At 42.9% G+C, this 57671-nt stretch carries 54 protein-coding genes, 1 riboswitch and 1 other annotated feature (2 of these 56 cut by a window edge); of the genes, 13 read left to right on the top strand and 41 right to left on the bottom strand.

Going from position 1 to position 57671, the window contains the following annotated elements:
- The 5 genes from tpx to sppA all read right to left on the bottom strand — a co-directional run.
- A protein-coding gene (tpx, locus tag ACZ9AO_RS20535; protein WP_034309176.1) for a thiol peroxidase crosses the window boundary here: on the bottom strand, positions 1 to 233 show its beginning. It extends 268 nt beyond the left edge of the window; only the first 233 of its 501 coding nucleotides appear in the window; it begins with the start codon at positions 231 to 233; the stop codon falls past the left edge of the window.
- A 179-nt stretch (positions 234 to 412) separates the two neighbouring features.
- Positions 413 to 895, bottom strand: a complete 483-nt coding sequence (ytfJ, locus tag ACZ9AO_RS20530) for a GerW family sporulation protein (RefSeq protein ID WP_476110126.1) — start codon at positions 893 to 895, stop codon at positions 413 to 415.
- Positions 896 to 911: 16 nt separating this feature from the next.
- A complete protein-coding gene (locus ACZ9AO_RS20525) occupies positions 912 to 1604 on the bottom strand; it encodes a DUF2953 domain-containing protein (protein WP_476110125.1) in 693 nt (230 codons plus the stop codon).
- 99 nt (positions 1605 to 1703) lie between these two features.
- Positions 1704 to 2243, bottom strand: coding sequence for an RDD family protein (locus tag ACZ9AO_RS20520; RefSeq protein WP_476110123.1), 540 nt, complete (start codon positions 2241 to 2243; stop codon positions 1704 to 1706).
- Between the two features lie 12 nt (positions 2244 to 2255).
- A complete protein-coding gene (gene sppA, locus ACZ9AO_RS20515; protein ID WP_476110121.1) occupies positions 2256 to 3257 on the bottom strand; it encodes a signal peptide peptidase SppA in 1002 nt (333 codons plus the stop codon).
- 208 nt (positions 3258 to 3465) lie between these two features.
- Between sppA and ACZ9AO_RS20510 the strand changes: the two genes are divergently transcribed.
- On the top strand, positions 3466 to 4266 hold the full coding sequence (locus tag ACZ9AO_RS20510) for an NAD kinase (RefSeq protein ID WP_251539846.1): 801 nt from the start codon (positions 3466 to 3468) through the stop codon (positions 4264 to 4266).
- Positions 4267 to 4301: 35 nt separating this feature from the next.
- On the opposite strand, the gene ACZ9AO_RS20505 is transcribed toward ACZ9AO_RS20510, so the two are convergent.
- Genes ACZ9AO_RS20505 through ACZ9AO_RS20485 form a run of 5 tightly spaced genes read right to left on the bottom strand, consistent with a single transcriptional unit; the run spans position 4302 to position 7888 of the window.
- Positions 4302 to 5072: a TatD family hydrolase gene (locus tag ACZ9AO_RS20505; protein WP_251539793.1), complete on the bottom strand. Its 771-nt coding sequence runs from the start codon at positions 5070 to 5072 to the stop codon at positions 4302 to 4304.
- A gap of 18 nt (positions 5073 to 5090) precedes the next feature.
- A complete protein-coding gene (locus tag ACZ9AO_RS20500; protein WP_476110119.1) occupies positions 5091 to 5834 on the bottom strand; it encodes an ABC transporter ATP-binding protein in 744 nt (247 codons plus the stop codon).
- Positions 5818 to 6600, bottom strand: coding sequence for an ABC transporter permease (locus ACZ9AO_RS20495; RefSeq protein WP_048677939.1), 783 nt, complete (start codon positions 6598 to 6600; stop codon positions 5818 to 5820). Before ACZ9AO_RS20495 ends, ACZ9AO_RS20500 begins: the two co-directional genes overlap by 17 nt.
- Positions 6597 to 6881 carry a thiamine-binding protein gene (locus tag ACZ9AO_RS20490; RefSeq protein WP_034309193.1) on the bottom strand — a complete coding sequence of 95 codons (285 nt, stop codon included), beginning with the start codon at positions 6879 to 6881 and terminating at the stop codon, positions 6597 to 6599. The genes ACZ9AO_RS20495 and ACZ9AO_RS20490 overlap by 4 nt, the downstream gene beginning before the upstream one ends.
- Before the next feature lie 11 nt (positions 6882 to 6892).
- On the bottom strand, positions 6893 to 7888 hold the full coding sequence (locus ACZ9AO_RS20485; RefSeq protein WP_063594399.1) for an ABC transporter substrate-binding protein: 996 nt from the start codon (positions 7886 to 7888) through the stop codon (positions 6893 to 6895).
- 133 nt (positions 7889 to 8021) lie between these two features.
- Positions 8022 to 8131: riboswitch (TPP riboswitch) on the bottom strand.
- A 312-nt stretch (positions 8132 to 8443) separates the two neighbouring features.
- On the opposite strand from ACZ9AO_RS20485, the gene ACZ9AO_RS20480 reads away from it, so the two are divergent.
- A complete protein-coding gene (locus ACZ9AO_RS20480) occupies positions 8444 to 9271 on the top strand; it encodes a protein-glutamine gamma-glutamyltransferase (protein WP_251539795.1) in 828 nt (275 codons plus the stop codon).
- A 94-nt stretch (positions 9272 to 9365) separates the two neighbouring features.
- Here ACZ9AO_RS20480 and rarD read toward each other — a convergent pair whose 3' ends face one another.
- From rarD to ezrA, 7 genes are all read right to left on the bottom strand, one after another.
- Positions 9366 to 10295, bottom strand: coding sequence for an EamA family transporter RarD (gene rarD / locus ACZ9AO_RS20475; RefSeq protein WP_476110115.1), 930 nt, complete (start codon positions 10293 to 10295; stop codon positions 9366 to 9368).
- Between the two features lie 80 nt (positions 10296 to 10375).
- Positions 10376 to 11977 (bottom strand): amidohydrolase, encoded by a 1602-nt coding sequence (locus tag ACZ9AO_RS20470; RefSeq protein ID WP_476110113.1) that lies wholly within the window; start codon positions 11975 to 11977, stop codon positions 10376 to 10378.
- Between the two features lie 153 nt (positions 11978 to 12130).
- Positions 12131 to 13714: an acyl-CoA synthetase MbcS gene (gene mbcS / locus ACZ9AO_RS20465; RefSeq protein ID WP_476110111.1), complete on the bottom strand. Its 1584-nt coding sequence runs from the start codon at positions 13712 to 13714 to the stop codon at positions 12131 to 12133.
- Between the two features lie 1251 nt (positions 13715 to 14965).
- The gene (locus ACZ9AO_RS20460; RefSeq protein ID WP_034309203.1) at positions 14966 to 15172 is read right to left on the bottom strand and encodes an alpha/beta-type small acid-soluble spore protein; all 207 of its coding nucleotides are present in this window, start codon (positions 15170 to 15172) and stop codon (positions 14966 to 14968) included.
- Between the two features lie 82 nt (positions 15173 to 15254).
- Positions 15255 to 16466 carry a tRNA uracil 4-sulfurtransferase ThiI gene (thiI, locus tag ACZ9AO_RS20455; protein WP_034309205.1) on the bottom strand — a complete coding sequence of 404 codons (1212 nt, stop codon included), beginning with the start codon at positions 16464 to 16466 and terminating at the stop codon, positions 15255 to 15257.
- Positions 16463 to 17611 carry a cysteine desulfurase family protein gene (locus ACZ9AO_RS20450; RefSeq protein WP_476110108.1) on the bottom strand — a complete coding sequence of 383 codons (1149 nt, stop codon included), beginning with the start codon at positions 17609 to 17611 and terminating at the stop codon, positions 16463 to 16465. Before ACZ9AO_RS20450 ends, thiI begins: the two co-directional genes overlap by 4 nt.
- Positions 17612 to 17829: 218 nt before the next feature.
- Entirely contained in the window at positions 17830 to 19524 is a 1695-nt protein-coding gene (ezrA, locus tag ACZ9AO_RS20445) for a septation ring formation regulator EzrA (protein ID WP_476110106.1), read from the bottom strand.
- A gap of 167 nt (positions 19525 to 19691) precedes the next feature.
- Here ezrA and hisJ point away from each other — a divergent pair, with 167 nt between their 5' ends.
- Entirely contained in the window at positions 19692 to 20495 is an 804-nt protein-coding gene (gene hisJ, locus ACZ9AO_RS20440) for a histidinol-phosphatase HisJ (protein ID WP_336863453.1), read from the top strand.
- A 14-nt stretch (positions 20496 to 20509) separates the two neighbouring features.
- Here hisJ and refZ read toward each other — a convergent pair whose 3' ends face one another.
- Positions 20510 to 21154, bottom strand: coding sequence for a forespore capture DNA-binding protein RefZ (gene refZ, locus ACZ9AO_RS20435; RefSeq protein ID WP_048682281.1), 645 nt, complete (start codon positions 21152 to 21154; stop codon positions 20510 to 20512).
- Between the two features lie 154 nt (positions 21155 to 21308).
- Here refZ and ACZ9AO_RS20430 point away from each other — a divergent pair, with 154 nt between their 5' ends.
- Entirely contained in the window at positions 21309 to 21788 is a 480-nt protein-coding gene (locus ACZ9AO_RS20430) for a GAF domain-containing protein (protein WP_034309218.1), read from the top strand.
- 478 nt (positions 21789 to 22266) lie between these two features.
- Positions 22267 to 22869, top strand: a complete 603-nt coding sequence (gene rpsD, locus ACZ9AO_RS20425) for a 30S ribosomal protein S4 (RefSeq protein ID WP_034309220.1) — start codon at positions 22267 to 22269, stop codon at positions 22867 to 22869.
- A 352-nt stretch (positions 22870 to 23221) separates the two neighbouring features.
- Here the strand turns inward: rpsD and ACZ9AO_RS20420 are convergent, their stop codons facing one another.
- Both ACZ9AO_RS20420 and tyrS read right to left on the bottom strand, forming a co-directional pair.
- The gene (locus tag ACZ9AO_RS20420; protein WP_476110103.1) at positions 23222 to 23866 is read right to left on the bottom strand and encodes a hypothetical protein; all 645 of its coding nucleotides are present in this window, start codon (positions 23864 to 23866) and stop codon (positions 23222 to 23224) included.
- Positions 23867 to 24609: 743 nt separating this feature from the next.
- Positions 24610 to 25866: a tyrosine--tRNA ligase gene (gene tyrS, locus ACZ9AO_RS20415; RefSeq protein WP_034309231.1), complete on the bottom strand. Its 1257-nt coding sequence runs from the start codon at positions 25864 to 25866 to the stop codon at positions 24610 to 24612.
- Positions 25867 to 25932: 66 nt separating this feature from the next.
- Positions 25933 to 26149: a binding site (T-box leader), on the bottom strand.
- A gap of 149 nt (positions 26150 to 26298) precedes the next feature.
- On the opposite strand from tyrS, the gene ACZ9AO_RS20410 reads away from it, so the two are divergent.
- On the top strand, positions 26299 to 29343 hold the full coding sequence (locus tag ACZ9AO_RS20410; RefSeq protein ID WP_476110101.1) for a transglycosylase domain-containing protein: 3045 nt from the start codon (positions 26299 to 26301) through the stop codon (positions 29341 to 29343).
- A gap of 130 nt (positions 29344 to 29473) precedes the next feature.
- Here the strand turns inward: ACZ9AO_RS20410 and acsA are convergent, their stop codons facing one another.
- Entirely contained in the window at positions 29474 to 31192 is a 1719-nt protein-coding gene (gene acsA, locus ACZ9AO_RS20405; protein ID WP_034309233.1) for an acetate--CoA ligase, read from the bottom strand.
- A gap of 323 nt (positions 31193 to 31515) precedes the next feature.
- Between acsA and ACZ9AO_RS20400 the strand changes: the two genes are divergently transcribed.
- The 3 genes from ACZ9AO_RS20400 to ACZ9AO_RS20390 are packed head-to-tail and all read left to right on the top strand — an operon-like array spanning position 31516 to position 33999.
- Positions 31516 to 32148 (top strand): GNAT family N-acetyltransferase, encoded by a 633-nt coding sequence (locus ACZ9AO_RS20400; RefSeq protein WP_476110099.1) that lies wholly within the window; start codon positions 31516 to 31518, stop codon positions 32146 to 32148.
- Positions 32149 to 32174: 26 nt separating this feature from the next.
- On the top strand, positions 32175 to 32825 hold the full coding sequence (locus ACZ9AO_RS20395; protein ID WP_048682272.1) for an acetoin utilization AcuB family protein: 651 nt from the start codon (positions 32175 to 32177) through the stop codon (positions 32823 to 32825).
- Entirely contained in the window at positions 32818 to 33999 is a 1182-nt protein-coding gene (locus ACZ9AO_RS20390; protein WP_251539804.1) for an acetoin utilization protein AcuC, read from the top strand. Before ACZ9AO_RS20395 ends, ACZ9AO_RS20390 begins: the two co-directional genes overlap by 8 nt.
- Positions 34000 to 34083: 84 nt before the next feature.
- Here ACZ9AO_RS20390 and ccpA read toward each other — a convergent pair whose 3' ends face one another.
- From ccpA to ACZ9AO_RS20365, 5 genes are all read right to left on the bottom strand, one after another.
- A complete protein-coding gene (gene ccpA, locus ACZ9AO_RS20385; RefSeq protein ID WP_048682265.1) occupies positions 34084 to 35088 on the bottom strand; it encodes a catabolite control protein A in 1005 nt (334 codons plus the stop codon).
- A 380-nt stretch (positions 35089 to 35468) separates the two neighbouring features.
- The gene (locus ACZ9AO_RS20380; RefSeq protein ID WP_034309244.1) at positions 35469 to 36545 is read right to left on the bottom strand and encodes a bifunctional 3-deoxy-7-phosphoheptulonate synthase/chorismate mutase; all 1077 of its coding nucleotides are present in this window, start codon (positions 36543 to 36545) and stop codon (positions 35469 to 35471) included.
- A gap of 536 nt (positions 36546 to 37081) precedes the next feature.
- Entirely contained in the window at positions 37082 to 37408 is a 327-nt protein-coding gene (gene ytxJ / locus ACZ9AO_RS20375; protein ID WP_251539805.1) for a bacillithiol system redox-active protein YtxJ, read from the bottom strand.
- Positions 37409 to 37536: 128 nt separating this feature from the next.
- On the bottom strand, positions 37537 to 38109 hold the full coding sequence (locus ACZ9AO_RS20370; RefSeq protein WP_476110094.1) for a YtxH domain-containing protein: 573 nt from the start codon (positions 38107 to 38109) through the stop codon (positions 37537 to 37539).
- Positions 38110 to 38156: 47 nt separating this feature from the next.
- Positions 38157 to 38666: a DUF948 domain-containing protein gene (locus tag ACZ9AO_RS20365; RefSeq protein WP_034309251.1), complete on the bottom strand. Its 510-nt coding sequence runs from the start codon at positions 38664 to 38666 to the stop codon at positions 38157 to 38159.
- Positions 38667 to 38895: 229 nt separating this feature from the next.
- On the opposite strand from ACZ9AO_RS20365, the gene ACZ9AO_RS20360 reads away from it, so the two are divergent.
- On the top strand, positions 38896 to 40008 hold the full coding sequence (locus ACZ9AO_RS20360; RefSeq protein WP_476110092.1) for an aminopeptidase: 1113 nt from the start codon (positions 38896 to 38898) through the stop codon (positions 40006 to 40008).
- A gap of 47 nt (positions 40009 to 40055) precedes the next feature.
- Here ACZ9AO_RS20360 and murC read toward each other — a convergent pair whose 3' ends face one another.
- From murC to ACZ9AO_RS20330, 6 genes are all read right to left on the bottom strand, one after another.
- Complete coding sequence (gene murC / locus ACZ9AO_RS20355; RefSeq protein ID WP_034309255.1) at positions 40056 to 41360, bottom strand: UDP-N-acetylmuramate--L-alanine ligase; 1305 nt, start codon at positions 41358 to 41360, stop codon at positions 40056 to 40058.
- Between the two features lie 284 nt (positions 41361 to 41644).
- Entirely contained in the window at positions 41645 to 44470 is a 2826-nt protein-coding gene (locus ACZ9AO_RS20350) for a DNA translocase FtsK (protein WP_476110090.1), read from the bottom strand.
- A gap of 424 nt (positions 44471 to 44894) precedes the next feature.
- Positions 44895 to 46082 carry an amidohydrolase gene (locus ACZ9AO_RS20345; RefSeq protein ID WP_476110139.1) on the bottom strand — a complete coding sequence of 396 codons (1188 nt, stop codon included), beginning with the start codon at positions 46080 to 46082 and terminating at the stop codon, positions 44895 to 44897.
- A 317-nt stretch (positions 46083 to 46399) separates the two neighbouring features.
- Complete coding sequence (locus ACZ9AO_RS20340) at positions 46400 to 47206, bottom strand: DUF1444 domain-containing protein (protein WP_048682251.1); 807 nt, start codon at positions 47204 to 47206, stop codon at positions 46400 to 46402.
- Positions 47207 to 47256: 50 nt separating this feature from the next.
- A complete protein-coding gene (locus ACZ9AO_RS20335; protein WP_034309264.1) occupies positions 47257 to 47568 on the bottom strand; it encodes a thioredoxin family protein in 312 nt (103 codons plus the stop codon).
- Between the two features lie 109 nt (positions 47569 to 47677).
- On the bottom strand, positions 47678 to 48184 hold the full coding sequence (locus tag ACZ9AO_RS20330; RefSeq protein WP_251539806.1) for a hypothetical protein: 507 nt from the start codon (positions 48182 to 48184) through the stop codon (positions 47678 to 47680).
- 123 nt (positions 48185 to 48307) lie between these two features.
- Here ACZ9AO_RS20330 and ACZ9AO_RS20325 point away from each other — a divergent pair, with 123 nt between their 5' ends.
- Entirely contained in the window at positions 48308 to 48757 is a 450-nt protein-coding gene (locus ACZ9AO_RS20325) for a YtoQ family protein (RefSeq protein WP_251539807.1), read from the top strand.
- A 132-nt stretch (positions 48758 to 48889) separates the two neighbouring features.
- Here ACZ9AO_RS20325 and ACZ9AO_RS20320 read toward each other — a convergent pair whose 3' ends face one another.
- The 3 genes from ACZ9AO_RS20320 to ACZ9AO_RS20310 all read right to left on the bottom strand — a co-directional run bounded on the left by ACZ9AO_RS20320 (position 48890) and on the right by ACZ9AO_RS20310 (position 51551).
- Positions 48890 to 49759, bottom strand: coding sequence for an AraC family transcriptional regulator (locus tag ACZ9AO_RS20320; protein ID WP_251539808.1), 870 nt, complete (start codon positions 49757 to 49759; stop codon positions 48890 to 48892).
- 115 nt (positions 49760 to 49874) lie between these two features.
- Positions 49875 to 50396, bottom strand: coding sequence for a DUF84 family protein (locus ACZ9AO_RS20315; RefSeq protein ID WP_476110087.1), 522 nt, complete (start codon positions 50394 to 50396; stop codon positions 49875 to 49877).
- An 81-nt stretch (positions 50397 to 50477) separates the two neighbouring features.
- Positions 50478 to 51551: a M42 family metallopeptidase gene (locus tag ACZ9AO_RS20310; protein ID WP_476110086.1), complete on the bottom strand. Its 1074-nt coding sequence runs from the start codon at positions 51549 to 51551 to the stop codon at positions 50478 to 50480.
- A gap of 176 nt (positions 51552 to 51727) precedes the next feature.
- Here ACZ9AO_RS20310 and ACZ9AO_RS20305 point away from each other — a divergent pair, with 176 nt between their 5' ends.
- A complete protein-coding gene (locus ACZ9AO_RS20305) occupies positions 51728 to 52045 on the top strand; it encodes a PepSY domain-containing protein (RefSeq protein ID WP_034309283.1) in 318 nt (105 codons plus the stop codon).
- A gap of 50 nt (positions 52046 to 52095) precedes the next feature.
- On the opposite strand, the gene ACZ9AO_RS20300 is transcribed toward ACZ9AO_RS20305, so the two are convergent.
- On the bottom strand, positions 52096 to 52941 hold the full coding sequence (locus ACZ9AO_RS20300; RefSeq protein ID WP_063594417.1) for a YtnP family quorum-quenching lactonase: 846 nt from the start codon (positions 52939 to 52941) through the stop codon (positions 52096 to 52098).
- A 129-nt stretch (positions 52942 to 53070) separates the two neighbouring features.
- The gene (trmB, locus tag ACZ9AO_RS20295; protein ID WP_251539812.1) at positions 53071 to 53709 is read right to left on the bottom strand and encodes a tRNA (guanosine(46)-N7)-methyltransferase TrmB; all 639 of its coding nucleotides are present in this window, start codon (positions 53707 to 53709) and stop codon (positions 53071 to 53073) included.
- Positions 53710 to 53951: 242 nt separating this feature from the next.
- Between trmB and ACZ9AO_RS20290 the strand changes: the two genes are divergently transcribed.
- Positions 53952 to 54227, top strand: coding sequence for a YtzH-like family protein (locus ACZ9AO_RS20290; RefSeq protein WP_034309293.1), 276 nt, complete (start codon positions 53952 to 53954; stop codon positions 54225 to 54227).
- On the opposite strand, the gene ACZ9AO_RS20285 is transcribed toward ACZ9AO_RS20290, so the two are convergent.
- The 4 genes from ACZ9AO_RS20285 to thpR all read right to left on the bottom strand — a co-directional run.
- Positions 54228 to 55010 carry a phosphotransferase family protein gene (locus ACZ9AO_RS20285; protein ID WP_048682303.1) on the bottom strand — a complete coding sequence of 261 codons (783 nt, stop codon included), beginning with the start codon at positions 55008 to 55010 and terminating at the stop codon, positions 54228 to 54230. It abuts the gene before it with no gap.
- 292 nt (positions 55011 to 55302) lie between these two features.
- Positions 55303 to 56334 (bottom strand): diacylglycerol/lipid kinase family protein, encoded by a 1032-nt coding sequence (locus tag ACZ9AO_RS20280; RefSeq protein ID WP_251539813.1) that lies wholly within the window; start codon positions 56332 to 56334, stop codon positions 55303 to 55305.
- Positions 56246 to 57253: an NERD domain-containing protein gene (locus tag ACZ9AO_RS20275; protein WP_251539814.1), complete on the bottom strand. Its 1008-nt coding sequence runs from the start codon at positions 57251 to 57253 to the stop codon at positions 56246 to 56248. The genes ACZ9AO_RS20280 and ACZ9AO_RS20275 overlap by 89 nt, the downstream gene beginning before the upstream one ends.
- Positions 57254 to 57272: 19 nt before the next feature.
- On the bottom strand, positions 57273 to 57671 hold the 3' portion of the coding sequence (thpR, locus tag ACZ9AO_RS20270; RefSeq protein ID WP_251539815.1) for an RNA 2',3'-cyclic phosphodiesterase. Its footprint extends 210 nt past the window's final position; only the last 399 of its 609 coding nucleotides appear in the window; its start codon lies off the right edge, out of view; the stop codon is at positions 57273 to 57275.

The following is a 57671-nucleotide window of genomic DNA, read 5'->3' as shown; positions in this document are numbered from 1 at the left end:
TTCACATTATCCAATTTTGCCGCTTCTTCATTGAATTTACGTGTCTGTGCATCACATACGCCTGTATCCACGGATGGAACAACGCTGATAATGCGGACAGAACCTTTGGAGTCGCTTAAAGTAACCGGTGATAAGTCATTAGCCAATACTGTAAAATCAGGTGCTTTGTCCCCAACTTTTAGTTCTTGTCCCACTAAAGTGATCGGGTTGTTTTTAAATGTAACTGAAGCCATTAATAATTCCTCCCTTTTCTGCTATATGTACAAGCATAATAATATTTGTTTTGCCGGAATTTTGCAATTAATTGAATCAGGAAATGTGAATGGTGCTTGCACAAGTTCGGCATCCGAGCTTTTTTTGTGTAGTGGAAGAATGCAGCAAAAAGAAAAACTCGGCGGATGCCGAGTCGCAATTAGAAGTCTATATCCTGTTTAGGTTCTTGGTATCTGTTCACAGCTGGTTGACTGCCGCCTTGGTTTTGATTATTTCCTTGCTTTTGATTATTGTCTTTCTTGGATAGCATGGACTGAATCTTATCGACGACTTGAGGAGCTAAATCCATCATTTTTTCGAGAAGATGCGTCCCTTCATCGAGATGAATCATTTTCACTCCATGGGAACCGACAATCAAAAAGGCAATTGGCGTTATGGAAACCCCACCGCCGCTACCGCCGCCAAAAGGCTGCTTGGAATCACCTTGCTGTCCTTGATGGTTTCCATCCATCACAAATTCGCTGCCACCGGCTGCAAAACCAAACCCCACTTTGGATACAGTTAAAATGACACTTCCATCCGGAGTTTCTACCGGATCCCCAATGATCGTGTTCACATCGACCATTTCTTTAAGATTTTCCATAGCTTCTTTCATTAAACCTTGGATCGGATGATCTGACATTTAAATTCCCTCCACTCTAGAACGATTGTTTATTGGAATCATCTGATAGCTTCGCTAATTTCCTCGACTTGAAATGCGGCTTTCCGCTTTTCCAATAACGAAGCAGTTTTATTCCAGTCACCATAGCCTGCCCGATTCTGAATTGTAATATGCAGGAAATCGACGTGTTTGCCTGCCATCTCTGAAAGTCGGGTGTAATGGAATAGGAGGGCATGATCCGAAAGTTGAAATAGGTTGTCAGCAAACCGATGATTGAACCTTTAAGTGCCCAGCATGCACCAGTTAAAACACCGGTGTGTGCAGCATTTTTAGTACCGACCTTACTATGCCAGGTGAATTTTTTGACTTTGACTTTCCCAGCGAATTGTCGGACGATCTTATGGAATCCGATTATATGCTGAAGCATCTCCAGAATGTCTGCGAATCCGTCACGCAAATCTTCGGCTGTGATTTTTTTCTTTTCTTCCTTTTTTGTTTTTCCGTTCATTTCTTGCTCTTCCTTTACAACTACGGTTGCCGAGTCATCTTCCATTTTCATGACCGGAACCTTGAATGTATAGTGAAAAAGCCCGTACCAAGCTGATAATTTAATATGTATTAGGTCATTCGTTTGGACACGTTTGTAGTCGATGGACACTTTTACTCTAGTGAAAACAACAATAAGCAGCACCAAAATGAGGATACCCATAATCAACAAAAGCCACTTCATGCACCCACACCCCTTCAGCCTATCATTATCGGCATATGCAAAAAAAATAAACCTGCAAAAGCGAAAATCACGCTCTTACAGATTTATGAATGGAAAAAATCATCTTCTGATCAACACAACGCCCGTGTCAGCAAAGACATCATGCAAAGCCTGTTTCTTCGGTAATAGGCCTGCCAAGAGATAGCCAATCCAAGTGACCTTTGAAATATAGCGGCCAATCAGCTCCCTGAACAATATCGTACCCCATGAAATGGTTTTTTTCTCTTCCTTCAAGGCAACGACTTTCAATCCAAAAATCATCTTGCCTAAGGTTTGGTTCCAGAATTTGGTCATCAAAACAAAGTATAGGAAGAATACGCCCCCCGTTAAAAACCCCTCTGCGGAGAACCAAAGGTCATCTGTCCCTTCATAAAATTTAAAGATGGGATGAATCAAAATCCGGTTCAAGCTTCCGATAACCAATAGATCCGCTAAATAGGCCCAAAACCTCATCCAAAAACCAGCAAAATGCACTTTCTTGACTTCGTCATCATCCACGGCCTTTTTGGCTGGTGTAAATTCCTGCTGAACGGGAACCTCTTGATCTGCCATTAGACTGGATGAAGCGATTTGTTCATTGTTTTCATTTCGTTCCGTCATCCTTCAGCCCCCCTATTCCGCATACAAATACATTAAGCGTGGAGAATTTGAAGAGGAAAGGATTTTTGTCAAGACTGCCGTTTCCACATCATTTCCCAACATTTTTTGCGCACCCATACTGAATAATGAACCGAAACCTGCCTCATCTGTATAACGGATAACTTGAGCATCCTTTTTACCGATATCAGTTTTCATAGCGGCAATTACATCATCCAAATGGCCGAAATCATCGATAAGATGGTTTTCTTTAGCCTGGCGTCCATCATAAATGCGTCCATCGGCAATTTCCCTTACTTCCTTCTCAGTCATACCGCGGCCGTCTGCAATGATTTTTACAAATTGATCATAAGAATTATCGATCATGTCTTGGAGTATTTCACGTTCTTCACCAGTCATTTCCCGGGTTGGACTCATAATATCTTTGTGTGGTCCGCTTTTGATGGTTTGGAACTCAACACCATACTTCTTGGCCAATTTCTCGTAATTATACCCCTGCATGATGACTCCAAGTGAACCGGTCATCGTTTCTGGGCTGGCATAAATCTTATCGGCTGGTGCAGAAATATAATATCCGCCTGAAGCAGCCATAGACCCCATTGATACATAAACAGGTTTTTTCACTTTCTTGATATCAAGGATCTTTTCATGAATCTCTGCACTTTCGACGACACCGCCGCCTGGAGAATTCACCCGAAGGATGATTCCTTTGATATTATCATTTTCCTCTGCCATCTTCAGCTTATCCATGAAGGCACGGTGATTATATGTTGTTGAACTAAGTAATGAGGCTTCTCCTGTATCTTGAATCGTGCCCTCTACATCAAATACGGCAATAACATTAGTGTAATCATCGCCTTCTATGACTTCCTCGTAAAATGCACTTTCGGAAGCAAATAATTCATCAATGATATTTTCCGTATCCGCTGTAAATAGAGTAGTGGCCGCCCCTACAGCAATAGAAACAAAAAATAAAACGGCTGCGATTCCAAGTGCAGCCCAACGCTTTCCATTCATCTGTTTTCCCCCTTAAATATATGTATCCTTCTTACCATACGAACTAATACCAAAAATGTTTCATTCCATGATAAACTAAGACATATAAAATTGTAGCAAAGAATCCTCAAATTGGAAATGCATTGGTCCATTTTGCACAAATTGCATTTATCGTAAACAGGTTAAAGAAAGCCCTTTCATCACCATACATACTAGGGGGGGAAACATGATGAACACTCGAAGGAATATTTATTTTTTCCATGCACCGAATGAAGAGATGCTTAGCAAGGTTGAATACTTATCAGACTTGGCGAAGCAACATTCGTATGAAGTCATCCAGGATTTCTCAAAAGCGAACATCATCGTAAGCATCGGTGATGACGGCACATTCCTGCAGGCAGCCCGTAAAACCGGGTTCAGGGATGACTGTTTATATGCGGGCATTTCCACGACAGGTAACTTGAATATGTATTGCGATTTCCACTTGGAAGACAGTGATAAAATGATTGATGCCATGACAAGGGAGCAAATCGAGGTGCGTAAATATCCAACCATCTCTATCCAATTGGACGATCAGCCCTCCTTTTATGCCCTTAATGAACTCAGTATCCGCTCTTCGATCACCAAAACGTTCATCATGGATATTTTCATTGATCAACTCCATTTTGAAACTTTTCGCGGGGACGGGATCATCATTGCGACTCCGACCGGAAGCACCGCCTATAATAAATCGGTCAATGGGGCCGTTGTCGATCCCCTTCTCCCTTGCTTCCAAGTGAGCGAGCTTGCTTCCGTCAATAATAATACCTATCGGACCCTAGGCTCCTCATTTATCTTAAGCGGTGCTAAGACGTTGACCGTCCACCTTGAACAAAACGGACCAAGCTATCCGATCGTCGGAATGGACAATGAAGCGTTAAGCATCAATCATGTCGAAAAGGTAAAGGTCCGGTTAAGCGGTAAGGTCATCAAGACCGTTAAGCTAAAAGACAATTCCTTTTGGGAAAAGGTTAAAAGGACCTTTCTCTAAACGAAAAAAGGTACCGGATATGATAACCGGTACCTTTATATATGATAAAAATCTTTCGTATTTTGATAAAGGGCTTCATAGACATCCTCAATCGGCAATCCTTTAATCGAAGCAATTTGACGCACACTTTCATGCATCATGCCGGGATGGGTCCATTCCCCATTGAAAACCCCTTCAAACGGCCATGGTCCATCCGTTTCTATCATCATAAGCTTAAGTGGATAGGCCGAAACTAATTCCTGTATTTCCCTCTCATAACAAACATCAGGTGTAATCGAAATGCGGTAGCCCTTTTTGGCCATTCTTTCAACTGTCCGGATATCCCCTTTAAACCAATGAAAGTGTGCCCTTGTGATTTGATGCTTGTCCAAAAGGTCGCAAACAATAGGTGCATCGTCATGGACGGCATGAAGGATAACCGGCTTTTCAATCTCTTTAGCTAAGGTCAGGAACCTCTCCAGTATCACTATATATGCTGAGTTATCAATATTGGGGTTTTCCTGCCTTAAGTAATAGGGCAGCCCAACCTCGCCTATCGCAACCATATTGTGACGATGTTCCCGCATCCAGCTCAATAATTCATTCACTTCTTCATCACTCGGGAGGGGCTGCTCTGGATGAAAACCAAAGGCAGGCATAATTCGTGAATCTTTAAGTGAAAGCTGATAATTGTTAATCGAAGAAGCCAAATTCATGGAAACAGTCAGCAAGGATTCCAACTGAACCTTTTCCATGTCTTTCAGGATCTGCTTCCGCTTAACAATATCATACTTATCCAAATGGATATGGCTGTCGATGATTCTCAAATGGTATCGCCTCCTTACTTAAGTATTGAAAGTTGGCTTGAGTGCTGCATATAATTCTCTCTTCAAATGAATAAATTCATCACTAAGAAGCTGTTCTTCTCTTCTTGGCCTTGAAAATGGAACTTTCACTTCTTTGATGACAGCAGCCGGTTTTGCTGATAACACATAAATTCTATCTGATAGGAAAACCGCTTCATCTATGCTGTGAGTGACAAAAAGCACCGACCTCCGATTTTCTTCCCAAACCGACAACAGCCATTGTTGCATTTGCAATCTTGTCAGTTCATCCAAGGCAGAAAAGGGTTCGTCCAGGCACATCAAGTCCTGTGGACTTAAGATACTCCGAATGAATGCGGCCCTTTGCTTCATGCCTCCAGATAATTCATGCGGATATGCTTTATCGTATTCTTCTAAACCAGCTTTCATCAAAAGGGTTTTTGCCTTTTCTTTATCTCTGGTCCCAGCAAGTTCACTTCCAAGCAAAACATTTTCCAATACCGTTCTCCAAGGTAAAAGGGAAGGCTGCTGAGGCATATAGCTGATATGTCCCTTTAGGCCATTTATCTTTTTACCATCCAATGAAATGATGCCATGATCAGGCTTCAAAATCCCGCCGATCAAGTGGAACAATGTACTTTTACCGCTTCCCGATGGCCCAAGGATCGTGACAAATTCCCCATCATTCACATGGAAATTCATATTCTCCAATATATTCTGCTTACCATCGAAAGCATAGGAGACGTCTTTAATTTCCAGCTTCATCCTTTTCGCCCTCCTTTCTCTTCCAAGAAACCAAGTATTTCTCCAGGAAAGTGATGATTCCAAAAAAGATCAGGCTCATTCCCATAATGATGAAAATGGCTACAAACACCCGATCTGTCCTGAACGCTGAAGAAGCGAGAGTCATATAAACACCAATCCCCGATTTTGCCCCAAGCCATTCCGAAATAACAGCCCCCATTACACTATAGGTAGCCGAAATTTTCAGGCCGGAGAAAATGAACGGGATCGAGTGAGGAAGTTCCAGCTTCCAAAATAACTGGTTTTTCCCCGCTCCCATCATCTTGAAATAATGCTTAAGCTCGTATGGTGTCTGGCGAAAACCGTCCAATGATGCGACCGCAACCGGAAAAAAACATACAAGTGAAATCACGATTAACTTAGGCAGCATGCCAAAGCCAAACCAGATCACCAAAAGCGGCGCCAAAACAATGATAGGTATATTTTGTGATAGTATGAGCAGAGGATAAACCGCGTCCTTCACACCTGGAAATAGGTGTAGGATTGCCGCGATCAATAAGCCGATGCAGCTTCCAATAAAAAATCCCGACAACGCAAGCTCGGTTGTGGATATAAGGTGTCCGTAAAGATTGCGGGACGACTCAATTCCTTCAATGAAAATGGCCGATGGAGCGGGAAGCAGCCATTCTTCAACTTTCAATAAGACTGTCACTGACTCCCATACAATCAGCAACAATAATAAAAGAAAGAAGGGAGCCCCCTTCTTCCAAATTCCCCTTCCGATCATGCCCGATATTTCTCCGTTAACGTATCCATCGTAATCCCGCTTGGCTGATATAATATTTTCACTTGGGAAATGACATTCGGCGATCCTATTTCAATCATTCTTACATTCATTTTTTCTATCACGGCAAAAAGTTCGGAAAGCTCCCCCTCCATTGTCGTTTCAAGCGGGTGAACCTCATACTTGACACCTGATTCTTCAATGATCTTGATTGCTTCATCGACCATAGGGATGACATTTTCCCCTTTAGGAATAATTTGTATACTAATTAATGAATTGGCCATTGTATTTCCTCCTAATTTGGTAAAAATTCATTGGTAAATGCCTTTTCAGGATCGAAATCACCTTCAAGAAGCTTATTTTCAGTCATCCACTCACTGTAATTCTTCCAAATTTCAAGCTTTTGTTCACCCCATCGCGGAGCATCATCCTGATACTTGGCTGCAAGCCACTCCTGGCTTTTCTTCACTAGTTCTGGATCAAGATCCGGTGCAGACTCAATTAACATATCTGCTGCATCATCAGGATTCTTAATCGCAAACTGGTACCCTTTCGAAGCTGCATGAACGAATGCTTTAACAGTCTCGGGATCTTCTTTTATCATCTTTTCATTTGTAGTCAAAACAGGCGTATAGTAATCAAGCTTATCAGAGTATTCGGTTAAGTACACCATATTAAGCTTTTCATTTCGCAACTCAGCCTCTATGCCTGTCCAACCATAATAAATCCAGGCAAAATCTATATCCCTTTTAACCGAAGTGAAAAAATCCATGTCTCCTGTATTGACTATGTCCACTTCATTTACATCCGCATTTTCCTTTTTCATGAGTGAATCAATAATGGCCTTTTCAACCGGAGATCCCCAGCCACCATAAGTCTTCCCTTCAAAATCCTTGGGAGTCGTAATGTCCTTTGCCTCAGGGGAAGCGAACCCCGAGGTATTATGCTGGATGACGGCAGCTACCGAAACAATCGGCACGCCCTGCACGCGGGCCTGCGTTATGCCCTCCTGGTAGCTCACGCCAAATTCAGATTTCCCTGAAGCGACAAGCTTATCAGCTCCCGCTTCACCTGGCATGATAATCTCCACATCAAGACCTTGTTCTTTAAAATAACCTTTTTCCTTGGCTACATACAATCCTGTATGGTTTGTATTCGGTGTCCAATCGAGCACGACCGATACCTTTTTTAATTCTTCATTTTTAGATGCTTCTTCTTTTTCATTAGTTCCGCCTGCTCCGCATCCAGCTAAAAGGAAGAACGAAGTTAACAGTGGTAAGAATTTATTCAAGTCATTATCCTCCTACACATCTTATAAGATTCATATGCCGGAACCATGATGGGGCTCCAGGGCTATTCAAATACTAGATAAAAAAGCAAAAAACGCCCGAAGATGAATTCGGACGTTAACATACAAAACAGAAAATCAGTCATAATATGTTCCCTCCGCTGGCATCACCCAGATCAGGTTCAAAGAGTCAGCATCTAATGGATGCAATCTCAGCCAGCAGTACTGGCCCCCCTACATTTCTCGCACATATGAACTTTTCTCTCTCATTATATCAATTCATAGGGAAAAAGGAATACTAATTTGCTTCTACTCTCTAATTGGAAAGGTATTCCTTGCACTTCAGGATGTCTTGCAAAACATCTTTTGGAACGAAAATCATTGAAAGCAAAATAATTCTGCCTCTTTCCGTTCCAATCATTCTTGGCTGCAACGGTGGCGGACACGTTCCAAATAGTCATTTCTTTGCAAGCATTCATATAATGAGCATTACGTGTAGACATTTTTGTTTACTGGTTTATTAAACCCTTAATTTCATAAGCAAAAGGTGGATATGTCATGATAAAGATTAATCACAAATGGTTAGATGTCAGTCAAATCCAACCAGGTACAGCCTCTGCCAAATCGCTTGAAACTCTTCAATGCTTGGCGGAAGATTCTAACGTTTTTGAATACCGGAACTTTGGGGATTTTAATTTCGAGATACAGCTGAGGAACCGGGTCATAGAGGCAGCTATTGCGTTGGATAAAAGCGGGCCGGAATTTTCCACACTTGAGGAGTCTCAATCCAATCAACGTTATTGGCACCTTTCAAAGGATGGCACATTCACCCTTCAGCCAGGGATTCTCCCTCATGCTGCGCTCGTTGACATTTTCATGAATGGAGGGCTTTATGCCTTCGAATGCGGGACAGCAATAGTCGTCACATTTTTAAAGGCGATTTTGGATTTAATCGGCCCCAGGAATTTCGACTATCTTTTTTCAGACCTATTTTTATATGACTGGCGCCCTCCAAGGAATATGGCTCTCATCGTTCACCAGGGAAGGGACTATTTACCAGGTGATTGCGTTTACTTCAAAAACCCTGATCACGACTTGGCAACCCCTGAATGGCAAGGTGAAAATGCCATATTATTAGGGAATAACCTCTTTTATGGTCACGGGATCGGGATTACCACTGCACAGGGAATCATCAATGAATTAAATAGCAATAGAAAGCCGTACGCCACCATATCAGCATTCCTGACAACGCATATCATTTTCCTGGATAGTTCTTTCTATAGACAATTCCAACTGAATTCCCCCCGTGCCAATCCCGATAACAGTCCTGCCTGCCTTTCCAATTGTATTGTTTCTGAAATAGGTTCGAAGATATACCTTTCATGACCCTGGCATTTCGCCTATGCCATAAAACCGTTTTATTGAGTAACGACATAAAAAAAATGCTTGGGCAGAAATCTCCCCAAGCATTTTTTTCTTTTCACGCACCAATATTCCCTTTGCCTTTGAACCTGCGGGCACTTGCCTGTCCCCATTTCGTTATGGATAGTGTATAAACAGCCAAAGCTGACCATATGAACAAAAAGGCTAAAAGATGTGCTTTGGTGAAACTTTCATGATAGACGAATACCCCGATCAATAAAGATAAGGTCGGAGCAATATACTGAAAAATGCCAAGCATCGATAACGGGATCTTCTCCGCCCCTTTTGCAAAATATAAAAGAGGCAATGCCGTGGCAATCCCGCCGCCCACCAACAGCAAGCTTGTGCTCCCGTCTGTAAAGAATTGCATTTCCGACCTGTTCATCAAGTAAATCAGGTAACCTAGGGCCAGAGGCGTTACCATCATCGTTTCAAGCGTCAGCCCGATTGCCGATTCGGCCTTGATCATTTTTTTTGCCAGACCGTATAATCCAAAGGTCATGGCCAAAACAAGAGAGATCCACGGGATCGTGCCGAAATGAATGCCAAGGATCAAGACTCCGATTCCTGCAAGCAGGAATGAAATGATTTGGGCCCCGCTCAATTTTTCTTTTAAGACTATCACTCCCAATAGTACACTGACGAGCGGATTGATATAATATCCAAGGCTCGTGTCGAGGATCCGTCCTGAGTTAACGGCCCATATGAACACTCCCCAATTAGCTGTAACAAGCAGGGACGCCGTTAGCAATGCCGTAAAGAGTTTCGGATTTCCCATTATCTTTTTGACATAATCTAGAAACGCCTGCCATTTTTTCATGAACATCAATAAAACCAGCATGAACACGAAAGACCATAATACCCTCTGAGCTAAAATTTCTATTGCACCGACTCCCTGAAGGAACTTCCAGTAAACCGGCACAACTCCCCACATCATGTATGAAAGGGCTGCATAAATCGCCCCTTCTTTTTGTTGATCCACTTTCATAACAAGCCTTCTTTCCATTTACATTCCTTTATCTAATTCCATCTAACAATTTTGTATTTCCCTTTCTTTTTTTGCAACTGTTAATTTTTATCATACATGATTTTGTCATCGATGACCGTCATGACCGCCTCAGCTTTCAGGAGATCATCCTGTGCAACAGCAAAGACATCCAGATTAAACACGGTAAAATCGGCATCGTACCCTTTATTGATCACACCGCGGCGTTTTTCCTGGCCGATTGCTGCAGCACTCCCTTTGGTATACAATGCGAAAGCCTCGAAAACGGAAAGCCTTTCAGACAAACCATATACGGTACGGTCCTCACTGTTGATTTTCATCCTTGTGACAGCTGCATGAATGCCCAAAATCGGATTTAATGGTTCAATGGGTGCATCCGACCCTCCCGCACAAATGATGCCCAAGTTCAAATAGGTTCTCCAGGCATAGGAGGATTCCAATAGATCGGCTGGCACCTTTTCTTCCACCCACGGAAAATCGGACGGAACGAACCCCGGTTGGATATCAAAGATTACCGGCAGCTTCGCCGCCCGCTCCAAAAGCTCCGGCCGTACAATCTGCGCATGGATGAGCCGGTCCCTCTGTCCCTTTTTCGGGGGGAGGGCTTCAATTGCATTCAAGACGTATTCAAAAGCGAGATCGCCAATCGCATGGACAGCAATCGGCATTCCGCCAGCCCTTGCTTTTTTCACCCATTCCTGAAGCTCGTTTTCAGTGAATATCGCGACTCCATTGGTATTCTTTTGATCTACATAAGGTTCGCTCAACAGGGCTGTGCGTCCGCCTAAGGAGCCATCGGTAAAGATCTTCATGCTGTCGAATTTGATATATCGCGTACCTTTCTGATAGCCGCCGCCTGCTGCCAGCATTTCTTCAAACGCTTCGTGATGGACGAGCAAGTTGGCGCGAAAGGCCATTTCCCGGTCCTCGATTACCGATTTAAACGCCTGATATGTCGGCATGAAGCCATTGTAGTAATGGAGGTCCTCGGTATGCCCGCCAGTCAAACCTAGCTTATATGCGTCTTCTATGGCCTCTGTGAGCGCGTTTTCGATATACTCTTGATCAATGCCGGGAAGGCTATCTAAAATGAGGTTCTGCGCCTGGCTTTCTTTAAATAATCCATTTAAATGTCCGTCAGGATAACGGCAGATCACCCCGCCTGAAGGTTCTTTTATATCTTCTTTAATATCCGCTTCCAAAAGGGCGCGCGAATTGACCACCAAGGCATGACGGCAGATCCTTTTCAATACGATGGGATGATCTGCCGATATCGCGTCAAGCTCATCCCGTAATATCAATTCAGGTCTCGGCCATTCATTTTCATTCCACCCTTCGGCAACGATCCACTTTCCGGCCGGGGTCTTTGAGCACTTTTCCTTCAAGGATTCCATGATCGACTCCCTGCTATCCATCAAAGAAAGGTCTAGACGAAGCAGCCTTTCACCATGTCCGACCAAATGAAGGTGACTATCCACTAATCCCGGCAGCATCGTTTGTCCTTTTAAGTCGATTTCCCTGGAAATATTGCCGGCATGTTCATTTTTCAAATGGTCCAGGCTGCCGGTATCAACAATTACCCCCTTTTCAGTGAAGACTGCCTCCACTTGATCATTTTCTTTAACCATCGTATAAATCGACCCATTGAACCATAACGTTCCCATTCCGGCTTTACACTCCTTATTAAATGATTGTTACTGTGCAGATATGCAGTAAGTGTACCATCTCATATCATGAATTCCCATATTTATGCTTTTACCCAAGCCCCTGTCAATAAAAAAAAGCCAGCCTTGGAGGCTGACGGTCATGCATTTCGATCAATTGTTAAGAAGTGCTTCTTCCCTTTTCCGTAAATCCACCCGTTTGATTTTACCTGATGTCGTTTTGGGCAGCTCTTCTAAAAATTCGATTTTCCTTGGATATTTATATGGAGCAGTCAATTCTTTCACATGCGATTGAAGCGTCTTGATCAAGTCCTGGCTGTTCGGATCGATATCATCCATCAAGACGACATATGCCTTGACCACATTTCCCCTTATTTCATCAGGACTTGCTATAACGGCACACTCTTTAACATATGGATGCTTAACGAGTGCATCTTCCACTTCAAACGGTCCGATCGTATATCCCGAACTGATGATGATATCATCAGAACGACCCTCAAACCAGAAATAACCATCCTCATCCTTTTTCGCTTGATCGCCGGTGATATAATAGTCCCCGCGGAACTGCTGCGATGTCCGCTCGGGATCTTTAAAATATTCTTTAAATAGGGCAGGTGTATCGACATGTACGGCAATATCCCCCACTACGCCAGGCGAACAAGGTTTACCGGAATCATCGATGATTTCCACATGGTTGCCCGGAGTCGGTTTGCCCATTGAGCCCAATTTAATTTCCATGCCTTTCGTTACACCAACCAACAAGGTATTTTCGGTCTGTCCATACCCATCACGCACTTCAATCTGGAAATGGTTCTTAAAGACCTCGAACACTTTTTGATTTAAAGGCTCTCCCGCCGATACAGCACTGTGAAGATGGGATAAATCATAATCATCAAGGTTATCCACCTTTGCAATCAATCGATATTCGGTTGGCGTGCAGCATAATGCATTCACTTTGTATTCCTGTAGCAGCTGAAGATATTTTTTCGCCTCGAACTTTCCATGATAGGCAAGGCCTGTCGCTCCTGTTCCCAGAACCGCCAGGAAAGGACTCCAAATCCACTTTTGCCACCCTGGGCCTGCCGTTGCCCATACGACATCCGTTTCGCTGATCCCGAGCCAGTTTGCAGCAGACGTTTTCAAATGGGCATAAGCCCATCCATGTGTATGGACGACCCCTTTTGGATTCCCTGTCGTTCCGGAAGTATACGATAAGAATGCCATATCCTCACTTTTCGTGTCAGCGATGGTCAGCTGATCGGATTCCTCATCGGCGAGCTCATTCAAATCCAGCCAATTTTCAATTCGTTTTCCGATTGAAAACTTCAGGAGGCTTTCCGCTCCTTCTATTTCATTCAATTCGTCAGTATATTCATGATAACTGATGATTCCTTTGACATCACCATGGTTGACTCGGTACTGCAAGTCCTTCGCACGAAGCATTTCAGAACAAGGGATGACAATCATGCCAATTTTCAATGCGGCTAAATACACTTGATAAGCTTCCACCAAACGGGGGATTATGATGAGGACCGTATCACCTTTACCCAGTCCTTTTTTCTTGAAGGCATTTCCAATTTTATTTGCACTTTTTAATAAATTCTCATATGTAAGTTGTTTTTTATCTCCGGTTTCGTTCTCCCAAAGTACGGCAACTTTACCTGGATCTTTTGCATAACGTTCCATTTCACTCACTAAGTTGTAATGTTCCGGAGCCAATAAGTCTTCACGCTTCATATTCTTCCCCTCCAATTATGAACTCTTAGTACCTACTCATTATACAAGATACTTCTCTAAAATTTCTATTTATTTTTACAAATAAAAAAAGAGAGCGGGTGTAGGAATCCGCTCTCTTATAGTCTGTAGACAATTCCTAAAGTGAGTTTGCCTGCAGTTTTTCTTTTTAAAAATTCCGCTGATTTCTGAAACCCACGCCCTTTCCGCCGACTGTCTGCCAAGCCTCCTCGACGCAAGCGTCTGTGGGGTCTCGGCTAGCCAGTTATTCGGCAGGAGTGTCGCAAATCTCTTCAACCCTTTAAGGAATACTGAAAAAAACTATGAAGAGTAATCTAGTTTACCTTTAAAATTTTGGTTCGGGGCGAGAGCAATTCGGAACTCCTTTTGCCGAAAAATTGATGAAACCGCCAGATTAAAGACGAATTGGAGAAGAGGAGCCAGTTTCCCTACAATATTTCTTAAAAAAGAAGTTCCAGTGATTGGTACGTAAGGTACGAGACTCCTGCGGGAAAAGCGTGGCCAAGGGAGACACCGCAGACGAGCGCGAGGAGGCTCACGGACCGCCCGCGGAAAGCGAGTGCCTGGAGTGGAAAAATCATTACACATACCCACTTTCAGAAACCCGTTCCCTTTCCACTGACTGTCTGCCAAGCTCATCAAAGCAGCACCTGTGGGGTCTTTACTAACCAGTTATTCGGCGGGAGTGTCGCAAATTTCTTCATCCTTTAAGGAATACTGAAGGATAATCTTTTTTACTTTTAAAATTTTGGTTCGAGGCGAGAGCAATTCGGAACTCCTTTTGCCGGAAAATTGATGGAACTGCCCAACTGTAGACGAATTGGAGAAGGAGAGGCAGTTTCCCTACAATATTTCTTAAAAAAGAAGTTCCAGTGATTGGAACGTAAGGTACGAGACTCCTGCGGGAAAAGCGTGGCCAAGGGAGACCCCGCAGGCGAGCGCCGAGGAGGCTCACGGACCGCCCGCGGAAAGCGAGTGCCTGGAGTGGAAATCATTACACATACCCCCTTTCTGAAACCCGCTCCCTTTCCTCATCAAAGCATGCGCCTGTGGGGTCTCGGCTAGCAGGAATGTCGCACATTTCTTCATTCCAATAAGGTTTAAATTTAATAAAACAGTAAACAATTATGTAGTAAAACTAACGAATTTATTAAATCGGCGTCCAAGAATTCAGTCCGCAAACGTAAAGAGAGCGGGTGTTAAAACCCGCTCTCTGTAGCCATATTTATGAAATTATCTGTTGAAACCTCCGCCTAATTGTTGTTCAGCCATTTGAACAAGGCGTTTTGTGATTTCTCCACCAACTGAACCGTTAGCGCGAGATGTTGTGTCGGCACCAAGTTGTACGCCGAATTCTGTAGCGATTTCATATTTCATTTGTTGTAGAGCTTGTTCAACTCCAGGTACCAATAATTCGTTTGAGCTGTTGTTGTTTGCCATGTGTGTTTCACCTCCTTGTGATTATAGAGTGTGTTAAAACACATGGCTTCATTCGCACATTTTTATTGGTAATTAAAGGATATCAAAATAAGTCTTCCATCGCTTCTTCCTTATCGAAAGTCTGGCCCGGTTTAACCGTTAATATTTCTGTTTCGGAGACCGCTTTTTCGATCAAGGATTCAAAGTCGACGAAGCTTTCATAGTAATTGACTTTTTCACGTTTCGGTTTCGTTTTTGGGCTTGCCGGCGTAAAGACCGTACAGCAATCCTCGTAAGGCAGATTGGATATTTCAAAAGTATCGAGTTCTCTTGCTATTTTGATGATTTCTGTCTTATCCATGGTAATCAGCGGACGCAGGATCGGTGTATTCGTCACCTCATTGATGGCAAACATGCTGCTCATCGTCTGGCTCGCAACCTGTCCAAGGCTTTCACCGGTAATCAGTGCCATGGCTTCTTCCTTTTCACGGATTCGATCGGCGACCCGCATCATTAAACGACGGGTTGTAGTCATTGAGTAGTTTTCCGGGATTTGTTTTTGAATCAATAACTGGATTTCCGTAAATGGAACGATATGCACTTTCATGCTTCCATTTATTTCTGCCAGCTTACCTGCCAAATCAATGACCTTTTGACGTGAACGCTCGCTTGTGAACGGCGGGCTGTAAAAATGGATCGCCTCCACGTCCAATCCCCGTTTCATCGAAAGGAAGCCTGCAACAGGGCTATCAATCCCGCCTGAAAGCATCAGCATCGCCTTCCCGCTTGAACCGAATGGAAGACCGCCTGCACCCTGGATGATTTCACCTGTCAAATACACGGCTTCGCGTCTCACTTCCACTAGCAGGTTCAAATCAGGGTTCTTTACATCGACTTTTAAATCTTCTGTATTTCGGAGCAAATGCCCGCCGATTGCCCTGTTAATTTCATCGGTATTATATGGAAAATCCTTATCGGCGCGTTTTGTCGTGATTTTGAACGTGTTTACCTCTTCAAGGGTATGATTAAGGTAATACAAGGCTGCCGTTTTCATCACTTCCAGATCACGCTCTATTTTTATTGCAGGGCTTAATGACTGTATTCCAAAAATGCCTTTTAATCGGTCAATGACCGGCACATGGTCAGCACCGTTCAGGAGAACGTACATCCGCTCCCGGTTGGCTGTCAGCACTACGCCTTCTATATCTTTTAAACTCCAGCGGATATGTGCCTTCATTTTGTCTACAAAGCCTTTACGGTTTCTTTTTTTAGTGGAGATTTCTCCATAACGGATAATTATATGATCAAATTTCATTTAGCAACCCTCATTATTTTTTCTAAATTAGCGACTATTTTCTGTATCGCCGCCAGAACTTGCTTTGCTTCTTCCATTTCATTGCCATAGGTAGTGCTGATACGGATGACGCTTTCGGAACGAGCCGAATGATGGAACATCGCGTCCACCGTTTTGCTTACCGTCCTTTTTTTCGAAGAACAGGCACTAGTCGTCGAAACATATATTCCTTCCGATTCAAGTGCATGCAGCAATACCTCGGATTTAAGTCCCGGAACGGAAAAATTCACAATATGGGGTGCACCCTCTTCGGGACTGTTAACCAACACCCCGTCCATTTCCTTCAAACCTTTATATAAATAAGTTTTGATTTGCTGAAGCTTATCATGATACAGCAATTGATTGTTCATACTAATACGCAAAGCCTTCGAAAGGGCGACGATTCCCGCAACATTTTCGGTGCCGCTCCTGATTTTCGTTTCCTGATTGCCACCATGGAAAAGCGGATCGACCCGAACGCCTTCACGAACATATAGGATGCCCGTCCCCTTCAAACCGTGAACCTTGTGGCCGGAAATTGTACATAAATCCACATTTGCTTCACGCAATGATAACGAAACCTTGCCTGTTCCCTGTACATTATCAACATGAAAGAGCACGTTTGGGTATTGTTCTAACAATTTGCCCACTTCAGCAATCGGCTGTATCGAGCCAACTTCATTATTAACATGCATGACGGAAACCAAAATGGTATCTTCCCTCAATGCATCCTTAAGATCGGTTACATCAATTTGTCCAAATTCGTTAACGGGAAGATATGTGATCTCATATCCCATTCTCGTCAATGATTGGCATGCATCTTCTACAGAAGGATGTTCAATCGCTGTCGTGATTATGTGTTTGCCGCGATTTCCCTGAGAGTGGGCGGCCCCTTTAATGGCAAGATTATTTCCTTCCGTTCCCCCGGAAGTGAAATATATTTCCGAACTCTTCACCTTTAATAAATCAGCAATCTGCTTTCTGGCAGCGGAAAGCAGTTTTTCGGATTGCACCCCAAGTCCATGAAGCGAAGAGGGGTTCCCGAAATAGTCCGAAGTAACCTTCATGAATGATTCGATTACTTCGGGATACGGTTTTGTTGTTGCACTATTGTCAAAATAAATCATGGGTTCACCTTCCATGTTTTTATATCTATGATGGTCACTCTTCTAAATATAAGTTTCAATGTTGCTGTTGCAACTTCTAATATTAACATAATTGAATTTGAAAGAGAATGTAAAACACTGGTCTAAGAATGCTAGGATACTTGCTTCTTTTTATTCCCGAGAAGGATTTAACTTCCCACCTAAGCTATAAAAAGAAAAAAACCCGCCATGGCGGGTTTTCAGGAAAGGACTTCTTCTATGTTCGCCCCGATTTTTCGTAAACTGCCTGGGTCGACCTTTTCTATGGCAGTGGCTGCCGTTTCCAATGCGGCTTGATATTCATAGCTTCGGAATTTCGCTTCGGCTTCCCTTAGGCTCTCGGCTACCATATCGTGGCTGCTTCGATAACGATTTCCGAATTGGATCACCTTTTCGGCCAAATACATATGCTCGATCAATTCTTGGGCTTTTTCGTGGACCTTATCCACCTGTTGAACCGCTTTTTCCAAATAAATATAAACAGCGGCCATCTCAAGCGGCTTTTCTTCAAGTTTCCCCTGAACGTCATCCATGCTTTCTTTTGCATCCTGAAGCACCACTTTATACTCTTCTGGAAGACCTGGAATATTGCTTTTTGAAATTAAACGTCCAGTATCGACCATTTTGCGCTTCAATTCTGCCAGTGAATCCCTGGCGTCCATTTCATCTTTTCGTAAAGCCTGTAATTTAACGGTAAAGTCTTTCTGATTTTCCTGTAATTCCTTCAACTGTACTACAAGCCCCTGCATCTCTTCGCTGATAAGCGAGCTTGCCATCACATTATCCTCCATTTTCAAGACGAGCAATTGATGGCGTTTTGAAATCTGGGCAATCTGCTTTTCCATTTTCCGTTGGGCATCGAGCTCATTTTCCGTCAGATGATACGTGTGTTGAACATGTATGGTTTCAACTTTAAGTTTATCGTTTTCATATTCAAGGTCACTAATCGTTTTCCTGAGAATTTCATCATTTTTCAAGATATACTGTTTTGAAAGTACTTCTTTTTCCAAAAGGTCATAAAGAACCTCGATGCTTTCGCGCATTTCTTTAATGCCTTTTTCCACTGCTTCCGTTTCGGCATTTTCCAATTGTGTTTTATATAGATCCAGTTCTTCCTCAAGCCGTGATATCTCCTGCTCGAATTGAATATGGCTCAACAGGTACCCCTGTCCTGACATCTCCTCATAACCTTCCTTCAATTCATTAAGCTGGGAATGCAGCTCGGATTGGCTATCAATCAATAATTTTGGGAGCATTTCCATTTTAACTGACAGAACCGCCAATTTGTCCTTAATGGTGAGAACAAGCTCCCTCGCATTCAAATAATTGCCGTTCACGGTCTCTTCTTCATATTTTTGAAGGATCTGCAACACTTCATCCAAGGAGCTTTCCAGCTTATCAGCCGCTTTCCCATAATTATGCCTGTGTGCAAGCAGGGATTTCTTCAATTGACGGTAGGATTCTTTGATATCCTCAATTTCCAATCGATTCTTTTCCTCACTGCCTACGAGTTCATTCAGTTCGTATAGGATCTTTTTGATCATTTCCTCTATTTCATTCAGCTTGACTGTAATTTTGCGCTGTATCTCTTTTGATCGGCTGAAACGGTATTTATCGACGGATTCCTCGGCATCGAATAAAAGCTCTTCGACTTCGGGCATATGATCCGTAATGATAGCGTCCCATTCAATGCGCCAGTTTTCGAACATTTCCTCTGTTTCACCTGTCATGTTCAATTGTTTGACTTTAGAAAGCTCTTCCAGCACGGGGCGGTGCGTGATGCTAATTTTCCAGGATTCCAGTCGATCGATTTCTTTAAAATATCTCTTTTTGAAAAAATAACCCCAAATGATGAAAATCAAAATTAATACAATTACCCCAATTATGTAATCCATGGTAAGCCCCCTGTTCTAGTCCTTACAGTCTTGCTATTTATATATGAATTGTAAAAATGTTAAATTTAATGCTTTTATGATACCATGTTAGCAATAATTTTTGACGAGAAAAATGATTTTTTTGTAGAAAATTGCTACAAATACCTGTTTTTTGGGAGGGAAGGACCATGAAAGCTGACGGTCATGTGCACACTCCGTTTTGCCCTCACGGCTCTACGGATAAATTCGATGAATATATTACGCGGGGAATCGAGCTAGGATTAAAGGAAATCACATTTACGGAACATGCTCCATTGCCACGAAATTTTCAAGATCCTACGCCTGAAAAAGACAGCGGGATGGACGCTGCCCTGCTCCTGGATTACTTTCAAGAGCTCCGCGTACTGAAAGAACGCCATAAAGACAAAATCCTGATCAAAACAGGTCTGGAGGTTGACTTTATAGAGGGGTATGAAAAAGAAACAAAAGAATTCCTCGACGAAATCGGAGAATTCCTTGATGATAGTATACTTTCCGTTCACTTCATCAAGCATCAAAACAGCTGGCATTGCATCGATTTCAGCGAAAATGGGTTCGCTGAGATTGCCAATGAACTAGGTTCAGTGGAATCGGTTTATGCCAAATATTACGATACACTGGAAAAATCAATAGAAACTGATTTAGGCATTTATAAACCAAAACGGATCGGGCACATTACGCTTGTCCATAAATTCCAGCATCGATATCCGCCGGCATCAAGTTTTGACGAGCGGGTTTACAAGGTTCTCGAAATGATCAAGGATCAAAGGTATGAACTGGATTATAATGGAGCTGGGCTTGTAAAGCCGCTATGCGGTGAACCCTACCCTCCTGAACGATTTGCAAAGCGTGCTTTAGAACTCGGCATTCCGCTCATTTACGGTTCCGATGCCCATCAGGCTAAAGATTTGGGTCAGGGCCATCAGGCACTGATTGAAGGGTATAAAGGGTAACTCATGTTTATACTTCAGCCCCGGCCGGCTAACAGCGGCTGCAGGTCTTCGGCAATGAAAAGGGTGTCTTGCAGAAAACGCCCGACTTCATTGGCATAAATATTCGTGTAATACGCTTCCTGCGGGAATACATGAAGCACATCCATCGCATAATGGGTATGCAGGACAGGGGCCGTCAATAATCCCTTCAACTGCAGCATATACATGGGAACGGAGACCTGCTGGAAACTCCTGCTCTTGATTCCTTGTTCCAATATATATTGAAAATAAGACTTTTCCTTTGTAAAATAAGTCGAATGAATTTCACGGTTTAAATTGGAATCGAGTGAAGATTCCCCATATATGAACCGTGCAGCAAGGAAGTTTTCCCTCTGGAAAGCCAGGATATCCTTTACAAGGTTCATCAAGCATTGCTGCGGGCCTTTAAGTTCAAGCAGCGTCATGTTCGTCTCAAGGACCAGGATATATTCTTCTAAATAGGAAGTGAAACAGAATTCCAGCAACCCCTGCTTATTCTTGAAATAGTAGGCAATATTGGCAGCGTTCACTTTCGCTTTATTCGCAATATCCCGTATGGATGTAGCATGATAGCCTTTTAAATGAAATAAATGCAATGCAGCATCCACAATGGCTTGTTTCGTTGGCGTCTGGCGATTCATTCAGGCAATCCCTCGCTTTCTTTGAGACAAGTCTTATGGACTACTTCTTCACGAAAGAGCCTGAATCCTTTAGTAAGTTCTCGACAATTTCCCAACAATGGAGCATCATGATTAGAAAGTGCTGTAAAAATATGAGGAAGACAGGTGAACGCTTTTGTTTAATGTCGAAATGTATCAAGGAAAAAAAGAAAAAAACTATGAACTGGTCCAAAAACAACTACTCGCCTTAATCGAAGATGAAACGAACAGGATAGCCAATTTAAGCAATGCGGCAGCTTTACTTAATCAGTTTCTCGATGAGATTAACTGGGTTGGCTTTTATTTATATGAAGAAGACCAATTAATACTAGGACCCTTCCAGGGGCTTCCGGCCTGTGTCCGCATTCCAATGGGCAAGGGCGTATGCGGGACTTCAGCGGCAACTGAAAAAACCCTGCGCATTGAGGATGTCCACCAATTCCCTGGACATATCGCCTGCGATGCAGCATCAAGATCTGAAATTGTCATCCCGCTCATGAAGGATGGCAAATTGCTTGGTGTCCTCGATATCGACAGCCCGATAACGGACCGTTTTGACGAAATGGATCAGCAAGGACTGGAGAAGTTCGCTGAAATCCTTTCCAATCATCTATAAAAGTTAAAGGGAGCGGCAACCCATGCCTGCTCTCTTTTCCATTTCAGTACCCAGGTACAAACCCTTTCCTGAAACCTTCTCAATATATAACTTCTCACCGGCCCTTTTGACATTTCACTTTTAAATGATGCAAAGGAAACCCGTGGCAAGGGCTCCCAAGTAATCCCGGAAACCATCCATAATTGTTGTATTCATTATCTCATGATAAAATTGTATTTTTCCTGCCGCCATTCTCTATTCTATAATTATCACAACTGTCCTTGACTCATTGAGCAGAATATTATACAATACTCTTTGTGTAAAATATTGCAGCCTATGTGATAGCCTTTATGTTCTCATTTTGTTCCTCAATCCAGAGGTGTATCTCGTAACCCTCTGCTGCTAGGGCGAAGGTACATGAAAACAAAATGGTCATGATCGTACATTCACACGGTTTTTATTTTACCAAAATAAAAACATTTAAAGGAGGAGTCATCCTATGGCTCGTTATACTGGCCCAAGCTGGAAACTATCCCGTCGTTTAGGAATTTCCCTAACAGGTACTGGTAAAGAATTAGAAAAACGCCCTTATGCTCCAGGACAACATGGTCCTAACCAACGTAGAAAAATTTCTGAATACGGAATGCAACTACAAGAGAAACAAAAACTTCGTCACATGTACGGAATCACTGAGCGTCAATTCCGCACAATGTTCGACCGCGCTGGCAAACTTAAAGGTGTACATGGTGAAAACTTCATGATTCTTCTTGAATCACGTCTTGACAACCTAGTTTACCGTCTTGGTTTAGCTCGTACACGTCGTCAAGCACGTCAACTTGTTAACCACGGTCACATCACTGTAGACGGAAGCCGCGTAGACATTCCATCTTACAAAGTGTCTCTTGGACAAACAATCTCAGTTCGTGAAAAATCACGCAACTTCTCAATCATCAAAGAATCAGTTGAAGCAACTAACTTCGTTCCTGATTTCCTTACTTTCGATGCTGAGAAATTAGAAGGTACTTTCACTCGTTTACCAGAACGTTCTGAATTGCCTGCTGAAATTAACGAAGCTCTTATCGTTGAGTTCTACTCTCGTTAATAAAAACGCTTTGTTAACAGCAATTAAAAAAACCCTAAAAACATTGATACATCAGTGTTTCTGGGGTTTTTTCTTTTTCTCCTAATTTTAGAATGGTGTATGATAACCTGTTTAATTAGGGGAGGTTTAGTTATTTTTACGTTCTCTTGAAATAGATATCAGAGAAGAATACTTTATAAAGTAGCATAATAAGTAAAAATATAGCGAAAGCCAAGACACCACCACATTACTTAAATTATAAATGCAGGAGAAATACAGTAACGAAATAGGCTAAGACAATTATTGTAGATACTTTATTCATTTAAAATAGATACTGTATTTGTTCTCCAATGAATTATTAACTGATGATTTCTTATTTATATTTAACTTTTATATAGGGAGCACCAACCCCGTATGCAGTATTTGAATAATACGTATTTATAACCTTTCCAGTCGGACTTTTTACTATGTGTTTAAATCTCTTGAAAGTAATGTCTGACCAAACAGCTAATCTACTGTATTTTTTTGAATTAGCTGGGATTGTTGTAGAAACTGAGGTATTATGAGCTACGCTAACACCCACATTAAATCCATCATAACTATATGAACCAGAAATGGTATATGATTTCCCACGAGAAATAGTATAACTGCTAGCTTTAGCCCAAGCGTTTGTAAGTGGGTGGTAGTTTACCCATTTTTCTTTTGCTGTATTAGTAGTAATGGTTGTTGTTGTAGTTTTATTACACGTTGCGCATATAGGAACAATTTTTATAATTTGGCTATCTAAATAAGCATTATAGTCTTCTACTGTATCAAAAAATACTAAGGTTCCATCGTCTTTTGTTAAACTGTAAGGAGCATCAACTGTTAATTCCACATTAGCTCCTTCAATTTCTACAATGGAATCGTCTCCACCTTCTGCTGAGGCCCTTGATAAATTCAGAGATCCTATTAATAGAATAAACAGGCTGAAAAGACTAAGAAGTTGAATGTAAAACTTTTGGTTATTAATTCTCATTTTTTACCCCTCCGTTTTTTCTAAATTTTCTGATAATTACAGTATACACTTTTTAGTATATAATACAAATTAACCAAAGAGAGGTGATATTATGAAATTAATAGCCGGAACTATATCATTATCTGTTTCTTTTATCCTATTTATTTATTTGTATGGCTTAAAAGTAGATCACTCTATTAAATACAACGGAAGCTTTTATACGTTTCCAGCAATACTATTAGTGATAGCCATGTTTTGTTTTGTATCAATTATGAGGAAAAACAACAAAGACTAAACCAAATAAATGTTGATTAGCTAAAAATCCTGACTCAAATTCGAGTAGACGTGATGGAGATTCCAGAAAATCATTATAATCCGTTACAGCATACCATTCAATGAAAGTAATTCTTACCTCCTTCTTATCTGCAGAAATCTCTTGCCTATTGGAGCTTAGACAAAGCTGTTTCGGTACCTTTTCAAAGATAGAATCAAGTGTTCCAGGGTTAAACCCTTCCATGTAAAGTGTTGGTGCTATCCATGTAAGATTGGCTTTTGCACCCTTTAAATCGTGACTACTGCAGATTTAGACTTAGGTTTCCATTCTCCTCCCCCCATTAAAATCATAGCTTATCCTCCCGACGGTTGCAGGTAAAGCGCCTCTAGGGGAGCCCGCGGAAAGCAAGTGCCCACGTTCCAATCAATGTTTTTTCAAAAAAATTATTGCAGAACAAAGCCCGGCTGGGATTCAGCCGGGCTTTGGACAATCATTTCACTAATGTGTATTTCTTCTTGCCGCGACGAACGAGGATGAACTCCCCTTCAATCTTGGCAGCTTCCGTCACTACATATTGCAGATCGGTCACTTTCTCCCCATTTATGGAGATTGCCCCGTTCTGTATATCTTCACGGGCTTGACGCTTTGATGGCGAAATTTTCGCTTCAACGATTAAATCGACCAAACCGATATCTTCCTTGCTTTCACGTTCGAAGCTAGGGACATCTTTAAAGCCCAATTTGATTTCCGCTGCACTTAAATTCTTCACCTCACCGCTGAATAGGGCGGCAGAGATTTTGATCGCTTGGTCAAGAGCTTCCTGACCATGAATCAAACGGGTCATTTCTTCCCCTAAAGCTTTTTGCGCTTTACGCAAATGCGGTTCGTTTTGTACGGATTGCTCTAACTCTTCAATCACCTCACGAGATAGGAATGTGAAGAATTTCAGGTATTTCACGACATCTGCATCTGCCGTATTGATCCAGAATTGGTAAAATTCATACGGAGTCGTTTTTTCCGGGTCAAGCCAAATCGCTCCGCCTTCCGTTTTACCGAATTTCGTTCCATCCGCTTTCGTTACGAGCGGAATCGTCATACCGAATGCTTTGGCATTCTCATCATTGGATTTCCTGATCATTTCAAGGCCGGTCGTAATATTGCCCCATTGATCACTGCCGCCTATTTGCAATTTACAGTCGTAATTGCTGTATAAATGACCGAAATCAATTCCTTGTAAAATCGTGTACGCAAATTCAGTGAAGGAAATTCCCGTATCCAAGCGGGAAGCAACCGTATCTTTTGCCAGCATGTAGTTAATGCCGATGTATTTCCCGTAATCACGCAAGAACGTAACCATATCGATTTTGCCTATCCAGTCATAGTTATTGACCATGACCGCACCATTTTCACCGTCGAATTCAAAGATGTGGGATAGCTGCCCTTTTATGCAGTCTGCATTATAAAGCACTTTTTCCAGCGTTTGCAGCTGACGTTCCTCTTTTTTACCGCTTGGATCACCGATGAGTCCTGTCGCACCGCCTACCAGCACAAGGGGACGATGACCGTGCTGCTGGAAACGGCGCAATGTCAAGAATGGCAATAGATGACCGATGTGCATGCTATCCGCAGTTGGATCAACACCACAGTATAAAGAAATTTTCTCTTTTTCCAAAAGGTTCTTAAAACCTTCTTCATCCGTTTGTTGATAAATAATTCCTCTCCACTCGAGGTCTTTAAGCAATTCCATTAAATATTCCTCCTCCATCTTAGAAAAAACCCGCAAAAAGCACACAAAAACGCCCCTTCATAAATATGAAGGGACGAATGAATTCGCGGTACCACCCAACTTGAGGACATAATATGCCCTCCGCTCAAGACGAATAACGGTCGTCAGCCGTTTCCTGCTACTAATCATTTCACAGCAAATGCTCCAGGAAGTAATTCATCATACCATTTGTACCGATTTCCACTAACCACCGGCTCTCTGAAACAGGGATAGTCTGACTACTGGGTCCTATCATCGCGATCATTTAATCATTTTATTGTTGTTAATAAACTTTTATCATACATAAGAATCCTTGTCAACATCACCCTTACAGATTATAGAAAAATAAGAAAGATGCCCTTTCCCCTACCTGTTATATGCTATAATATATGTGATTTCAGGGGGTATGATACGATGAATAATAATCAAAAAGATAGATTTCAAACAGTCTGGAAGCAGCTGACCCGTTTTTTCCAAAGTGAAAAAACACATAAGAACGCGCGGGTTACATACCAAGTCATTTGGAATTTAACACTGATCCTCATTATTGTCGGGATCCTAGGATTCTCATTCGCCGGCGGCGTCGGAGCCGGCTATTTCGCTGCCCTCGTCAATGATGAGCCAGTACGCTCAAAAGAAGATTTGAAAAAAGACATTTACAATTATGAAGAGACCTCTGAAGTATACTTTGCAGATGAAGTATACTTGGGCAAGCTTAAGAGTGACCTTGAGCGTGAGGAAGTGTCCATCGATAAAGTTTCCGAGCATCTTAAAAATGCAGTCATCGCTACAGAAGATGAGTATTTTTATGAGCATGACGGGGTTGTCCCGAAAGCCATCCTGCGTGCGATTTACCAGGAATTTTCGAATGCAACCGTCCAATCGGGAGGAAGTACATTAACACAGCAGCTCATTAAAAACCAAGTCCTGACCAACGAAGTATCGTTTGAACGGAAAGCAAAAGAAATTCTTCTTGCACTCCGGGTCGAAAAGTTCTTTGAAAAAGAAGAAATTTTGGAAACGTACTTAAACGTCTCCACTTTGGGACGAAACTCTTCAGGCCGTAACATCGCCGGGGTCGAGTCCGCCGCTGAAGGTATTTTTGGCGTGGAGGCCAAAGATCTGACACTGCCCCAATCAGCCTTTATCGCTGGATTGCCGCAAAGCCCTTTCGGATATACACCATATACCCAGAAAGGAAAATTGAAGGAAAATCAAGAGCCCGGCATCAACCGGATGAAAACCGTTTTAAAGCGGATGTATAGTAACGGGTACATAACAAAAGCAGAATATGATAAAGCAAACGCATACGACATTACAAAAGACTTTATCGGTAAAACGGAGATGCCATCCGAGAAATATCCATGGCTCACCTATGAAATCGAAAAACGCTCCATCGAAATCCTCTCTGTCAGTCTGGCAAAAGAAGATGGATATGAAGAGAAAGATTTAAAGAATGATGATTTAAAAGCTCAATATCTAGCACTTGCCGACCGTAAGCTGCGGCAAAATGGCTATAAGGTTTATACGACCGTCAACAAAAAGATTTATGACAAGATGCAGGAAGTAACGAAAAACTATCCGAATTTCGGGTACGATAAACTGGCGCAAGTCCCCGACCCGGATACGAAGGAAATGAAGACCGTGAGCCAGCCTGTAGAGGCCGGAGCAATTCTTATCGAGAATAAAACAGGGAAAATCATCAGTTTCGTAGGCGGCCGCGATTTCAAGCGGGAACAGACGAACCACGCCACTGCATCATTGCGCTCGAACGGATCAACGATGAAGCCGCTGGTGATATATGGTCCAGGCATCGAGCTAGGCAAGATCTCGCCTGGCAGCGTATCGGCCAACGTGCCGATCTCCATTCCAACAGGCGGCAAACCGTGGAGTCCAGGAAACTATGGCGGCGGCAGCTATACGGGAGTATCGACTGCCCGCGAGGCCCTGAAGAATTCCTATAACATCCCGGCAGCGCTCTTTTACAAGAAAATAATCAACCTGAGCCCCGCTTCGTATTTGGAAAAAATGGGCTTCTCCACCGTGACGAAAGGGGATTACTCCAATCTTGCCGTGTCATTAGGTGCGATGGAAAAAGGTGTAACCGTTGAAGAAAACGTCAATGCATATGGCACTTTTGCCAATTCAGGAGAATTCATCGATGCTTATATGATCGATAAAATCGTTTCGAAAGATGGTAAAGTCATCTATCAGCATAAAGTGAAACCAGTGGATGTTTTCTCTCCGCAAGCCGCTTACCTGACGCTTGATATGATGCGTGATGTCGTAAACAGCGGGACGGCGGCCTCGGTCAGGAACCGCCTTGCTTTCTCAAGTGATTGGGCAGGTAAAACCGGTACTTCACAAAACTATTGGGATGCCTGGTTTGTAGCCAGCAACCCGAATGTATCGTTCGGGACATGGCTCGGTTATGACAAGCCGAAATCCTTGCAAGGGACTTATAATGGTCTTGAATATAATAAACGTAATATGTATTATTGGGCAGATTTGATCAATGCCGCATATAAAGTCGACCCTAAACTCATCGACCCCGATAAGCGATTTGAAAGGCCGGGCGGAATTGTCAGCCGTTCCTTCTGTGGCGTTTCAGGACTGCTGCCTTCAAGCTCATGCCAAAAGGCCGGGCTTGTCAAATCGGATTTATTCATCGCGAAATATGCTCCATCCAGGGCGGATGATAGTTTCATAGATGGACAATATGTATCAGTCGGCAGCAAACGCTACGCAGCCCTTCCGCAAACGCCTGGTGAATTCACAAGCGGCGGGTTCATGTTGAATCCCGATTCCTTTGCAGATATCGGATTGAAATATGTCGTTGACCCGGGATCTGTGATTCCCGGAGCCGAAAAATCAGGAAATGTCGTCGGGGCGACAGCGAAATTGAATGATAATGGCAAAACACCAGATCCCCTATCCATAACGATCAGCAACGATAAGATTACATGGGGCTTGCATCATGAAGGAGATGTCGTCGGTTATCGTGTCTATAAAGACGGCAAAAAAGTGGCGAGCATCAATGCTGGGGAGAATCTTGTTTACAAAGTCGGCTCTGGCGGATCTTATTACGTAACGGCCGTCGACATTGTCGGTAAAGAATCAGCCCCTTCCCAACATGTTGAAAGCGGCGCTAAAAAGACAAGTTCCAAAGAAGACTCCACGAAAAATAAAGATGATCGCGAAAAAGATAAAATAGTTAACGAAGTTAAAAAGACAGACTCAAAAGAAGAGAACGGTCCAGATAAAAATACAGATAAACAACCGGAAAGAGATATACAACCAGAAAAAGAAACGGAAACCGATAAAGAAAAAGAGCCAGTTCAAGACAAAGATCAAAACAAAGAGAATACAGATAAAGAAATTCAAGAGACCGACAAAGATCAAGGCACAGTCAATGATCAAGAGCAAGAAACGGATAAAGCGGAAGAAGAGGAAGAATGACACTCTTGAACTAAAACAGGCTGTCGGGTAACCCCCGACAGCCTGTTTCCTTATAATCTCCCAAAAAGGCATCCATGAAAGTGACAATGGATGCCTTTTTCATTTTCAATAATCCGTATGACTCAGTTTCTCAATCCTCCATCGATGATAAATCACCGGTTGGCAAATCAAGTTCCCAAGCTTTCAAGACACGGCGCATGATTTTACCGCTTCTTGTTTTAGGAAGTTTATCCCTGAATTCAATTTCACGAGGTGCTGCATGCGCTGCTAGACCATGTTTTACAAATGTACGAATATCCTCAATCAACTCATCGTTCGCATCGTATCCGTCACGAAGGGCGATAAACGCTTTGATAATTTCCCCCCGAACCGGATCCGGCTTACCGATGACTCCCGCTTCAGCTACAGCTGGATGCTCGACCAACTTGCTTTCCACTTCGAAAGGTCCGACCCTCTCCCCTGCCGTCATGATGACATCATCAACACGGCCTTGGAACCAGAAATATCCATCTTCATCCATATATGCGGAATCTCCGGAAACATACCAATCACCTGGCATAAAGTAAGATTCATATTTCGCTTCATTCTTCCAGACGGTCTTCATCATCGAAGGCCAGCCTTTCTTGATGGCAAGGTTCCCCATTCTATGCGGCGGAAGCTCGTTGCCTTGATCATCCACTATTGCCGCTTTCACGCCAGGAATCGGTTTACCCATCGAACCTGGTTTGATTTCCAGGCAAGGATAATTGCAGATGACCTGAGCCCCGGTCTCAGTCATCCACCATGTATCATGGATCCGGTGATTAAATACCTTCATTCCCCAGCGCACCACTTCCGGATTCAACGGTTCACCGACACTTAAAATATGGCGAAGAGTGCTTAAATCGAACCGCTTAACGATCTCGTCACCCGCGCCCATCAGCATCCTGAAGGCAGTCGGTGCACTATACCATACCGTGACACCAAAGTCCTCCAAGGTCTTGTACCAGGATTCAGGCTTGAAACGCCCGCCAACAATGACATTCGAGGTCCCTGTCAGCCAAGGTCCAAAAATCCCGTAAGACGTCCCTGTCACCCAACCAGGGTCCGCTGTGCACCAGTACACATCCTCATCCTGCAAATCAAGGACCCATCTTGCCGTTTGATAATGCTGGATCATCGCATTATGAACATGAAGCACCCCTTTTGGTTTTCCTGTCGAACCGGAGGTATAGTGAAGAATCAGACCGTCATTCCGATCGACCCATTCAATGTCGAATTTTTTGTCGGCTTCTTTTAATTTCTTATTGAAGTGATGGTACTTTCCTTCTTCTTTTATATTTTCCCCCACCAAGAAAATATGCTTTAAATGGGGCAATTCATCCACTGGCACGCGCGGCAAAAGTTCAGGTGTCGTCACAATCACACTTGCCTCACTATCTTCAAGACGATCCCTTATGGCACCTTCCATGAAGGCTTCGAACAACGGCCCTACGACCGCTCCCGTTTTAATCGCACCCAACAATGCAAAATACAGCTCCGGGGAGCGAGGCATGAAGATGAAAACACGATCACCTTTTTCCACATTGGCAATGTTCTTGAATACATTGGCCGCTTGGTTCGTATAATCTTTCATTTCCTTGAATGTATACTTTTCATTTCTTTTATCGTCTTTGTAATAAAGGGCCACTTTATTCTTTTTGTATGTTTCGACATGGCGGTCAATGGCTTCATACGCAAGATTCACTTTACCGGTTTCAGACCAGGAGAATTCCTTTTCCGTCTCAGACCAGTCAAACTTATTGTATTTTTCATCATAATTCTTTAAATTAAAATTACCTTCCACTACTGGTAACGCTTTCACATTCATACGACAAACTCCCCCTTCATTCGGCTCTATATTTTTATTATAGTATAAGAATCGAATTATCTCAATTTTTAAAATATTAATCGCTTCCATATTAGGGAAATCCCTTCTTGGTGAATGTTGAAAGATACTGGTATATGGTTATGGTCAAGGTGGATCCATATGATAGCCGGGGAAGAAGGAGCACTGTAACAAAAGCGCCTTGAATTTTCTGAATTATGCCCCTTGTTTTCATGTATAATTTATGTAAGCTTTCCATTCGGTTTAAAAGCGATGCTTCGGAATGCGAGAGTGTAAGATTACTATATAACAAGGGTGGTGAAAGAATGGAATATAGTAAGACCTTCTACACTAAGGAACTGCAGACATTAAGCGGAACGCTCATCATCGAGGGGCCGTTAAGCGGCGAGAAAATGTCCGCTTATGAGTTTCACGAAGACTTGGTCGCCTTTCGCCCCCCTGCTTTGCAGCATAAAGCGTTAATAGAGATAGCAGACTTGCCTGAGGGCAGGATCTTCATCGCCCGTGAAAATGAAACAATCGTGGGTTATGTAACTTACTTATATCCCGATCCCTTGGAGCGCTGGTCGGAAATCAAGATGGAGGAACTGATTGAGCTTGGTGCAATCGAGGTCATCCCTAAATACCGGGGTGCCTCCGTCGGGAAGAACCTGATCCGCCTTTCAATGGAAGACGATTCGGTTGAAGACTTCATCATCATCACCACTGAATACTATTGGCATTGGGATTTGAAAGGGACAGGGCTGAATATTTGGGACTATCGCAAGGTCATGGAAAAAATGATGAGCGCGGGTGGCTTGGTCTACTTTGCAACAGATGATCCTGAAATCAGTTCCCACCCGGCCAACTGCCTGATGGCCAGAATTGGCAAAAGAGTCCCGCCGGAATCCATCCAGAAGTTCGACCAATTGCGTTTTATGAATCGGTTTATGTATTAAAGAGGAGAGGAAGAGGAGGAAGGAAAATGATTGTTGAAACAATAATGAATGAGGATATCATCACCCTCACTCCAACGGATACCATCCATAGCGCTGTCTTGATCATTAGGGAGAAACGAATTCGCCATATACCCATTGTCGATGACAGCTTTCAACTTGTGGGATTAGTCAGCGACCGTGATATTCGGGATGCTGCCCCTTCTATTTTCCGTACCGAAGAATACAAAAATGATTTACAAAAACCATTATCAAGCATCATGAAAACGGAAATAATCACAGGGCACCCGCTTGATTTCGTGGAAGAAATCGGGGCTGTTTTTTGTGATAACAATATCAGCTGCCTTCCAATCGTAAAGGGCAGGAAGTTAGTGGGCATCATAACCGGTTCTGATTTACTTCATTCATACGTTGAGTTGACAGGAGTCAATCAGCCCGGTTCCCAAATCGAAATCAGAATCCCGGATAAGGCAGGTTCCCTTCATGATATTGCCCATATTTTCAAAAAGCGCAATACGAATATCCTGAGCACCCTTGTTTATCCTGAAAAAAATGGAACCGATTATAAAATTCTTGTAATTCGTGTACAGACGATGAATCCATTTATGGTGGTGGAGGATTTGAAGAAAGAAGGCTATACCGTTTTATGGCCTAGTCTACCGGGGATTTCACATGAATGATACATCCCTTTTCGTCTATTCGGATGAACTCCTTACCTACAAATTCAACGATGAGCATCCATTCAATCAAAAACGGCTTAAACTCACGCTTGATTTATTAAAAAAACACCATGCCATCAATGATGATCAAATTATCAAGCCCAGAATGGCTACCGATGCAGAATTGGAACTGATCCATGATCACCATTATGTAAACGCTGTCAGATTAGCGGGCCAGGGAAAGCTTCCCCCTGAAAAGGCAGTAAATTATGGACTGGGAACAGAGGATACCCCTATCTTCCCCAAAATGCACGAAGCAAGCGCCTTGCTTGTAGGCGGTACCTTGACGGCTGTGGATGCCGTCATGACCGGTCAGTCCCTGCACGCACTTAATCTTGGCGGTGGCCTGCATCACGGTTTCCGCGGGAAAGCCTCGGGCTTTTGCATTTACAATGATAGTTCGGTCGCGATTAAATACCTGCAAAAGAAATATGGGGCGCGTGTCTTGTATGTCGATACCGATGCACATCATGGTGACGGAGTCCAATGGTCATTTTATGATGATCCCGATGTATGCACCCTATCCATTCATGAAACGGGGCGCTACTTATTTCCCGGCACCGGCACGATTAACGAGCGGGGCCAGGGAAAAGGCTACGGCTATTCATTCAACATCCCGGTCGATGCGTTCACTGAAGATGAATCCTGGCTCGAATGCTATAGGGCTTCCTTTAAAGAGGTCATTGAATACTTCAAACCGGATGTCATATTAACGCAAAACGGAGCCGATTCCCATTATTACGATCCGCTCACCCATTTATCTGCGACCATGAAGATTTTTAGGGAAATACCAAAGTTGGCCCATGAAATGGCCCATAAGTATTGCGAAGGACGCTGGATTGCAGTAGGCGGCGGCGGATATGATATATGGCGCGTCGTCCCGAGGGCTTGGGCGAGGGTCTGGCTTGAGATGACGGATAATGATATTTCAGGTCCCCTATCAAAGGAATGGCTCGATAGCTGGCAGCCTGAGTCCCCTGTTCCCCTACCGACTGAATGGGATGACATGGAAGATATATACGAACCCATTCCGAGAAAGCCTGAAATTACCGAGAAGAATGCCCTGACGCTTGAAAAGGCCCTTTATCCCATCAGGTCTTCCAAGCAAACATCGAAAAGCAATGAACAAAGTTAACCAAAAGATCGTTGAAAAACGATCTTTTTTGTTCGGTCAAGAGTAACAAAAAGAGAGTGCCCTCGGGACACTCTCCAAACCAGTTCATTTCGTTGATTGACGGTTTTCAATCCGATGCGGCAGGATCACTTTTTCAAGACCTTCCTCCACTTGTTCTTTATTCATCAACTTTGTAAGAAGCCTCATCGCAACCGCACCAATATCATATAAAGGTTGAACGATCGTCGTGATTTGCGGACGCACCATCAATGTCAATCTCGTATTATCGAAGCTGATCACTTCAAAGTCTTCCGGCACATTATACCCCTTGTCCTGTGCGGCATGGACAATACCAAGCGCCATTTCATCAGCACCGGCGATGAATGCCGTCGGCCTGTCTTCAACTTCCAGGTACTTTTCAAAAGATTCAATTCCTGAATCATATGTATAATCACCTTCAACAATATACCTTTCATCAAATGAAAGACCAGCTTCTTTCAATCCTCGTTTATATCCAGTCAATTTCATTTCATTAATCAGCGCGGAAGGGTTTCCGCTTACAAAAGCGATATGCTTGTGGCCTTTATTAGCAAAGAAGGTCACTGCGTCGAATGCCGCCGCCTCATAATCAATATTAACAGATGGAACTTGCCCGCTTTCATCCACCGAACCTGCCAGAACGATCGGAACCGGTGAATTAGTAAACTCTTTGACATGCTCATCAGAAATGTTTCCGCCCATGAATACGATACCATCCACTTGTTTTCCAAGCATCGTATTCAGCAAATGGAATTCCTTATCTATATTCTCATCAGAACTGCTTAGGATGATATTGTATTTATACATGGTGGCTATATCTTCTATGCCCCGTGCCAATTCGGCAAAAAAGATGCTGGAGATATCCGGGATGATGACCCCGACTGTAGTCGTTTTCTTTGAGGCAAGTCCCCTTGCCACTGCATTCGGACGGTACCCTAACTTTTCAATCACATCGGAAACTTTCTTCCTTGTTGCAGGCTTTACATTTGGATTCCCGTTAACTACGCGGGAAACGGTGGCCATGGAAACATTCGCCTCACGTGCCACATCATAAATGGTTATATTATTCATTCATCCATTCCTCCATTTCTTTCATTTTCCCCATAAAAGACCCGAATTATTTCGGAAAAAAATCTTTTATGCGTTTTTCTCTATAAGGAAGATTATTTTAGGAACGATCTGCCTAACAAAAAGCAGTCCTACTCTCTTCTCAGTCAAATATTCAATACCCTATTCAAGTATAAAATTCACATAGATATCACTTTATGTATGACTCAATCTTCCGAACAGTTCTCATTCTTGTTATTTATCATACGATAGTCGAATCTTTCCTGCAATCCAATAGTGCTTATTTCGAAGGTTTTTCTGCAAAAACTAGTATTTTACCATTAAAAAAAGCCCTTGCCAAGTTGGTAAGGGCCGTAAGTAGATCAATTAAAGACATTCTTAGCTTAAACAGTTACCCAGTTCAAACGTTTAATTTCATCGTAGAATTCATCAAATTGTTTGAAGTCCATTTGCTGTGCAGAATCCGATAGAGCAACGGAAGGATCCGGATGCACTTCAGCCATAACACCGTCAGCACCGATTGCAAGAGCCGCTTTAGCCGTAGGAAGCAATAGATCGCGACGTCCAGTTGAATGCGTTACATCAACCATGACCGGTAAATGTGTTTCTTGTTTTAAGATCGGTACAGCAGAGATATCAAGTGTATTTCTTGTTGCTTTTTCGTAAGTGCGGATACCGCGTTCACAAAGGATGATGTTGCCATTGCCCTGCGACATGATGTATTCCGCTGCATGAATGAACTCTTCAATCGTTGCAGCCAGTCCGCGTTTTAACAGAACTGGTTTATTTACTGCACCTGCCGCTTTTAGCAAGTCGAAGTTTTGCATGTTGCGAGCCCCGATTTGGATGACATCGATATGATCGATCGCCGCTTCAATATCATTGGCACTCACGATTTCACTGATGACAGCCAAGCCGTATTCATCAGCAACGCGTTTAAGTATTTGTAAACCTTCCAAACCAAGCCCTTGGAAGTCATATGGAGATGTACGTGGCTTAAAGGCACCGCCGCGCATCAATTTCAAACCTTTAGCTTTAATGACTTCCGCCACCGCAGCTGTCTGTTCATAAGATTCAACGGCACATGGTCCGAAAACGAAGCTAGGGATCCCGTTACCTACCAATTCACCCTTGATGTCGATGATCGTGTCTTCAGCTTTTTGTTTTCTTGATACAAGAAGCGTTTTCTTCTGATCATCTTTTTGCAGCTCCAAGCCCAATTTAAAGATTTCTTTGAAAATATGTTTAATCGAACCAAGATCAAGCGGTCCTTGATTATTGGCTTCGATAAGATCCAGCATTGTTCTTTCACGGACCGGATCGTAACGGTTTACACCTTGTTTTTCTTTAACGCGACCAATTTCCTGTACAAGTTCAGCACGTTGATTAATAAGATGTAATAACTGAAGGTTCACATCATCCAGTTGATTACGAAGTCCATCAAGCTCTTTGTTGCTCATTACAAATCCATCCCTTCGTTTTTTAAAATAGAAATCGGTTCAGCGGACTCAAATTTAAAAAAATCCCATCCGGATCCTCGAACATCCACCCCGATTGTTTTATCAATGAAAAATTTAGAATATTTCATGTATGATTAAATCAATTATAAATGAAGTGTCCATAAATGTCACTATATTTTTCTTTAATAATTAAACGCTTTTAAGCATTAAAGTTATAAATGCATAAAACTAGGTGCACTCATTCCAGAAAAACGATTACACAGAATATTGAAACACATCCGTTGTAGGAATTATATTGGAAATAGAACAGGAAAGCTATCATTTAATTGATCATTTTTCACAAGAGCATAGAAAAGTTTAAATCTTCTGCCACTTGCTGGGAGCCATCCAGAATTGAGCAGAGAAGCTTTGCCTAGCGAAATGAACAGGAAGGGCCACTCTAGAAAAGGTTTCCCCAGGATTAACATCCTTAGGCCCTCCAATCAATGGAATAATAAAAGGCCGGAACCCTTACCAAAGGGATCCGGCCTTCACATTCATTCTGTAATGGCCTTGCTCAATGAATCATATGTAATCCGCCAATGAGATTCATTCCAGACAGGTTTTCCACTTTTAAAAAGGATGACCTGAGGTGATTGATGTTTGACATCAAAAGTATCTGCCACATAATTGGATAGTGGACGAGCTTCCTGGACGGCCAAATAGGCCGTTTTAAGTTGTTCGTTCCCTAAGATGTACCTCTCATATTGTTCAAATGCTTCAGCACTTACAGGGCATGTTACGCTATGCTTGAAAAGCAGGAATGTATCCTCTTTTAGAAGCTCATTGAATTGTTCTTCTGTTTCGATTTTGCTCATGACCATATAGCAGTCTCCTTTCCTTGTCATATAAATTTTACCATCAAAAAGGCGATGAAGCCATCGAAGCACTTCACCGCCTTATTCTTCGTCCCTTAATGACTCTTCATTCCCATTAAAGGAAGCCAGGGAGTTTAATTCTTTAGTTTACTCTCCGTTTCATCAAATGCCTTTTTCGCTTCATCAAGTTTTAATTTTGCCGCATTCTTGTTTCCGCTTGTAGGATCTGCAGGATTATTTTCTGAATCATTGCTGTTAGCAAAGTTCGTTTCGACGGATACGATAGGAGCATCGGTAGTTCCGGTTACATCAATATCCTTATTGCTTGAATTCGTTGTATCATCAGCGGCGTCGCCGTTTTCTTTTCCTGTTTTCAGGCTCTTCACTTTGTTGACGATATTCGAAGATTTATTTGAAACGATTTCCGTGACGGAGCTTGTTTTTTCTTTTGCAGTATCAGCAAGGACTGTACCTTTTTCCATCGCCGTTTGTCTTAATCTTTCTGTTTTCTCGGAAATGTTTCTAGCTTGTTCATTGAAGTCATTCCTTAATTCCTTGCCTGTTTTCGGAGCCATGAACAAAGCTGTAGCCGCTCCGATCATCCCGCCGATCAAGGCGCCAATCATAAAGTCCTTAGAATTGATCGAGTCGCGTTCGTCCTCATACGATTTCTGATAGTCCTTTGCCGGAAATTCTTTTTGAGTCATAATACATTCCCCTTTCAATTTTCAGTTCATTTTTATTTAACTAGATTTTATGATCTAGAACGTAAAAACCTTTTTTTAGGTAAGTTATCTGTTTCCAGCGCTTCCCTTTCTAACTCTGCCCTTTCAGTCGGGGTCGGGGCTGCCTGTTTGCTTCTGGACTTCCATTTGTCCCTGATCTCCATGGCTACATTGCTCCATTGTACAATTTGTGAGATTCTTTCTTGATTATTATCAATCTCAGCCTGCACTTTATGGGAAACCTTTTGGATGGAAGAATTAAAGCTGGAGATGGATGTACCTACATCCTTCACCGCATCCACCACCGTGTTCAGGTTTTCTGACTTTTGCTGCAAATCTTCAGCCAACGTATTCGTTTTATGTAATAACTGAGTAGTTTCGAGCGTTATGCCCTGCATTTGGCTCTCTAGTCCTGTCAGCGTCCGGGCCACACTGTCCAGGGTAGTTTGAAGTGATGTCAGTACCTTCGTTAGAAAAATAACGAGTACCAAAAAAGCTATCGCTGCAACAGCAGCACTTACGTATAAAATAATCTCCATTGGAACACCTCCGAAAAAAATCGACTTATTTAATAGCTGTTAGATATTAATTACCCCTTCCCTAATATTATAAACGTATTTATTTTTTCAATATACCCTATCAAACCCTAATCTGGAAATATTGTTGTCTGCATCCAGTTCCTCCTTGAAATTCATGGGTGACACTTATGGCAGGAAATCGGGTATGATAGAAAAGATAAGTCGAATTTAAACAATGGAGGTATTTTTTATGAAAGATCCCAGAATTGGTACATTGGCCAAAAACTTAATCAATTATTCCGTGAAGCTTCAAAAAGGTGAAAAAATCTTGATCGAAAACTTTGGATTGCAGCGTGAACTTGTTAACGCACTTGTGAATGAAGCCTATGCAGCAGGTGGTTACCCATTCGTCCTGTTAAAGGATCACCAAGTGGATCGGGCCTTGCTGATGGGTGCCAAAGAAGAACAGTACAAGATGATGGGTGAGTTTGAAGCAAACGTAATGAAGCAGATGGATGCTTATATCGGGCTTCGTGCCGGGGATAATATCAATGAACAATCCGATGTCCCTTCAGAGAAGATGGCGATTCATGGACAGACAGTCGGTAAAGTACATAGAAATATCCGCGTGCCAAAAACAAAATGGGTCGTACTTCGCTACCCGACAAATTCCATGGCCCAATTAGCCAAAATGAGCACAGAAGCATTCGAAGACTTTTATTTCGAAGTCTGCAACCTCGACTATGGCAAAATGAGCGCAGCAATGGACAACCTTGTTGAATTGATGGATAAAACGGATAAAGTCCGCTTAACTGGGCCCGGTACGGATCTAACCTTCTCCATCAAAGACATTAAAGCCATCAAATGTGCGGGTGAGCTGAACATTCCTGACGGTGAAGTATATACGGCTCCAGTTAAAGATTCCATCAATGGAGTGATTTCGTATAATACTCCTTCCCCATATCAGGGTTTTACTTTTGAAAACGTGAAGTTGACATTCAAGGATGGAAAAATCGTTGAAGCGGTTGCGAATGATACGGAACGCATCAACAAAATTTTTGATACTGATGAAGGCGCACGATATGTCGGTGAATTTGCAATTGGTGTAAATCCTTATATTCTACACCCGATGCAGGATATCCTCTTTGATGAAAAAATTGATGGAAGTTTTCATTTCACTCCAGGACAATGCTATGATGATGCCTTTAACGGAAACCATTCAGACATTCATTGGGACCTGGTAAATATCCAGCGGCCTGAATATGGCGGCGGGGAAACCCACTTTGATGACGTCTTGATACGTAAGGACGGACGCTTCGTTTTACCGGAACTGGAAAATTTAAATCCAGAAAATTTAAAATAACCCAATAAAAAAACGACCGATCCGCTACTAACGGATGGTCGTTTTTTTTATTTTACCTGCAGTGAATGCTCATAGGCTGCTTGAAACTTTTGAATGTCCCCCGCGCCCATGAATAACACGACACTGTTATCATGGTTTTGCAATATTGATGTTGTGTTCTCCGTAATCAGCTCGGCACCTGGAATCTTATCTTGAAGGTCTTCAATCGATAACTTTCCTTGATGTTCACGGGCAGATCCAAAAATTTCACATAAGTATACTTTGTCGGCCAAATTCAGGCTGTCGGCGAATTCATCCAGGAATGCCTGCGTTCTCGAGAAAGTATGCGGCTGGAATACAGCAACAACTTCACGCTCTGGATATTTCTGACGCGCCGAGTCAACAGTTGCAGAAATCTCGGTCGGATGGTGTGCATAATCATCAATGATGATCTGACTTCCGATTTCCTTTTCGGAGAACCGGCGTTTAACTCCGCCAAAAGTCCGCAATTGGGCTTTCACAGCTTCCGTATCCAAGTTTTCATATTTACAAAGTGCAATGACACCAAGTGCATTCAACACATTATGCTTTCCAAAGGTAGGAATAGTGAATGTATCATAGTAATTGTTCCTTACATGCACATCAAAAGTCGTGCCATCCGGAGTGACGGAAACATTTTTCGCTTGAAAATCATTTCCTTCTGCAAATCCGTAAAAAATAACCGGTACTTTCGCCTGAATATGTGGTAAATGCTCATCATCCCCGCACGCAATGATGCCTTTGTTGACTTGAAGGGCCATCGTTTGGAAAGCCTCGAACACGTCTTCAACATTAGCGTAATAATCAGGATGATCAAAATCGATATTCGTCATGATTGCATAATCCGGATAATAGGAAAGGAAATGACGGCGATATTCACACGCTTCGAAAACGAAGTAATCAGAATTCACGATTCCTTTACCAGTTCCATCCCCAATCAAGAAGGATGTCGGTTTAGCGCCCCCCATTACATGGGCAAGTAAGCCGGTCGTCGATGTTTTACCATGCGCTCCCGTAACCGCCACGCTGATGAAGTTTTTCATGAAATCACCTAGGAAACGGTGATAACGGATAATCGGCAAATCAAGTTCTTTTGCCTTCAAGATTTCCGGATGACTATCCGGAAACGCATTTCCTGCAATGATGGTCATTCCAGGTTGAATATTTTCCTCGTTGAAAGGAAGGATTTTAATCCCGGCTTTTTCTAATGCCAATTGTGTAAAAAATTCTTTTTCGTAATCGGAACCCTGCACTTCAATATTCATATCATGCAGTATTTGTGCAAGAGCACTCATACCCGACCCTTTGATTCCCACAAAATGGTAAGCAGTCATAAAGCGAACCTCCACCAATCGTCTACCTGTATGACAGTATATGACGTCATCTTTTATTTGTTTTTCCATTACGAGACTTGTTAGTAACGCAATTTCTTCATAGGTTTTCAAGCTTTTATTTTCAATCATTCATCAACAAAAAACTATTATATCACTTTTTTATTCATTCATCCATGTCAGGCAGATGCCAATTTATCAAATCATTGGCTTTTCCCTCAATTTAGGTGATAAAAAAGGGTTTTCACCCTTTCACATTATATACAATTTCCTTTTATAAGGTTCTCTTAATTAACATGTAAAAATTCCAGCTCTTCTTCCGTAATCAATACATCCCTGGGTCTTGAGCCCCTGGATTCGGAAACGACTCCCTGTTGCTCCATCATTTCTATTAGGCGCGCTGCACGGTTATATCCGACACGGAAACGCCGTTGGACGCTCGATGCAGATGCGGCCTGCTGGCTCACGACAAATTCACATGCCTCGAAAAACAGTTCATCCGCTTCTTCCGTAACCTGGGCCCTGTTCAGCAAGTCTTCCTGTTCAAACAGGTATTTTGGCTGCTGCTCCCGTTTAACATGGTTGACCACTTGATCGATTTCTTCATCACTCACGAAAGTCCCTTGCAGGCGCACCGTTTTTGAAGAGCCGTTTTCAGCGAATAACATATCCCCTCTTCCCAAAAGTTTTTCTGCACCGCCGCTATCGATGATTGTACGGGAGTCGACTTGTGAAGAAACCGAAAAAGCAATCCTTGTCGGGATATTTGCCTTGATCAATCCAGTTATGACATCGACTGAAGGTCTTTGAGTGGCTACAATCAAATGGATGCCGCAGGCACGGGCCTTTTGAGCAATCCGGCAAATCGCTTCCTCTACATCAGCCGGGGACATCATCATTAGATCAGCAAGCTCATCGATGATCACCAGGATATAAGGCAGCTTGCTTGAATATTGACCGGCTTTTTCCGCTTGTTCATTAAAGCGGGTGATATCACGTACACCGGCATGTACAAACAATTCATAACGCCGTTCCATCTCCTCTACAGCCCATTTCAACGCAGCCGTAGCGGCTTTTACATCGGTTATGACTGGACTGACCAAATGCGGGATCCGGTTATATGGGGCGAGCTCGACCATTTTGGGATCGATCAACAGTAATTTCAGCTCCTGCGGCGTCGCTTTATACAGCAAGCTGACCAGCATGGTGTTGATACAGACACTTTTCCCCGATCCCGTTTGCCCGGCTATCAAACCATGCGGCATCTTTCTCAAATCCGTGATAATCGGCTGACCGGAAATATCGAGTCCTAAAGCCACGGCAAGCGGTGATTCATGCTCTTGAAACTCAGTACTTTCCAAAACCTCACGCAAAAATACCGGTTTGCTTTTCCTGTTCGGAATCTCGATGCCGATTGTATGTTTACCCGGAATGGGCGCTTCCATCCTCATATCCTGGGCAGCAAGGCTTAATTTGATGTCATCCATCAGGTTCGTCACTTTATTCACCTTCACTCCCGGCTCCGGATGCACCTCGAAACGAGTGACTGCCGGTCCTTGGGTGACATTGACGACCTTTGCACGGACATTGAAATTTTTCAATGTCTGATCAAGTAATACAGTCTGTTCCCCGAGCCACTCATCATCATGCACAGCATAAGTGGGAGGTGTCAGCAATTCGATATTCGGAAACACATAGTATGGATTATCATCCGCTTCCACGGAATCAAAAACTTCAAGGGCATTGCCCTGGCCACTTTCCGCTGCCTCTGTTAAAACGGCTTCTTGATACCCATCTCCAGAAATGGGCGATTTCTGTTCTAGAAGCGGCTTAGGGTCGGAACCAATAATGGATTCACCTGTATTTTCAGGCTCGGCGGCGGTTTCGGTGTCCAAAAAGGCAGGTGTAATGTCCAGAGTCTCCTCTTTCGGCATAACTCTGCCTTCCTCCGGTTTCCGTTCGGGAATGGCGGATGGTTCCACTTGTCCGGCCTCCATTTGGGCAGCATCATCCATAGCTCGTTTATCAGGTGAAACTACTGCCCTTTCCGGATTAAGGCTTTTTTTTTCCGGCATCATTTTATTCATGAAGCCATTTTTTTCCCGATCTTGCTTAAGCATCATCACATTAAATGGAATATGTTTTTTCGGACTTTTAGGCTGCACTTCAGGTATTGCCTCAGATGAGTCACTTTCAGGCATTGTCCCTTGACTAACGGATGGTTGATTTGATTGTACAGCTGCCTCCCCATGAACCGATATCGCTTCAGGCCGTGTGTCGTCCGCCTGTTCCATGATGGATACAGCGACTTCGCGTCCAAAATCGACTTGGTCCTGTTCAATAGCCTCTTTTTCTACCTCAGGCTCAATTATGTTAGGCTCGCTTACCGCTTCTTCTGGCAATGACTCAATGGAATTTCTACGAAAGAAAGCGGGTATCTCCGTATCTTCCCTTTTTTTTTCCGCTTGTTCCGGTATAAGAATGGCGGGTTCTGCCGTCATTTCCTCATGTGACGCATCTTTTGAGATTTCAGGGATCGATACCGGAATCTCGATAGCGGGTTCTTCCTTTTTAAGGATGGGCATTTTGCTTTCCAATTCATATTCGACAATTTCTTCAGAAGGGACTATTTTTTTTTCCGGACGACGGAACCCGTAAATGGGTGATGGGATTTCCGTTGGGCGGAATGGAGTATTTGACGGGACTATTTTTGAGGTTTCCTCCCGGTCAAAGCTTCTCCGTTTTGGTTCAGGATCCCTTACAGGCCTTCTCGTTGTTTCTTTAGTCACATTCTTCCCCTGTTTGGGTTCGTTGTCTTCCCTGTTTCTTTCCCTAGGTTTTCTTTTATTCTGCTCCCGGTCTGGAATGAGCGGAAACTTGAACTGGCCTTTTGGATATTGAAACAGGATTTTCGTATCCGGGTCTGGCGTCTGGGACATTTTTTCCACTTTTTGATTGTAAACCTTTATTTCTTCTTTCTTTGACTTCGTAAGCTTCGAAAAATCCATTTTCCTCAATGTCTCTTCATCAAGCGGTTCATCTATAATAATCTCTTCGATTTCAATAATTTCCTCTGCTTGGAACCATTTTTTCATCTTATTTAGCCATTTCAAAACTATCACTCTTTCTACATCTGTAGTTATGTAACTAATTCTACCAGTTATTTTAAAAATATCGAGAAAATTTAAGCTAAATTGGATTAGTATCTACTTTTTTATCGCATTCTTACTACCTAAACGTATTTCGCAGAACTCCTACCCTATTAAACCCCTTCTGGAATGGGTTTAAACCTATCATCGCGAAATAACATTAGCCCCTAGTCTACTATTTAAATAAAACACAGCTATTAAATCGCGTTTACAAAGAGATTAAGTTTTCATGCTGACTTGAAAACAGACTGGCCAATTCATTGCATCATCCTTCATGAAACCTCCGGCAGAATCCAAATGCCTGTCGCAACCCATAAAACACCGTTCGTTAATACCGAACGGTGTTTTGTGGGTTTCTCCGTTTTTTTTGCAAACAAAGACCAAGGGACTAGTTCCATTCATAAAATCGGCAAACAACCTGCGCCACTGATTTGGAAGCGATCAAAAGGGCATCTTCATCAATATCGAATTTAGGATGGTGATTGAAATATGCCTTCTCCACCCCTTTCGGTTTACAGCCAATGTAAAAGAAGCAGCCTGGTATCTTTTCTGCATAATACGAAAAATCTTCTGAACCTGAAAAAACCGGAAATTCGACAACCTTCTTGATCTCTTTGTCATTCATGCTTTCCAGGCTATTCTTCACGAATTCAGTCAGTTCAGGGTCATTATATAGCGGAGGATAATCGGGCACATATGTAAGTTCGCACTGAACATCGAATTCGGTTTCTATCCCTTTGACGATCCGGTGGATTTCCTTATCGATCAGCTGTTGGGTTTCCGCTGTCATATAACGGACATCCCCTTCAATTTCTATACGATCTTTAATGACATTAAAGCTTCCTTTTCCATCGAAGGAGCCAATTGTGACTACGCCCATATCAAAAGGGTTCAAGCGACGGCTGATTACGGTTTGTACGGCTGTCACGAAATGGGCCCCTGCCACAATGGCATCATTCGCCATATGCGGGGAGGAACCATGGCCGCCCACACCCTTTATCGCCAGCTTGAAATAGGTCCGTCCAGCCATCGAATAGCCGCCTCGATACCCGACAACCCCTGCTGGATGCGACGGAAATAAATGGATTCCAAAAACAGCATCCAGTTCATCCAAAGCCCCTGATTCCATCATGCTTTTTGCTCCGCCTGGGGGTGTCTCTTCTGCATGTTGATGGATTATTTTAATCTTACCTGATAGGGAATCTTTCAGCTCATTGATGCAGTCTGCCAGTACCAATAAATAAGCGGTATGCCCATCGTGTCCGCAGGCATGCATGACACCTTCATTTTTTGAACGGAACGGGACCTCCGCTTCTTCTGTAATCGGCAATGCATCGAAATCGGCACGGAGACCTATCGTTTTCCCAGGTTTTCCGCCTTCGATCGTTACGATGATCCCTAAACCATTTCCTACATTCGTTTGTATCGACACATCTTTCCCCTTATAAAAATCAATGATATATTGTGCCGTTTTCTCTTCTTTGAAGGAAAGTTCCGGATTCTCGTGTAAATGACGGCGGATTTGAACGATTTCCCCTTTACGGGCTTCCAGCATGTTCATTAATTTGCTTTTCACGTTCACGATTATTCTCCCCCTTGGTCAAGTTTGCCTTTCGTGGACATTTATACATCATGCCCCGTTGAATAACAGCGTAATTCCTTACTCTATATTGGACGATAAAACGGACAGAGGGTTTAGCTCCAAAGGATATTTTTGGAACTTGCTCCTTGGCGCATCAATCTTGTTCTATTTTTTATCCATATTTTCAAAATATTACAATTATATTATCACCGATTAAAAAATAAATATCAACTACAAGAGAGTTATAAACTCTATCAAACTTAAAAGGACCGCTGCCAGATGCTGACACGGTCCTTTTGTGATTCTCTATATTATTGTTCACGCTTTTTATTTTTACCCATAATGAAGATGGGCTCCAACTCATTTTCTTCGTAAAGGAATGATAGAGCCGTAATCGGAACATGACCGCTGGCAAAGAAGCTCATCGCCATTTGCGCCAGAATATCATAGCCCGTATCATTCTTCACATCGGCAATGATGATGACATCCTGATGGGGAATGGCCACAGCCATGGTTCCCTCGATCTTGTCCTTCATTTCCCGAAGCCATGATTCATTCAGGATCCTGCTGGCATCATATCCATCATTCGTGTTCAAAAAATAAAATGCATTACCTGCAACGATATCCGACTTCATTTCAGTGGAGAGGGAACGGGCATTAAAAAGGGCAATTTCACGGATCCTGTCACCCTGCCAATTTTCCCGTTGAATCATCTTTTCATCTATAAGACGGTAGGTTTTACCTAAATCAAGGGCATAAAAAATCCGGGTTTCAGCTGTATGCTCATCGAATAAAAACGGATTTCCGTCTTCCGATTCCATTGGAAAGGAGGTCGAGCGGATAACTGGGAAAATGAATTTCTCCTTGCCTTCCATACTGTGTTCTTCCCCCATTACATTCAGGGCCTCTTCCACGTAATAAATAATTTCATCGATGGCCTTTTCCTGTACGTTTTCATAGTTAGCAAGTACAGGAGGCAACTCGATGGTGATCCCTTTCCCGGTCTTCACATTTTCCACCCGTAACGTATCTTGCTTGCTATCGAATTTGAATGTCCGCCCCTCATCCTTTAAACGTTCCTTCAAAATATTTTTCAGCTTCGTGCTGTCCATTTTCATGACTGACCCTCCTCTTCATTGAAAAATCCCCAGCGAGAAGGGGATTTTGATTATAGTGATTGAATGAATTCCTCAATTTGTTCTTGCGTTTTGCGATCCTTGCTTACGAATCTGCCTAGCTCTTTACCATTATCATAGGCGATGAAACTTGGTATACCGAATACATCATTAGCTGCACACACATCGATGAATTCATCACGGTCCACATAAATGAATGTAAAGTCAGGAAATTTCGTTTCTATCTCCGGCATTATCGGTTCGATTACACGGCAATCTCCACACCATGTAGCGGAAAAAAGAAAGATATGTTTGCCTTCATTTTTCAATGCATCATATTGCTCGACGGTTTGTAATTTTTCCATTTGAATATTCCTCCTGCTCTAAATGACACCTTAGTTTTTATAATCCCATCATACCAGACTCTCCGCGAATCAACCATTAATACGGATCGGTCGAAAGGCAGTGGTCAGCTTATTTCTGAGGCACGGATGAAACGATTTCCATCATTTGTTTTGCATCGGTTTTTAATTGGTCTTTATCCGTTTCCGTTGTCAGCTTCACCCCGCCGATCCCCACTGCAAGCTCATACTTTTCTTTCGGTATTTCTTTAATTGAAATAAAGCCGAATTTATCATCAGTTTGAAAAGAATGCAGCACTTCAAATTGATCCTCTTGTTCCTTAATCGCCAAATATAACACGGAGCTGTCTTCTTTTTCATTTGGATTGACAAATAATATATAAATCTGATCACCTTTTTGTAAAATCAAGTTATTATCATGTTCTTCCACTACTTTAAAATCCTTTGGCAGATGGACCTGAATTAGCCCTGCCTCTTGATTGGGCTGTTTTTCATCGTCACGAAAAGCCACTTCAGCAGCCTTCATTGCCTTTTCGGTTTGTCTCTCGATCCCTGAGCAGCCTGCGATCAAACTGCTTATCAACAGGATAACAAGGAAATTCTTATTCGATAAAGCCATCGTCATTCCTCCAGCCGTCTCTTTTACTACCTTATGGATAATATTATCCTTATTTATGGAATTCATCCATTTTCTAAAAAACATGGTACAATGAAAGCAATTTTAATATCGAGGAGGAGTACAATGAAGTTAACCGTTTATCTTGCTGGGGAAATCCATTCAAATTGGAGAAGTGAGTTGAAAGATAAGGCCGCTGCACTGAAGCTTCCATTAGAATTCGTCGGCCCGATGGAAAATCATGAACGCTCCGATAATATCGGTGAAGATGTCCTCGGGGAACAGCCGAATCCTATCCTGAAGGATGCAGCCGCTTCCCAAATCAATAATTTGCGGACAGGTCTTTTGATGAAAAAAGCCGATCTTGTGGTCGCTCTGTTTGGCGAGAAATACAAGCAGTGGAATACTGCCATGGACGCAAGCACCGCCATTTCCCTGGGAAAACCGGTTATTTTGATTCGCCCGGAAACCCATCACCATGCCTTAAAGGAATTATCGGAAAAGGCAAGTGTCACGGTCGAATCCGTGAATCAAGCCATGAAGGTGCTTTCTTATATTTTTGAAGACGGGCTGTAAATCTCCCTGTCCTTATCAAGTACAAGAATGAAGGACTGATCATTTCATATTTACAAATAAAAAAGCTTGCAGGGGCAAATTAGATGCCTCCCCCCTGCAAGCCGAATAACGAATGATTTTGATGGTTGAATACTATCCCTTTTTAATCGGAATCCAAATTTCGGAGTAATAGTCAGGGTTTGAAGCATCCGCATTGTCGTATACTTCCAATTCAGGAGTTCCGGCATGTTCATGACCGCTCGTAGGGAACCATTCGGAAAAAATCCGCTTCCAAGCTTGTTGCATGCTATCAGGCATAGGTCCGTGAACTTCAAATACAACCCACTTGGAAGCCGGTATCGTAAGGGTCGAAAACTCTTCAGGCACTTTCCCGGCATACTCCGCACCTATCCAATAATCCATCGTTTCAGTTTTTTCCAAAGCCCGCTTATCGACACATACACCAAGCAAGCCATCTATTTGGCCATTGTTCAACTTCGCTAACCTATCTCCTGTTCCATTCGAATTGACTTTCTCCCACAACTTTGGAATCCCAATCAAATTCTCTTCATTAACCAAGGAAAACTCTTGCTTGATTCCAATCAATTGAAAGGAATCCCTTTCAAGGATATTGTATTTCATCGGTTTTGCCCCTTTCAGAATGACCTGTATCATCAGGCGTTCATAGAATTTCAGCTTCCCCATATACTTTCGCGCTTCGCTTGGAGAAACCCCATGCTGCCTTCGAAAAGCTTTTGAGAATGCCTCGGGGGTGTCATAGCCGTACTTGCAGGCTAAATCAATGACCTTGCCATTTGCGGATGATATCTCCTGGGCCGCTAAAGTCAGTCTTCGACGCCGGATATATTCACCAATGGAAATATCCGTTAAAATGGTGAAGGTCCGTTGAAAATGAAAAGCCGAAGCATTCGCCTGCCTGGAAATGCTCTCGATCGTAAGGTCCTCCAATAAGTGCTCTTCGATATAGTCGATGGCCTTTTGGATTGATTCAACCCACCCCATATCCGTTCACCCCTTGTCACTATTGTAGCAAGACCGCTCAATAAAACCCTGTCTTATTCTGCTCAGTTTTGGCAGTGTTCGTTTCCATTCGAAGACGCCTTTCCATGACAGTGATTCAAAAATCGTGCTTTCTCATTTTCAGCTTATATTCGTGTTGACCGGCTAGCATCCTCATGATATGAAGGAACATTTCGCCCCTGGTGATTTGCTCATTTGTAAATACGCCGATCGCCCCTTCCTTTTTGCTAATATTCTCTTGCTTTGTGAAGGCGTCCATCACCGGGCCCAACTCTTCACCCTCCAGCAGCTTCCCGGCAACGATTCCCGGAACCGGGATTCTCGCTCCGGCAGCTACAAAGACCTCACCGTCCCTCGTGGCCATTGCGCCCCAATTACACAAAAACAGGGCTTGTCCCATTTTCACGACACCGCCTTCAAGTCCGATGCCCATATCGGCATCACTGTGAATCAAGCAATTCCGGGCACGTGTCATGGCCCCCTCCATCGTTTCCTCGTCTGAAAAAGGCTGTTCCGGAACCCCGCTCCCCACTTGAAGCGAAATGATTTCAGCATCTTCATATACACCAAGCACGGCACTTACTTTAGCCGGATTCTTACTTCCTACTGCTATTTTCAATATAATTACCTTCCTTCTATGTAAAAAAAAGCTGATGGAAAAGGATTATGACAGCATCCCTTTCCATTTCAGCTTCCTCCATCAACCGTTTTTTATCAAGGTTTCCAATGTCGTTTTATCACAGGAACGAACCAATTTCCCTATCAGTTCACGGGCAGCGGCATAATCATCAATATGAATCATGGATGCATGTGTATGAATATAGCGGGAACAAATGCCAATCACCCCGCTTGGAATGCCTTCGTTTGCAATATGGACTTGCCCTGCATCCGTGCCGCCCTGGGAAACGAAATATTGATACGGAATCTCATTCGACTCGGCCGTATCAAGGATGAATTCCCTCATGCCGCGATGCGTAACCATCGAACGATCAAAAATGCGGAGCAGTGCCCCTTTTCCCAACTGGCCAAATTCACTTTTACTGCCGGACATATCGTTCGCCGGACTTGCATCCAAAGCAAAGAAAAGATCCGGTTTGATCATATGAGCTGCAGTTTGCGCACCCCGTAATCCCACTTCCTCCTGGACGGTTGCCCCGGAATATAAGACATTCGGCAGCGTTTCACCTTTTAAATCTTTTAACAATTCAATCGCAAGTCCGCAGCCATAACGATTATCCCACGCTTTTGCGAGGATTTTCTTCTCATTGGCCATCGGCGTGAATGGACAAATCGGTACAATCTGCTGACCGGGCTTAATACCGATTCTCTTCACATCTTCTTTATCATCCGCCCCAATGTCAATCAGCATATTTTTGATATCCATTGGTTTTGAGCGTTGCGATTCATCAAGCAAATGGGGCGGAATCGAACCGATGACACCAATGACCGGACCGTTATCGGTTATGATCTCGACTCTTTGGGCCAAAAGCACTTGGCTCCACCAGCCTCCTAGGGTCTGAAAGCGAATCATTCCATTTTCAGTTACGGATGTGACCATGAATCCCACTTCATCCATGTGCCCGGCAACCAGGACGGTCGGCCCATCCTCATTGCCTCTTTTTACGCCAAATATTCCGCCAAGGCGATCTTGGACGATTTCATCCGAATACTTTTCCAACTCACTCTTCATGAAACTCCGAACTGCATGTTCATTTCCCGAGGCTCCCGGTAATTCCGTCAATGTTTTAAAAAGCTCCAAAGTCTCATGATTCATTTTTCTACCCCTAACTATGTATTGTTTCTTTCTATTTTACAAAACTTAGCATCATGTTACACTAGAAAGTTCTAATTTATCAGTTTATGGGTAAAATTTCAAATTATTAGTCAAATAAAGCGTTCTTCTGTATACTAGAAGAAGTGATTTTATAAAATGCAATGGAGGAGAAATCAATGAATTGGAAAACGTTTTTACTAGGTACTGCAGCCGGATTTGCTGCTGGCTATGCAGCAAAACAATTATTGGATCAATCAAGTAAACCTTCTCCCGATAAAGTCTTGGCCCAAGTGAAGGAAACAGTCAAAAAGGACGGAAATATATATGGCTCATGGATCTTGATGAAGCCGGAGAACTATACAAAAAACGATTTGGACTATGAAGTGTACAAAGGCGGGATCACCAGAAATACAGAAGGTAAACGCGAGCAATTCGAATTTGTTGCAGATGCCTCGACAGGAACGATATTGGAGCTTAATGCACAAAATGATTGAAACAAAAAAAGGAGGGCCGTCAGAATGACGTCCTCCTTTTGCTTTCCTTCTTAACGCTTCCGTTTCAATTCGGCTAGTATCTCCTTACCCGTTGCATCCCATTTGATGGCACAGTATTGGGCATCATGGTAGAAGCTATACCAGGACCCATTTTCCAGTCCGGATTTCATCCACTTTTCCTTCGCCTCGATGGAAGTCATGGGATAATCATCATAAGCGAGGACCCAGAGGACATTCGCATGCGCGTGCGTCGGCATGATATCTGCCATGTGGATCAATCTATCCCCGCCATCTTCTATGATGATGATCGCATGTCCATCACTATGCCCCCCGGTATGGATCATTTTAATGCCAGCCGTAATTTCCTGTTCCCCTTCAAAAGGACGTACAAGAGAAGCGACAGCCTCCCAGTTTTCTGCCCAATATGTACTTTTTGAACGAATATTCGGGTTTTTCATTTCCGCCCATTCCGTTTTGGTCGTGATGATTTCTGCACGCTCGAAAACGGGCACCCAAGTTTCACCTTCACGTTTCGTCAACCCGCAGGCATGATCGAAATGTAGATGGGTCATTAAAATGTAATCGATATCATTTGGCTGAATTCCAAGTCTGCCAAGATCTTCGACAAGATTGGATTCCTCCGTCACCCCAAAATTCCGTTTCTGCTTGTCATTCATCTTTCCATTGCCAATACCGGAATCTATAAGCATATTCAATCCATTGGCCTGCACCAAAATCGGATCCGTACGTAACTCGATTTGGTTATTTTCGTTAACGGGGTACTTCTTGGACCAAAGCGGTTTCGGTACAACACCGAACATCGCACCGCCATCCAAGTGTGTCACACCGCCATTCAACCATGTTAATTTTATTTCCCCTATTTGCATCGTTTCCATTTTACCCCTCCTCTGCCTTTAGTTTAACACCCGCTTCCATATATTGAAATTGATAACAATCAAGTCATCCCCGTGAATCATGAACAAACAAAAAAACCAGATGCTGTGCACCTGGCTTCTGATCGGTGATTATTGGAACATTGCTTCCAATCGGTATATCCGATTGCCTTTGCTCGAGAACTTTTCTTCATATTCAGTCATGATGTTGCCTTCAAAACTGCTGTTATGCAAATCAAGGCTTACATATTTCAAGAGCATGCCGTATTCTGAAATACTTTTCAAGGAAGATTCGAATAACCCTTGATTATCCGTCTTGAAGTGAATCTCGCCTTTGTCCGGCAGGATGCCTTCATATACTTCGAGGAAGGTCTTATATGTTAATCGACGTTTTGCATGACGTGATTTCGGCCATGGATCAGAGAAATTCAAGTAGACGCGATCCACGTCACCTTTTGCAAAATAGTCCCCTAAGTTCGCTGCGTCAACATTCAACAGCTTTAAATTTGGAACATCCGCTTCAATCAGCAAGTCCAATGCAGCGACAATGACGCTTCCATATACTTCAATTCCAATGAAATTCACATCAGGATGGGCCTTTGCCATTTCTGTGATGAAACGGCCTTTTCCCGTACCCACTTCAATATATAACGGATTATCGTTTCCGAAAACTTCATGCCATTTACCTTTATGGCTCACTGGCTGCTGAATTACATATTGTGGAAAATCATTCAAACGGTCTTCAGCCCAAGGTTTATTTCTTAAACGCATGATGACACCCCTATTTATAATATAATCGTTCAAACCATAACACGAGTGTATGGATTCCTGCAAGTTGATTTTTTCAGGAAACACCCACTGATCAAATAAAAAAACTGCCGGCCATCCAGGCGACAGTCACTGTAGTTTTCATGTATAAAACTTTCAGCAAAACACACCATAAATAAGTGAAGGGCAGGCGAGTACCACCTGGGAATCCCTTGAATCCATGTTTAAGAAAGGAGAGGTATTATATGCCGCTTTCCCATGAACACCAAATGTCACTATTGAAAGATATATTGACCAACCATCAAACAGACTGCTGCGGATCCGTTTCTGAATGTGAACAGGTTGAAAGGCTCGTCAAATCCTTAATGATCAATATGGAAATTGACAGCAATGTGAAAACGATACTGACGGAGATTTACGAATACAGCCAGACGGGCATCGGTACCGCCGATTTAGATGCACATATTTCAACCCACCAGAACGACCTGTCCCAGTGGGTGGATGATATAGATCAATTCTGATCAGCTGAACATCAATAACGCTTCCAGTTTTTGCAGTAATTCATTTCTTTCCTCGTACCGCTTCCTGCGATGATGCCATTGGATGGAAAGCACAAGTTGTGAAACCGTGTGCCATTTCATCCTCATCTCCAGGCCTGCGTCAAGCTTCTTGCCGTAACGGGCAAGCCATTGATTCCATTCTTCCCTCGGGACATATGAATAAAGGAGTATGCCGAGGTCAATGGCCGGATCGCCTATGACCGCTCCGTCCCAATCAATCAGGAACAATCCGTCCGTTTCTGTCATGAGCCAATTATTGTGGTTCACATCACAATGACAGACGACTTTTTCGTCGCATTCAATCAACAGGAGATTGTTCTGTAAAAAATGGATGGCCTGTTTGATAATCGGAATGTCCGTAACATCCGAAGATAACCCGGTTTCTATGTCTGTAAGTATACTTTCAGGTCGTAAAGGGGATTTCCCAAGCCTTTTGAGCATGCTTAACAAAGGATCGGATTGATGAATTTTTTGAAGCAGCTTTGCGACTCTTATATTGTTCATTTCCTGCTGAGATAGCTCCCTGCCTTCCATCCAATGCTGGGCCGTAATTACATCCCCATTTTCCAGGCGTTTTGTCCACATTAACTTTGGAACAATGCCCTCAGCTGAAAGAACAGCTAAAAATGGCGATGAATTTCGTTTAAGGAAGAGCTTCTGCCCCTCTTTCTCGGCAATAAAGGCTTCTCCCGTAGCTCCTCCAGCAGGGGATATATCCCACTCCTGACCTAATAAATGTTCCAACTGGTTCACCTTCGATTTCCTCGCTTAATCATACAAATGTGGGTACGTTCACCTAGTGTATGTATTACCACTACTTTGAGTCCATGTTTTATAAAAAATCCGCCTGCTGGCGAAGCTGCATATATACTTGCATCGGGATGATACCCGCAATTAAAAACATCCTCATTTTAGAGAAATAAAAAAATAGCTATTGAGCAATTAAACAATAGCCATAAATTAAATTTTAGTTGAAAAACGGTTTCTTCGTCAAGTACTATAAAACGATTATACGCATAAAACAAAAACAAATAAATCATTTCATATTTTTGTATCGGTTATCAGCCTGTAACATGACGCGCAATTTCTCTTTCAGAACCACTGCAGCTACTTCGTTCCTACCAACAATTTCCCCATCAGACTGGATTTTCACTGACCCTTCATTCTTCATTTTTATCATTTTACCGGAAAAAGAATCAACATTTTTAATGTTCAGGTGACCGCCCCATAAAACGGTGATGAAGACGGTCAATAATTTCAACAAAGGAATATCATGGACCGCAATCACGTTCAACCTGCCATCATCCAGCTTCGACATCGGTGAAATTTTCATCCCACCGCCAAAATAGGACTGGTTCGCAATAACGATGAACCAAACCTTTTTCAAAAGATGCCGGTCTCCATCAATGATCAATTCCATGCAGCCGGGCTTGTAAGTCACTATCTTTTTTATAAAAATGAACAGATAAATTAATTTACCCGCTCTGATAAAATTAAACCATTTTTTCAGAGGGGAACGCTCCGCTTCATCGGAAATTTCAGCATCAATGCCCATTCCCAGGCTGTTCACGAAATACCCAATCTTGCCATTCGTCTCGAACTGTCCGATATCAATGGCACTAAAGGCATTATCCTGAAATAAAGAAAGAGCTTCTTCCACACTCTCGGTTTTTTGAATGCCCCTTACATAATCATTGCCGGATCCAGCCGCAAGGGATCCGATGATAGCGTGGGGGAAACCAATGGCGCCATTTATCATTTCATTAATCGTGCCATCTCCCCCAACAGCGATCATCCGGGTATCCTGCTTCGTCCCTGATAGGATCTCCTTCGTCAATCTTAGCGCATGCCCCTTTTCCCGTGTAAAAAACACCTCATGGGGAACAGCTTTTGATTGCAGTATTTTCTCGGCCTTTTTCCAAACCTTTAAACTCTCTCCATTTCCTGCCATTGGATTGACAATGAAATACACCGTTTCTTTAAGGTGCGGCATGCTGATTTCCATCCGTTTGGTTATACTCCGCTTCCCATTCAGGTCGCAGGCTGGATGTAGTTTGGCAATATTCAAGCAAAGCCTGTGCCCCTTTTAACTGCTGTGCCTTGAGCGGAGACGATATGGCCCGCATCCTTTCGAACCATTCCGGGAAGGTCCGTTTATCCAATATCGTAATATCATAAGGGGCTTCGGGATAATCGACATATCCATTCCGGGATAAAATCACCTTTTTAATCGGCATGTTCACTCCATATAGCTCAAATAACTGGGAGACGATGTTCGTCATCCGATTTGCACCAAGCAAAGGATTGAGCACTTTTTTATCAGGATGCTTATGATGCCTGCGGACCCAGAATCGTTCACTTGACCCGATGAAAGCAGCGTCTTCTTCCGCTTCCAGAAACGTGATGCACCAAGCATCAACCGGGGTCAATAAAATGACTTCGACTTCAACAGGCGCATTTTTCAAAAGAAAGATAGGTTTATATAATACGAGAAACGTATCCGGAAAACGCTGCAGAAAAAAGCGGAGCCTCTCATCCAAAAAGAATGATTGATCCACAAATGACTTTTCACGAAGCGTCGAACTCCCCCATTTCATTTGAAAACGAAGCAATTGATTTAAAAAATTTTGCTTTAATTCATCGAGACTGGCCGGCCGGAACGGAAATCTTAATGAAAAAACATTAGTATCTTCAATCTGGTTCGGCATCGGCAGTTCTTCCGCCTCTGACTCCTGTTTACCTGTCCGGCGGAATATGCCTTTCACCTTTTTAAACAGGCGCTTCGAATCTTCCTGAGGCGGATCAAGTTTGGCCTGTGTTTCACTTTCAGTATGTTCACTATACAACCGATCTAGCTCGCCCGCATTATAAGCAGCCTTCAATTTATCCCATTGCTGTTTTTTCAACCGTGCAAATTGTGTAGGATAACGATAAATATCCTGCTCATACCGGGAAATATAATCTTGCATCTTTATGAGCTGTGCCATTCGACCACCACCCATCTCTCTATTTTTGGAGGTTTATCGTGAAAATCTTCTCGTATGAAGGGGAAGCTCCAAGATGTGTTTGATATAACGCAACCTGATCTGCTTCAAAATGCTTATCCTGCACATTCGCCATCTGGCGAACACCCTCCAGAGAAAAGGGATTATCCCCCTCGAATTTTCTTGCCAGTGTAATATGAGGCTTAAACGGCTTTTTATCAAGTTCAAAACCCGCTTCGATACAGGAATTATAGACTTTCCTTTGAATGGAAAAAAGCCTTTCTTGCTGCTTGACGCCTGTCCAAAGAATCCTTGGACTGTCACTCTTGCCGAAACCGCCGATATTGCCGAGTTCCAAGCCGAATGAGGCCTCATTGGCAAGCACGCTTCCCACACGCCCCAAAGCATCCTCTTTCAATGT

It is taken from the genome of Peribacillus sp. TE19612, assembly GCF_056279465.1.
The sequence above is the reverse complement of the archived record's forward strand: the minus strand, read 5'-3'. Positions and strand labels throughout refer to the sequence as shown.

Coding starts and splice junctions, on each gene's coding strand:
- ACZ9AO_RS20290 (WP_034309293.1), top strand. CDS start 53,952: ATGCCGCTTTCCCATGAACACCAAATGTCACTATTGAAAGATATATTG.
- ACZ9AO_RS20490 (WP_034309193.1), bottom strand. CDS start 6,881: ATGGCCAATTCATTAATTAGTATACAAATTATTCCTAAAGGGGAAAAT.
- ytxJ (WP_251539805.1), bottom strand. CDS start 37,408: ATGGTCATGAGCAAAATCGAAACAGAAGAACAATTCAATGAGCTTCTA.
- ACZ9AO_RS20320 (WP_251539808.1), bottom strand. CDS start 49,759: ATGGGGTGGGTTGAATCAATCCAAAAGGCCATCGACTATATCGAAGAG.
- ACZ9AO_RS20360 (WP_476110092.1), top strand. CDS start 38,896: ATGAAAGATCCCAGAATTGGTACATTGGCCAAAAACTTAATCAATTAT.
- ACZ9AO_RS20510 (WP_251539846.1), top strand. CDS start 3,466: ATGAACACTCGAAGGAATATTTATTTTTTCCATGCACCGAATGAAGAG.
- ACZ9AO_RS20480 (WP_251539795.1), top strand. CDS start 8,444: ATGATAAAGATTAATCACAAATGGTTAGATGTCAGTCAAATCCAACCA.
- ACZ9AO_RS20500 (WP_476110119.1), bottom strand. CDS start 5,834: ATGAAGCTGGAAATTAAAGACGTCTCCTATGCTTTCGATGGTAAGCAG.
- rarD (WP_476110115.1), bottom strand. CDS start 10,295: ATGAAAGTGGATCAACAAAAAGAAGGGGCGATTTATGCAGCCCTTTCA.
- ACZ9AO_RS20410 (WP_476110101.1), top strand. CDS start 26,299: ATGAATAATAATCAAAAAGATAGATTTCAAACAGTCTGGAAGCAGCTG.
- ACZ9AO_RS20495 (WP_048677939.1), bottom strand. CDS start 6,600: ATGATCGGAAGGGGAATTTGGAAGAAGGGGGCTCCCTTCTTTCTTTTA.
- ACZ9AO_RS20310 (WP_476110086.1), bottom strand. CDS start 51,551: ATGAATCATGAGACTTTGGAGCTTTTTAAAACATTGACGGAATTACCG.
- ACZ9AO_RS20365 (WP_034309251.1), bottom strand. CDS start 38,666: ATGGAGATTATTTTATACGTAAGTGCTGCTGTTGCAGCGATAGCTTTT.
- trmB (WP_251539812.1), bottom strand. CDS start 53,709: ATGCGTTTAAGAAATAAACCTTGGGCTGAAGACCGTTTGAATGATTTT.
- tyrS (WP_034309231.1), bottom strand. CDS start 25,866: ATGGAATTGCTTAAAGACCTCGAGTGGAGAGGAATTATTTATCAACAA.
- ACZ9AO_RS20305 (WP_034309283.1), top strand. CDS start 51,728: ATGAATTGGAAAACGTTTTTACTAGGTACTGCAGCCGGATTTGCTGCT.
- thiI (WP_034309205.1), bottom strand. CDS start 16,466: ATGAAATTTGATCATATAATTATCCGTTATGGAGAAATCTCCACTAAA.
- hisJ (WP_336863453.1), top strand. CDS start 19,692: ATGAAAGCTGACGGTCATGTGCACACTCCGTTTTGCCCTCACGGCTCT.
- ACZ9AO_RS20330 (WP_251539806.1), bottom strand. CDS start 48,184: ATGGCTTTATCGAATAAGAATTTCCTTGTTATCCTGTTGATAAGCAGT.
- refZ (WP_048682281.1), bottom strand. CDS start 21,154: ATGAATCGCCAGACGCCAACGAAACAAGCCATTGTGGATGCTGCATTG.
- ACZ9AO_RS20400 (WP_476110099.1), top strand. CDS start 31,516: ATGGAATATAGTAAGACCTTCTACACTAAGGAACTGCAGACATTAAGC.
- ezrA (WP_476110106.1), bottom strand. CDS start 19,524: ATGGATTACATAATTGGGGTAATTGTATTAATTTTGATTTTCATCATT.
- ACZ9AO_RS20390 (WP_251539804.1), top strand. CDS start 32,818: ATGAATGATACATCCCTTTTCGTCTATTCGGATGAACTCCTTACCTAC.
- ytfJ (WP_476110126.1), bottom strand. CDS start 895: ATGTCAGATCATCCGATCCAAGGTTTAATGAAAGAAGCTATGGAAAAT.
- ACZ9AO_RS20525 (WP_476110125.1), bottom strand. CDS start 1,604: ATGAAGTGGCTTTTGTTGATTATGGGTATCCTCATTTTGGTGCTGCTT.
- murC (WP_034309255.1), bottom strand. CDS start 41,360: ATGACTGCTTACCATTTTGTGGGAATCAAAGGGTCGGGTATGAGTGCT.
- ACZ9AO_RS20470 (WP_476110113.1), bottom strand. CDS start 11,977: ATGGGAACGTTATGGTTCAATGGGTCGATTTATACGATGGTTAAAGAA.
- acsA (WP_034309233.1), bottom strand. CDS start 31,192: ATGAATGTGAAAGCGTTACCAGTAGTGGAAGGTAATTTTAATTTAAAG.
- sppA (WP_476110121.1), bottom strand. CDS start 3,257: ATGAATGGAAAGCGTTGGGCTGCACTTGGAATCGCAGCCGTTTTATTT.
- ACZ9AO_RS20520 (WP_476110123.1), bottom strand. CDS start 2,243: ATGACGGAACGAAATGAAAACAATGAACAAATCGCTTCATCCAGTCTA.
- ACZ9AO_RS20460 (WP_034309203.1), bottom strand. CDS start 15,172: ATGGCAAACAACAACAGCTCAAACGAATTATTGGTACCTGGAGTTGAA.
- ACZ9AO_RS20380 (WP_034309244.1), bottom strand. CDS start 36,545: ATGAGCAACAAAGAGCTTGATGGACTTCGTAATCAACTGGATGATGTG.
- ACZ9AO_RS20395 (WP_048682272.1), top strand. CDS start 32,175: ATGATTGTTGAAACAATAATGAATGAGGATATCATCACCCTCACTCCA.
- ACZ9AO_RS20420 (WP_476110103.1), bottom strand. CDS start 23,866: ATGAGAATTAATAACCAAAAGTTTTACATTCAACTTCTTAGTCTTTTC.
- ACZ9AO_RS20325 (WP_251539807.1), top strand. CDS start 48,308: ATGAAGTTAACCGTTTATCTTGCTGGGGAAATCCATTCAAATTGGAGA.
- ACZ9AO_RS20300 (WP_063594417.1), bottom strand. CDS start 52,941: ATGGAAACGATGCAAATAGGGGAAATAAAATTAACATGGTTGAATGGC.
- ACZ9AO_RS20340 (WP_048682251.1), bottom strand. CDS start 47,206: ATGAAAATGGACAGCACGAAGCTGAAAAATATTTTGAAGGAACGTTTA.
- ccpA (WP_048682265.1), bottom strand. CDS start 35,088: ATGAATAATATAACCATTTATGATGTGGCACGTGAGGCGAATGTTTCC.
- ACZ9AO_RS20370 (WP_476110094.1), bottom strand. CDS start 38,109: ATGACTCAAAAAGAATTTCCGGCAAAGGACTATCAGAAATCGTATGAG.
- ACZ9AO_RS20275 (WP_251539814.1), bottom strand. CDS start 57,253: ATGGCACAGCTCATAAAGATGCAAGATTATATTTCCCGGTATGAGCAG.
- mbcS (WP_476110111.1), bottom strand. CDS start 13,714: ATGAAGCGTGAAGACTTATTGGCTCCGGAACATTACAACTTAGTGAGT.
- rpsD (WP_034309220.1), top strand. CDS start 22,267: ATGGCTCGTTATACTGGCCCAAGCTGGAAACTATCCCGTCGTTTAGGA.
- ACZ9AO_RS20335 (WP_034309264.1), bottom strand. CDS start 47,568: ATGGAAAAATTACAAACCGTCGAGCAATATGATGCATTGAAAAATGAA.
- ACZ9AO_RS20450 (WP_476110108.1), bottom strand. CDS start 17,611: ATGATTTATTTTGACAATAGTGCAACAACAAAACCGTATCCCGAAGTA.